This is a genomic window from Saccharolobus shibatae B12 (assembly GCF_019175345.1).
Lineage (GTDB): Archaea > Thermoproteota > Thermoprotei_A > Sulfolobales > Sulfolobaceae > Saccharolobus > Saccharolobus shibatae.
This window is the reverse complement of the sequence record NZ_CP077717.1, coordinates 1,806,966-1,864,636: the sequence shown is the minus strand read 5'-3', so window position 1 is coordinate 1,864,636 and position 57,671 is coordinate 1,806,966. Positions and strand designations below refer to the sequence as shown.

The following is a 57,671-nucleotide window of genomic DNA, read 5'->3' as shown; positions in this document are numbered from 1 at the left end:
ATACGAACCGTTAGAACCAATAGCCGATCCTAAAAAAGCGTTAGAGCCCAATTCCCCTATTGTTAGACCAGATAAGAAATCTAATCTAGTATTTAGATGGGAAGCAGGTGATAAAGAAGCAACTGATAAGGTATTTAAAGAAGCGGATATTGTAGTAAGTCAAGACTTCTACTATCAACGTTTACATGTAGCCTATATGGAACCAGTTGGTTCAATAGCACATTATGATCCAGTTTCTGGAAAGTTAACTCTATGGATGACCACTCAAGCTCCTCATGTCGTTAGGACAGTTTTTTCACTAGTAACTAAAATTCCAGAAAATAAAATAAGGATAGTATCACCAGATATAGGAGGAGGTTTCGGTGGTAAAGTCTACGTTTATCCTGGATACGTGGTATCCGCTTATGCATCAATAAAGTTAGGAAGACCAGTTAAATGGATAAATACTAGGTCTGAGGATATGAGAAGTACTGCATTTGCAAGAGACTTCCACATTCATGGTGAGTTGGCTGCTAAAAAGGATGGTATTATCGTGGGGCTTAGAATTAAGGTAATAAGTGACCATGGAGCATTTTATGGTGATGCGAATCCAAGTAAATTCCCAGCAGGGTTATTTAGTATTTGCACTGGTGCTTACGATATAAAAGCTGCGTACGTTGAGGTTACTGGAGCTTACACTAATAAACCAGCAGGGGGTATAGCGTATAGGTGTTCATTCAGGGTAACAGAGGCCTCTTATACAATAGAAAGATTAGTTGATACTCTAGCCCACGAATTGGGTATGGATCCTGCAGAGTTAAGATTAAAGAACTTTATACCTTCAGAGAAGTTTCCATATAGATCAGCACTTGGTTGGACTTACGATAGTGGAAACTATGCCTCAGCGTTAAAGAAAGCAATGGAGAAGATAGGGTACTATGAGCTGAGAAAGGAGCAAGAGGAGAAGAAAAAGAAGGGAGAGCTCATGGGCATAGGAATCAGCACTTTTGTTGAAATAGTAGGTGCTGGTCCAGCTGATCTGTTTGATATAGTGGGGATTAAGATGTTTGATAGTGCTGAAATTAGAATACATCCCACTGGAAAAGTCATAGCCAGATTTGGAACACGAGCACAAGGTCAAGGACATGAGACAACATACGCTCAAATTATCTCTGAAATATTAGGTATTCCAGTAGAAGACATAATAGTAGAAGAGGGTGATACTGACACTTGTCCGTACGGTTTAGGTACCTATGCAAGTCGTAGTACACCCACTGCAGGTGCTGCTGCAGCTGTAGCTTCTAGAAAGATTTTAGATAAGGCCAAGAAAATAGCAGCTCATCTACTTGAAGCCAGAGAAGAGGATATAGTGTTTGAAAAGGGCAAGTTTTATGTTAAAGGATATCCAGATAAATACAAAACTATTCAGGATGTTGCACTTGCCGCATATACTAACCCACCTCCCAACATTGAAGCCGGGCTTGAGGCAGTAACGTATTATAACCCACCAAACATGACATTCCCATTTGGAGCATATATCTGCGTGGTGGATGTAGATAAAGGAACTGGTCAGGTTAAGGTAAGGAGATTTGTAGCTGTTGACGACTGTGGTAATATAATAAATCCAGTGATTGTCGATGGACAAATAATGGGAGCACTAACAATGGGTTTCGGTACAGCCTTCATGGAGGAAATACGTTATGACGAGAACGGAAATATTTACGGTGGAAGTTTCGCCGAATACCTAATACCTACTGCAGTTGAAACACCAAGATGGGAATTAGATAAGACTGTAACGCCATCCCCACACCATCCTTTAGGTGCTAAAGGAGTTGGTGAGTCCGCTACTGTAGGATCTCCAGCAGCGTTTGTAAATGCAGTGGTTGACGCTTTGTGGGATTTAGGGGCTAAACATATTGATATGCCGATATGGCCGTGGAAAGTTTGGAAAGTTCTTAAAGAGAAAGGAATGGCGTCTGATGAGTAATAATAGGAAAATATATTAATTAATAAAAAGGTTTTTTATCACTTCGCTCCATTATTTTTATTTAGGTGTCACACATTATGCTTAACACTGTAGAGGATTTAATTAGACTGTTGACTGAAAACGACTATATAATTGATAGAAAGTCAGCCATAGCAGTATTTCTAGCTTTAAAATTAGAAAAGCCCCTACTAATTGAAGGACCACCAGGTTGTGGAAAAACGGAGTTAGCGAAAGTTATAGCTAAGATCTTGAACCTAGACTTAATCAGATTACAATGCTATGAAGGCCTAGACTACTCTCACGCTCTTTATGAATGGAATTACCCAAAACAACTATTAGAAATTAAGATGATGCAACAAGTTGATGAGAATGAGGCAAAGAAGAGAATATACAGTGAGGAATTTCTAATCGAAAGGCCCCTATTAAAGGCTATAAGAAGCGATAAGAGAGTAGTTCTATTGATTGATGAAATAGATAGAGCTGATCCCGAATTTGAGGGATTTCTACTAGAATTTCTAGGAGAATTTCAAGTAACTATTCCAGAGTTAGGTACCATAAGAGCAAAACATAAACCGTTTGTGTTTATAACATCTAATAAGACTAGAGACCTTTCGGATGCACTTAAAAGAAGATGTCTTTACCTTTATCTGTATTATCCAAATGAAGAAAGAGAGTTAGAGATAGTGAGGAGAAAAGTTGGAGGAATAGATGTTGAAAAAACTAGAAAAGCCATTAAAATAGTGAACAAGCTTAGACAAGATGGAGAAATAATACACAAACCTGGAATAGCTGAGACCATAGATCTAGTTAACACAATCAACTTACTTGGCGTGGAATCTGAGGAGGACTTGAGAAATTTAGTGGTAAATGTTTTGCTTAAGGATGAGGAAGATATAAGGCACTTTAAGGGAATGGAAGATGGAAGAAGAAAAGACGATAGTGAAGATAGCTAATATTCTCAGAGGATTAGGCAGGAACGTTGGGGTAGATGAGACCATAGACGCAATTAGCGCACTAAAATTAGTAAAAGATAGAGATTTTGAAACCGTGAAAGCAGTATTAAGAGCGACAATGATAAAGGATTTTGCAGTAAATGAAGATAAACAAGAAAGAAGACAAGAAATTGAAAATAAGTATTCTGTTCTGGGAAGAGTAACTGATAGACCGTATTTAGCAAATGAGCTTTATATCTATAGTCCAGCTGAATCGAAAATTAAGACAACCATATTCCAAATAGAAAATAGAGATATGATAATATGGAGTGAAATAGCAAAGAGGCTTAAGGAGATTACACTGAATTATGAAGGACATAGGTTCAAGGTAAAGGAGAGTGGAGAACTTGACATGAAAATGACTATAAAGGACGAGATAAAATATTCCTTAGAATCGCCATATCTTGTAAAACATAGAAGAAAAATAAATAAGTCATATATAATTTTATTATGCGATATATCAGCTTCAATGAAAGATTATATTAAGGAAATATTACTTCTATCTTTCTTTATTAGGAGAGTTACTAACAAGTCTGAAATATTCTATTTTAGTACTGACGTAAAGAGAGTTACAAACTTCTTTCAAGTAGGTAGTATAAATGAAATAGATATGAAAAAACTAGTCTCAATGGTACCTTACGGAAGTGGAACGCGAATAGGAGAAGCTTTATATACTTTAAGGAAAAATCATGGCGAATTGCTATTTAGAAAACGCAGTGTTGTAATATTTAGTGATGGTTGGGATTTAGGTGAATTAGATTTACTAGAAAGAGAGTTAAGAAATGTAAAACATAGATGTAAATCTATCATCTGGATCAACCCTCTAATGGATAAACCTTCATATACACCAGACACAAGAAGCATCAAAATTGCTTTAAAATACGCTGATCTGTTAACTTCTCCTAACGTACTCCTTAAGAATAAGATTGAAGGAAAAAGAAAAGTAATTTCACTTAGCTATTAATAATACGTGCTTGTTACCTTCTTGTGATTCTTGAACTATCTTCAGACCCCTCTTCTTACTCCATAGTGTTATGTCCTTCTTCGTAGCATCATCACCCAAAATAACCTTTACTGCTTCACCCTCTCTAAGCTCATCAACAACACTACTCAATTCGCCAATAGGTCCAGCACAAGAAGAGCTAGTCAAGTCAAGTTCTTTATATATCTTAAGAGTAGTCATCTTTTTTACTCACCAATATACTTTTTGTCTTGAGGTTAATAAATTCTTCATTATATTTAACAAAAACTTAAATTAGTTACTTTTAAAAAGTAATATGCAATTCTACACATAAAAAGCTTTAAGTAGCAGGGATGTAACTTAGTTACAGGGGTGTAACTTTGCTATTTAGCGTTGAACCTAAAGAATCTTTAACAGATTTATTTAATAGGGAAGATGAGGTAAGGAAGTTTTTACAGTGCGTGAATACCGAAAGAATGATAATAGTGACGGGATTAAGAAGGATTGGGAAATCGAGCCTAGTATTGGCAGGACTAAATTCTTTGAATAGGGGTTATACATTTGTTGACGTAAGGAAAATTTATGATAGTGTATCAAAGAGAATAACTCCAGATAAACTTTACGAAGAAATACATTCAAGTTTAATAAAAATAAGCAAAATGTATCATTTAAAAGATATACTTAAAAGATTCGACATTTCACTAGAGTACCCTATAAGGATTAGTAAAAAGGAAGAGAATATAGAAAAAGACCTTGCCAATATGTTTTCCGCGCTAAACGAGATAGGGCTTAACAATAAACCAATACCAATAGTATTTGACGAAGCCCAGTATCTCAGATTCTCGACTGTTGGTTTAAAGCCACTATTAGCCCACATTTACGATTACATGAAAGGATTAGTACTAATATTCACTGGTAGTGAGGTAGGGTTACTGGAGGATTTCCTAGGAGTAGATGATGCAAAGTCAGAACTTTACGGCAGATACTATTGCTCCATTGAATTGAAACCCTTTGATGAGGAAAAGTCTAAAGAATTTCTCAAGAAAGGGTTTGAAGAGTTTAACGTAAAAGTTGAGGATAGTCTAGTTAATGAAGCAGTGAATGAGTTAGATGGTATTGTGGGTTGGTTAGTTTATTTTGGCAAACTCTATTTAGAGAAGAGAAGAAGTGATGTAATACGTGAGGTTAAAGAGTTGGGGTCAAGACTAGTAAGGGAGGAATTAAGGGAGTTGGTTACTAAAAGTCAATATTACGCATACATAATGAAGGCCATAGCTATTTTGGGAAATGCGAGATGGAAGAACATCATGGATTACGTAATTACCAAAACTGGAAGAAAAGTCAGTAATACTACAGTTTCTAGAGATCTTAAGAAATTGATAAAAATGGGATTTATAGAGAAAAGAAATGATGAGTATAGAATTCCCGATCCAATCATTAGGTATGCCTTGCTGGAAGAGGATATCTGATCATTTTTCTCTTAATAAAATAATCATAACTAAGGTGGATTAGGTTTTTATTAGTTAGTTCAAAAATTAATTTATGATTAGGGGAATAGATGGTATAATTAAAGGAAGAAATACCATGGATGGTGCTGGGGTTAAACTTTACAGAGTGTTTGGCGGACCAGATACTGTGGATTTAACAGATCCTTTCCTATTACTGGACTTCTTCGGCTCAAATAAGGTTGAGGAGTACATTAATGGATTTCCTTGGCACCCGCATAGGGGAATTGAAACTGTAACGCTATTATTTGAGGGAAAGGTGGAACACCAAGATAGTTTAGGTAATAAGGGAACAATATATCCTGGCCAAGTCCAATGGATGACTGCTGGAAGCGGAATATTTCACCAAGAAATGCCAAAACCATTAGAGGGTACAGAGATTCCCAAATATAATCAAGATCCATTCCTGGTAAGAGGATTACAGTTATGGATAAACCTACCATCTTACAAAAAGATGACACAGCCAGTATATAGGGATGTAAAAAGTATTCCTAAGGAGAAGTTCGACTTCGGAGAAGTATCAGTCCTCGCGGGAGAGTTCGCTGGAATTGAGGGACCAGTTAAGGTGAAGAGTGATGTTGATCCCGCATACATACACGTAAAATTGAATGGAGACATGAAGTTAAAGGTAAAAGAAGGATATACTGTATTAGCCTATGTAGTCGATGGTAGTGCTAAGTTTGCTCCCAATTCGCCAGAAATAGGAAAGGGCAATCTAGTGATCTTCACTAGAGAAGGAGATGAGGTTAAAATTAGTGGAAATGCGAGCTTTATAGTATTATCCGGAAGACCTCTAAATGAGCCAGTAGCCTGGTATGGACCAATAGTCATGAACACTGAAGATCAAATAATTGAAGCGTTTGAAGATTTGAGAAAGGGGACTTTCATAAAGCACAGAGAGGTAGTATTTGAATAACGCGTATTGTTATACTGATGACTTCTCTGGAGCTAAACAATTTTTCTTAAAGTGATACAATTGAGAGTATAGTGATAATCCGCACCCAACTAACAAGAGAGTAATGTTGGCCCTCTTAATACTATCAATAGCGCTAACTTTATCCTTTCCAATAGGGTTCGTCAAGAAAAACTATTACCTTAACACCACCCTTTTTATATTTTGTTAGCATATTCTATAAAAAGTCCACTACTGAGACAAAAAAGGAAGATTAAGCATTCTCTATATACCATGAATATAAATTATATCCTAGATTGGCGATACCGTTAGTATCATTAAACTCCATTCCAACTTGTATCGCATCTAAATAGTATGTATTGAGATTATATATCGAAACTCTAGCCTTTTCTAGGTAGGATCCCATATTCTTTAAAACATACGCTATTGGTATTCCTATTTGACCTTCTAACTGTTTGGGAGATAAGAAGTAGATTGATGTCCAACCGTTTGCTGATCCGGTTCTCGGCAGAACGTAAACTGACCACGTTAAATTCTCCACTGTACCGTTAATTAATGTGGGGATTTGTATGGACCCCACGCTCAACATGTAAGGATCCCCCTTAGTTATATTCTCTTGCCAATTCATCCAGATCATCACCTCGAAGTCCCCATACTGTAAATAAGTAATGTTTGGATTTTGAGAAAGCCAAATATCGTATGAAAAATCATCGATCACTCCTACGTTTTCATATACAGTGAAATTGAGGATAGACCAGAAGTTTGGTAAGTTTGATACTATCATCGGTAAAGGCAGATAAGGACTTACCTCGGTTTTTCCAGCGAATGGGAACCACAACTCTTGACCATACATTAACCCTGGGTAACCATTAACAGATATAGAAGGAGTTATCTTCTTTATGTTAGACATGTCCACATGGACGTTGAGATAGGGATTAAAATTCATTATCGCCTGACCTTGAGCAGCCTCAATATTCCACAAAAATGGTGAAGCGTATAAGGTTGTTACGCTATTATACAGCAATGCCATGCCATACCTACTCTGGCTTAAGTAGCTTCCAACTAATGAGAAACCAGATGCAGAAGTTGGAAATAGGATAATTGAAGGACTTTGAGTATAAGTTGATGTAGATAAGACTGAAGTTTGAGGGGAAGTAGAGGTTAATGAAGAAGTCTGGGAAGTATAAGATGAAGAAGAGTATGAAGTAGAAGACGTCACACTTTGAGGAAGTGATGTGGAAATTTGAGAAATCCTCTCGAAATATGTAAACGAAGAAGCTATTATAATTAGTATAATTATCGTAATCGATACAACTATTACTCTCTTATCCATAATATATTTCCTTAAGGAGTCTATTAAAGTTATTACTAGTTGTGGTTCAATTAAATGCCCTTGGGTTTAAAATCATATCTGCTCTTTCTCGCCTGAGTCATTAAATTCTTTCTGCTTTGTTGAATCCTTCAATTTTCTTAGATGTTAAGCTCATTAATTTTTCTTAAATTCAAAATCGAACGTTGATTTAAAAGTAAGTTCAACGTTAAATCAGATAAAAATTGAACTAGCCCACAGAGAATATTCTTTCTCGGGCGATTCACGTCTCCTTTGCGAATTCAGTTTATTTATTGAAACGAAATGAATTTAATTGAACACTCTCCTATAGACTGGTAAGGATTCACGCTTAACAATTTCCTTTTTTAATGTATTTTTGCTATAATTACAATTCGCAATGGAAACCTGAATCGCCCTCTTTCTCAAATCATGGATAGAAAAATTTCAAGTAGAGATTTAAAAACAATTATAAGATTATCGGTGTTTGTTTTATTTAGTTTAAAGAAATCTCTTACTCCAAGGCATAACTGGTGGAACAAACTTATCCTCTGGCTCAACGATAACCTCAACTAAAGAAGGAGTATTCTTTATAGCCCTCTTTAACGTATCAGATATCTCTTCATCATTGGTTATCTTATATGCTGATAGTCCATACCCTTCAGCGATCTTAACGTAATCTGGGCTTGAAAAATCAGTTCCAACAATATCCTTACCCCTAGCTCTCATTTCAGCCCTTATCCAACCGTAACTTCCATTATTAAAGAGTATAATAACCACGTTAGCATTGACTCTCCTTATGGTCTCTAGCTCACCAGCTGAGAAACCGAAACTCCCATCTCCCGAAAGAGAGAAAATCAAAGAGTTAGGCCTTGCAAAATTAGCGCCTACAGATGCCGGAATTGAATAGCCAAGACCACCTACACCATAGTTAAAAACGAAATATCTACCGGCCCTCTTGGCCTTATAGAAGGCTGCAGTGTAAATTGCGCCAACTCCAGGATCAGCTATTAACACAGCGTCTTCCGGCGATAGATTCCAAAGCTCCTTTATGAAACGTAACGGGTTTACTACTTCCCTCTTTTCTTCACTAAGCCTTTGTTCGAATACATTTCCATCTAAAACAATGTTCTTTTTATTAATCTTTTCATTACTTTTAATTTCATTAATTATTTCCCTTAATGTAGCTTTAGCATCACCTATTAGGTTTATACTATCATAATTATTCCCAACCTCTGCCTCACTAATGTCAATATGGATTATGGTTTTACCTCTAGATGGTATAGTCCAGTTATAAGTATTTGCTGAGTCCGTATTACTTCCTACGAGAATTATAAGATCTGATTTATCTACAATACTGTTCGAAAAACTCGTACCTCCCCTACCACCAACTACACCTATAGACAAGGTATGGGTTTCTGGAATACATCCCTTTCCCGTTATTGTAGTCCCTACCGGAATTCCTAGTAATTCAGCTAATTCAATTACCGCATCCCAAGCCATTGAGTATAAAACACCTTGACCGCAAATTATTACTGGGATTTCACTTCTCAAAATCAAATTTACCGCTTTCTTGATCATTTCTTTATCTGCTAAAGGTCTTTGAGCTGGATATTTCGAGAACTCCTTCTGGGCTTTAAGTTCGACGTTGCCTTCCAATTCACCTTCCAAAATATCTAAGGGTATTCTAAGGTGTACTGGTCCAGGTTTTCCACTAGTGCTCAATCTAAATGCCCTCCTTATAGCGTGAGGTAGTTCTTGAATATTATATATTGTTATCGTCTCCTTAGTTATTGGTCTGAATAGAGAAGTTTGATCTAATGCGGTTAAATAATTCTCCTTCTCTCCATATAGTGGTGCATCTGTAGTTATTACTATTAACGGTGTAGATGACTTATAAGCCTCAGCAACTCCAGGGAGCATATATACTGAGCCTACGCTTGGTCCCTCTACTACTCCAGGCTTATAAGTTAGTTTGGCATAGGCATCTGCCATGTATACTGCATTCCTCTCATCTCTGGTGACTATGTGGCGAATCTCTCCCTCTTTAAGCTGGTCATATAACGATATTGATGATTCGCCTGGCAAACCAAATATATGTTCAATGTCATAATCCTTTAAAAGAGACAAGAGAAGTCTTGAGCCATTCATAAATATTAATGATTCCAGAGATTTAAAAATATTTGATACTCCTACGGGAATTCATGCAAAGCCAGATAACAGGCCATTCTGGTTTACATTGTAAATTCATTATGTTTCAAAAATTGCGATGAATTTAACTGGATAAAAACGGTAAATAAAGGAATATACGCTTAATCGTGTGAACACTTTTATATTTATACTATTCACAAATTGTAATCGTCATGGATCTGTAAATCGCCCCCGAGAACTAATAAAACTAAATATTTGACATAATATTGTCTAATCCCAATCTCTTATCGATCTCAAGAATTATCGTTTTAATCGCCTTGCACTCTGAATATCGTAAAAAATGTTAAATAAAAACTTATTTTCTGTGAAGTAAAGTCTGTAAATATATAAAGAAGGATTAAGGGAATATAATCATTGAGAAAAGTCCTACGCAAAGTAATCAGAAAGTCTACTTTAAAGAGAGTTCTCCCCGCCGTTCGAAAGCTTTGAAGAAGATGCCTGAAACTTTCCTTGGGTTCCTCATATTTTATTCTTGCAGAAATTATTCCATTAAGAACGAGAATTGGGAAGAGGGGCAATATTAACACGCTTACACCCACGAATGTTGATAAATAGTATAGCCCAACACTTGTAATGCTCATTGTCGCAACTAATCCTAACATCAGTGAGTAGTCCTTTTTGGGTGATTCAAGTTTCCATTGCGAATTGTAATTATACCAAAAATAGATTAAAAAAGGAAATTGTTAAGCGTGAATCCTTATCAGTCCATAGGAGAGTGTTCAATTAAAGCCATTCTGTTTCAATAAATAAACTGAATTCGCAAAGGAGACGTCAATCGCCATTTCTTCTCCTCTTTGATATTTTTCTCTTTCATAGAAATTATATCATTTTTAGTAAAATTGGCGAAACACCACTGAACTTTCCTTCTGAATTTTTCTATTAAATAGGATAGTTATTCAGACTTCTCAAAAGACGAATTTAGTGATACAGTCTCTTTCATAATAGTTACAAAAAATAAAAGGACTAATTTTAGTTTAAGATGCTGAAAATGAGCGAGTTAATAGAAGCAACAAGATATATTTTGTTATTGATAAATGTTTATCCCCTCGCATTTACCAAGAAAAAGACTATATCAATAATAGAAGGAGGTTAAAGGAATTCGAATATAACAACGAGTAAGTGGAGGACTAGTCAAATTCCTAGATATCTTATTCTGTATAGGATGTTAATATCTTGTTTTTGTCATACCATTCTCTAAATTTTTTATATCTCTCCTCCACTGCTTTTCTCATATACTCACGTGGATCGAAATTCTCTAACTTGAATTTATTTATTGATACCAATTCCTCTATTCTTGTCTTATTAACTAACATCTCTACTGCATCCTTCCCATATATTTCCTCTAGCATTAGCCTACCCGCTTCTGTTGCATAACTTATATTCCATTCTTCGTTAAAATCACTCTTGACTTCCACGTTATAGTCTGAAAATGCCTTCATTAGTTTATACTTAACTTGAACCGCTACAAGATCGGCTACCGTGCATCCCTTATTTGCAGTGAAAATTAGTCTAACAAAAATTCTTTTACCTTCAATTCTTATCTCTCTTACTAGTCCTAAGTCATATATATTTATTGGAATCTCTGGATCGTAAATTTGCCTTAGAATTTCCACAATTTTATCCTTCATAATCCTATTCCTCCAAGATACTCACTATGAGCCTTCTTGATCTGCTTTATAGCATTATCATATTCTCCTTTGAGCACATCTCTAAACCCTTCTGTAGCCTTAAATGCCATCTCTTGCCAATCCTTTAGCCAAGGTTTGATAACGTCTTTTAAACTTGGTTCCTTACTAAAAGTGTATTTGAACAGTTCTTGAGCCTGATGTCTATGCCTTAATGTATCGTTATAGAACGACATGTGAATATGCTTAATTATCTCATCTCCCATTTTACTGAATTGTTGCGTTAGATGTTGGAGTGTTAGCTCATCTAATACGAATTTGACTGCTAGGTTAAATGCCACTAAGCTTTCTCCTACGTCATAAGTTGCCAGCATTTTCTCTAATACTTCCCTTGTTGGCTGGAATATTGGACTCTCCTCAAATGCCTTTCTTGTTTCCTTTCCAAATCCTAAACTTGGATATACAATATCAAGCATCTTTATCCTTTGTGCAATTCTTTGTACTCTCCTCATGTGATCCATTCCCATGAATATGAATACGTTAGTTATAGAACTTGTAGGAGCCATACTAGCTAGGTACATTGACTCCATTTGCATGATATGGAATACATACCTTAATGGATCGTAAACGTTCTTGTATAACTCCAGTGCCTCCTCACTTAGGTTCCAATCGTATTTAGTATTTACAATTTCCTCATATATCTTATCTAAGAAGGTTTCGTTATCATCTGCCATGGAGTTGTAGGTCCAATATGTAAGTTTGTATGGATCTTCATAATCATGCCATTCTCCTCTTTCGAATAATGGCTTAATGAATGGTGAGTTGTCTCTAAAGTGCTTATACCATTTTTGAGTTATATGTTCCGTCCCTAGTTCAAATGGTCCCTTATCATAGATATAAGTAGGGGATCTTGGATCCGCCCAGTATGACAATGCATAGGTGACTATTTGATATTCTGATGGCTTTTTCCTTCCTAGCTTTTTCTCCAGCATTGGCCAAGTGGACCAGACTCTTTTGTACCCCCTATATTCATAATCTCTGAAAAACGGATCCCCTTCTGGACCATTTTTGAACGCTCCGAACATTTGTTTATACCTTTTATACCATTCCAAATCCTCTAATCTAGTCATGATTTTTCACCTCATAATTCCAAATACCATTTTAGATAATCCCCTCTTACAATGATCTTTCCTGCAAATGCACTCATCCTTACCTCAACCTCTCCTGGAAATCTAACTTCTCTACCTAGCACTTCCTCTAGCGTAGTCTTGTTTAAAACAAGTTCCCTTTCACCCACTACTCTTATATATGAGCCTCTGTCGATAACTCCTTTGAAAGTATTTGGATTATCACGCGCTATAGCTTCAACTACACCGTAGCTGAACTCATCTTTTGTAAGCACTGGTCCTACAATATTCTGTGGTAATTTACTTAAATCTGTTATTTGGTATTTATCTAAAATTGATTCAAGAGTTAACTCCAAACTCATTTATCACACCCCTTTGCCTATACATACCAAACCATTTTACTTTGAATTCGGATACGGGAACAGACGGAACTCTAACAAAAATATCATTACCTTCAACCTTCACATCTAATGGAAAGAGGGAACTACCAACTGGATTTATGCTCTCTCCTGTCCTTGCGTTATACTCCCATAAATGTACTGGGCATATGATTTTCTCCTCACCGTCAAAAGAATTTGGCTCTATTAAACCTAACGCGTGGGCACACCTTGCGTAATATGCCTTAATTTCTCCTTTTATATTCACTACTAGGATTTCATATCTATTGACCTCTACTAACTTAGCCTCACCTTCATAAATATCGTCTAGTGTTAACACTTTATGGAATTCTCCAGGATAACTCATAGTCTCACGCTCTTAACTTACCCTCCCTTTCCAATCTTCTAATGATACTATATTTTTCAACCTCGTCTGCAAATAGTACTGAAGGAGATCTTGGGGCTGACTTTATAGCTTCTTCGGTCTCTTTTATAATGCTGAATATTTCATCGCTCTGATTCTCTGGTTTCCAGAACTCTTCCTTTGGTGGCCACCAGATTAACCAAAAGACGTCGTATGGCTTTATCGCTTCTTTAACTTTGACATTAGGGTCTAAAACTTGACCAGTAAAGTAGTTAACTAATCTTAGCTCCTTTCCTTTCTTTTCCCATACTAACACATTTACTGTTAGGCTCCTTAACATTTCCACAGCCTCTTTTACTGTAATGTTTGTTGGAAGTATAGCGGGTAACCATACTGTGCCCTCTTCTGGAACAAATACAATGGGTACTACTTCCATACTCATTCGCTTATCCCTCCGTATACTTCTTTATCCTATTGAAGAAATCTGGATCTTTCTCTTTATATAATAATGCATACGCACCGTCAGTGGGATCTAAACCAGCTTCCCCTTCTTCTGTTTGCCCCATGTTCCATATTACCTCATCTAGTAATCTCTTAGGATCCTTGTATGCCTCTTCAGTAAACTGTATCATCCCCTCAAGTACTCTTTGCGTGTAGGTCCTTCTTCCAGCATATCTTTCTGGTTCTTGTTCAAAAATCCATGCGCAAGCTGGACTATCAAACGTATATATCTTTCCCTTGTACTCTTTTAAGTAGATTCTTAAGTACTTTCCATTTACAGGTGCTTGTATTGGTACCTGACAAACTCCACATAAATGTACTGCAGTTAATGGTAATGGTATTTGTCCATCAATTATCTTCTTTATGTATAAGTCCCAAACTCTTCCGAAAAACTTCTCCCAGTGTGGGTATTTCTCGTTTAACCATTTTCTCTCTTCCGGTGTTGGACCTCTAAATGAAATATTTAGAGTCCTTCTCCACGTATATAATCCTATAATAAAATCATGATGCCAATGGTCTAACTCTAATTCAAACCACTTCCAATACCAAGGTAATCTTATCCCATAATCTTCTAATAGCCTCTTAAATTGGGCACCTACCCATTCCGTCATAAATTCCTTATATGACATTATTCTAGCGTCTAGGGGAGTAAGGTAATCCATTGAAACTCCTGTTAAGGCTCCTATTAATCTAATCGATAACCAGAATCCTTTCGCTATTAAATATTCTCCTGCCTCCTTGTACGCTGGACTTTTCTCTCTCATTTTGGCCGCAAATTCAATAGTATTTCTATACTTTTTCATTAACCCCTCTGAGATATTAGATAATGCTTGCTTGACTTCTCCTCTAGTTTGACCTAAACTTCCCTCCCTACTCATCATCGTATAATCCTTTTTATACTTTTTAAGAATTACTCTAACAAGTTTGATAGATCCGTTTATTAATATATAGATTTTAAATTCTTACTTGCGTGAAGTATCTCTAAAAAGAGTAACCCGTTAATAATTAAAAAATAATAATTAAAAAATTAAATTTTCTTTTTGATCTCTTCACTTACCTTCGTTACGTCAACGAAACTCTTTAGAACTGGGTGCCCTATCTGTGCATGCCTAGATTCATCAGTTTGTATACTTTGAGTTGCTGAGGAGAACACGAAGTCATTGGTCTTATTCGCCATAGCAGCAAATGCTACAAATTGTAAATTGGTAAATCCAGTTTCAAATGCAAATGTCGTCAATAAAGCAAATTCTATCGCATTAGTCCCAGTTATAGTATCATCAAAGAACGATCTAGCAGCTATTGGTAGCCATCCGTCAAGCCAGAACATCTTGTGCGCGAAGGCAAACTTAGGGCTAGCGGTTATACTATCATGAGACAACAAAATTTGTACTTGTGCGTGCCTTACCTCATCCATAGAGCCGAATGTGGATAAATTTCTCCATTCACCAGCTTTCCCAAATCTTGCCATCCTGGCCTCAGCTATAGCAGCAGTATACTCTGGTATAGGCACTGCAGTTATGTGGAAACAGAAAGAGCCTTGATGATAAGTCTTATCCAATTTCTTTATTAACTCTGCCCTTACTCCAGCCTCTCTCACAGAGAAAAGTCTTTGATCTTTCTCCTTTTGATTCTTTACATACTCCCTATATGTTACCTTATAGGGGGCATCATATAGCTCGACCCATACGTCTATTGGTAAATTCGGTACTCCACTCATATCTACTGGAAATAGTTCTTCTTCTTTTACGTATTTTTGTGTCCACTCTAGCCTATTAGCTATATCATAATACTCATCTCTTGATGGTAGTCTAGGTTCTGCAGGAACTGGTTTCATAAGTAAGTGTGTATCATTCGTATATAAAAATAATTCTTAAACATGTTCGAAAAAAGAAGTAACTTTATCCCCACTTATGTTAATAGTTTCTGAAGATTAAAACTTTCATCTACCAATTTATCTCTTTTGCTCGAGACATCTACTTGCTTTTGTATTAATTTATTAAGAACTACTATCTCTTTAACATTCCTACTTATTGCTAAGTAACCCTTAATAGTACCTCCTTTTAAGTATATTACACTGAACTTTGGTCTTTGCGATTCAAACTTTCCTCTTATTACGTATTCGTCGTAATTCCTTGTCTCACCAGCCGATTCTATGTGTATGTCAAATATATCTGACCATATGGACGATATGAAATTGTAAGCCTCCCTACTCCCAGCCATATTCCTAGCAGCCAACTTTCCAGTATACTCCGCATTATTCCAGTGCTCAATCCTCTTCCTCCTACCCTCCCTAGGATCGAATATATTGGCAATGTCCCCAGCTGCGTAAATGTCCTTAGCACTGGTTTCCAGATATTCGTTTACAACTATACCGTTATCAGTCTGTATCCCACTTCTTTGCGCCACCTCAACATTTGGCACTATTCCCACAGCCATTAGAAACATGTCTGCCTCCAACCTCTTACCACCAGACGTTATTGCAATCCTTCCTTGAATCTCCCTCACCGACTCGTTTAATATGAAGCTTATCCCCCTACTCTCCAAGTATTGCCGTATAACCCTAGATACCTTTTCATCTACAAATGTGTTCCATATGTAAGGCATTACCTCAACTACCGTAGTCTTCACACCAAGCGTTGTTAGGCTTGACGCCACCTCAACACCAATGAAACCAGCACCAACTATTAACGCATTCCTACTCTTACTCGCAGCTTCCCTTATACTATCAGAATCATCAAGCGTCCTCAAATATAGCACATTATCACCCCCAGGGATATTCAATCTCCTAGGCCTACCACCAGTAGCTATCAACGCCCTATCAAAGAGAATCACACTACCATCATTCAGCACTGCCTCCTTAGAATTAACATCAATCCTCTCAACACTCCTATTCAAGACAACATCCAAATTACCCCTCTTGTAAAAATCATCAGACTCAAAGAATAACATGCCTCTTTCCAATTTTCCTTTAAGATAATCCTTTGATAGTGGTGGTCTATCATATGGGTAATATTTGTCTGATGTTACCATGACTATTTTTGAGTTTGGCTTTAGTTCTAGTAGTTCCTTTAACGCGTTATATCCCGCAATACTACTCCCAATTATCAAGTAGTCACATTTCATCTTCATCTATATTCAACAACCGTCGAAAGTAATATTAAGCTTAATCTAACAAGTTTGATGTGTAGAGATTTTTAGCTTAAAAGTCCCTATCTTTTTTTAAAAAAAGAAGATAAGTTTAAACCATTCTTGTACATTTTATATCTTCATCAAATAGTTTATCTAATATTTTACAAAATTATGATTCCAATTTTTTAAGTGTACTCCTTGCAATTTCCATATCTTGTTCTGCAGACCCACCAGATACTCCTATTCCTCCTATTACCTAACCTTTATAGATTATAGGAAATCCTCCACCGAAGATTATTAACCTAGGTATTTTAGGAAATCCCATTGCCAGCGGGGGGTTGTCTTTAAGCATATTGTACCACTCATGTGTTGGTATGCCAAAACTTACAGCAGTCCACGCTTTATCTATGGCTATTTGTATGGTCAAGATTGGTGCACCATCCACCCTCTTAAAAGTCTTTAATTCCCCTCCTTCATCTACTATTGCTATTGAAACGTTCACTCCTAACTCTTTAGCCTTCCTTACTGCCTCGCTTATTAACATATCTGCCAATTCATCTGATATACCTATATTTAATATGTTCATAAATGCTATTTAAGTAAAGGTGGAATTAAGCCGTACATAAAACTTGTTTGAGTAGATTTTTTAATATCACAGGAGAGGAATGAAACTAAGGTGAGTGTGAAAAATGGTAAATAAGTTGCTTTCCCAACTAGCTAGCGTAGAAATTCTAACACCTAAAATTGATGATACATTGTGGTTTTTCAAAGACATTTTGGGATTGCACGAAGTCGGGAGAAAGGGTAGGTCAGTATACCTAAGAGGATGGGAAGATTGGTATACTTATAGTCTAAAGATTACTGAATCTGACACTGCTGGTGTTAGGGAGATAGTATGGAGAACTTATAGTGAGCAAGACCTAATGGATGCTGTAAAAATGATTGACTCATATGGATTAGGCTTAGGATGGGATAATGGGGAGCCAGATATGGGAATAGGGAAGGGGTATAAGTTCTTGTTACCTAGTGGTCAAGTAGGGAAGGTAGTATGGGAGATTAAATTATGGAGAGCTAGTGGGGATTTAAGGTCAGGTTATAGAGCAAGACCAATGAAGAAACCCCTTAAAGGTGTACAAGCACGAGATTTAGCTCATGTATTTATTTTCGCATATAGTGATGAAGCATTAGTAAAAACTGTAGATCTCTTAAAGAAACTGACATTTAAAGTAAATGAAATATTAAAGGAAGGAGACCACAAAATAGCCTATTGGATGGCTGTAAATGGAACTTCACATGATTTGGCGATTTCCTTGGATCCTTCCGGAATTCCTTCCAGGCTAAATCATTTCACCTATAATGTGGATTACGCAGATGATATTCTTAGGGCTGCAGACTTCTTTAGTGATTATGGGATAGAAATTGTAGGAGGACCCTTAAGGCATGGTATAACTGATAGTCACTCCCTATATGTAAAAGAACCTGGAGGAAATGTGGTAGAAGTATTACATGGAGGATATATAAACACTGTACCAGATTGGGAGCCAGTAGTGTGGGATACTAAGGAGGATGAAAACAGATGGTTATATTATTGGGGACATGTAAAAGAAGCGTTCTGGAATGGAAGTCCTATACCTGCAAATAGAGTTAGTGACGAGTTAAAAGAGATAGTTAGACAGAAATTAGGCGCAAAAATCTAATAATAAAGGTTATTTTAAAATAAAAATATGTATTTTTTAATTTATTTTAGAGAGATGGTTTCTTCAATTTTCTTACTTATTAGTTGAGTGGTGGTTACTTTGAAGTATAAGGTATAATAGTAACCTCCAATCGTTCTCTCGACCTCGAGCAAACTAACTTCATCGTTAACATATCCACCTAGGTCCAAACTAGCTTTTCCCTTCCATATTTCTCCGTATTTGCTCTCATCCCTAACTCTACTGACTATTTCGTATAGGTCAACTTCCCCCTCACCCCTACTTGGGAACCTCCTTATATTTAAGAAGGGCCCAAAGTTCTTAAGAGGTAGCGAATCAGTCCTCTCCTCTAATTCAACCTGTAATCTAAACATTATACCTCCTCCCCTTACGGCATATCCTCCTAACCTAAGTCCACTTTCTGGTCTATTGTACTTGGGAAGTAACGGATGTAATTTAGTCATTGTTATCTTAGCTATTTTCTTCGGATAACCATCTAACCAACCTCTTACCAATGCCCAATCCTTATCTACCCACATAAATGGGAAATATAAATAGTTCGTACCTTCAAAGTTGACCTTTAACCCAATAGCTCCCTCCATGTACTGTACTAAATCTGGGTCTTGATACATATAATCCCAATTATCTTCTGAGGTAGAAATAAATTCGGCAATGTAAACCCAACCTTCACCGTCAGTTGATAGGAATCTTGGAATTACCTTTTCTGCAGATTCCTTAGTGAACTTTACATGGGCCCCAATATAGGTAACTCCATAATACCATGGCGGTTGAAATACAATTTGTGATTTGCCACTACTCGTGGGGGGTAAAGTGAAATTGGAGTTGTTATTTTTTGTCATGATTACTTCTACTTCTAACCTATTAAATAAGCATTCCATTAAACTTGTTTCATGTTTTCTTATTTCACTTAAAAACATATCTCACTAATTATTTCGAAATCCTAGATAGGATCTTTGTTCCTAATTGCTTAAATGACCAATTGAAGTAATATCCTCCCTCAATCTTGTTTATCTTCAAAACTTCAAGCTCCTCATTTATTGAACCGTTTAATATCACCTCTCCTTCACCTCTCCACACCTCGCCAATTCTAAAGTCTGAGGAGATTACTTGTCCTAGCTCGTAAACATCTGTACCATCTTGGACAGCTGGGAATCTTCTAAATTGTACTATGGAACCAAAGGGTATTGGGGATTGCGAGACTTTTTCTCTTAGCGTTATTTTCATTCTTATTATCTCCTTACCGTTCCTTAACGCATATCCTCCCATCTTTACACCAGTAGAAGGACCACTGTAACCGTCTAGAAGTTTATGAAATTCTGACATTGATATGTAAGCTAATTTTTTAGGATAGCCTAACAGCCACCCACGAATTAGCGGTAGATCTTTATCAACCCACATGAATGGGAAATAGGTGTAAATGTTACCATTATACTTGACCTTTAGGGCCACCGCAGCCTCCATGTACTTAGTCTCTTCAGGGTCTTCATACAACATCTCCCATCTATTTCCACTTACTGTGAAAATCTTAGCAACATATACAAATCCTTCGCCATCTACTATTTCCAATGGAGGAGGTATTAAATCTAGAACTTTACCTGGATCAAAATAGACCTTTACCCCTATCATTTCTATTGCGTATATCCATGGTGGAGGTGGAACTATTTGAGACTTGCCCGATTTAGTTATTGGTAAACTAAATGTGGTATAATAAGGACGTGTTTCTTCCATATTGTTTTTTCTTTCCCTAGGTTAATAACCCTTTTATAAAACACGTTTCACAATTAGAAAGGGAAAAATTTAGCTAAACTTATTAATAATAATTCTTCCTGCATTTTTGTAGTCGCTCATTTCTCTGTAGGCATCATTGACATCATATATGCTTATGATCTTGTACGTAACTGGATCTAGGTTAATCTTTCCCTCCTTCATTAATTTAAATATTGCATCAAATTTTTGGGCTGGTAACATTAATACTCCTTGTATTTTGATTTCCCTTGCTACCACTAAATCTGCAGGCAATGGAAAAGTCTCTTTCCCTTTCATCATAAGTCCGGCTAATAGTAATGTCCCATGCACTCTAATGAGGGGTAAAAATGGGATAACTGCATCTGGAATGCCCGTAGTATCGTATACTATATCCACTGAACCATACTTCTTCATAATATCCTCGACTATATTATTCAATTCTTCAGACTTACCAGAATATTTATAAGTCTCAATGCTCCCTAACATTTTAGCTTTCTCTAAAGATCGTTCGTTAACGTCTACAGCTATTACTTTAGCACCAAGAGCGTTAGCTATTGCTATACCACTCAAACCCATACCTCCTGCTCCGATTGTGACCACCATGTCACCTGGCTTTAAATTAGTCTTCATTGTAAACGCGTTCCATGAAGTTCCAAAACCACAAGAACTTAGAGCAGCCCACTCTGGCTTTATACCATCTGGTACTTTAACTAGATCAATTACTGACCTCTCTGGGACTAACATGTACTCGGCAAAGCACCCATTAATTCCATAACCAGCTATTACCAAGTGATCACAAACATTTGAATCTCCTTCCATACAGTATTTGCATGTCCTATTATCTCCGGTAGAAGAAGCAGGCATGACTACCTTATCTCCCTTTTTCAATTTAGCTACATTCTCTCCGACCTCTACGACTTCTCCATAAACTTCATGACCTTGAGTTATTGGTAACTTACCACCACTCCACTGCATGTATGCTACCAAAGCAGGATCTCCACGCCATAGATGCCAATCTGATCTACATATTCCACAGCTTATCACTTTTAGAAGCACATCTCCTTTTTCCACTTTAGGAACATCTAGCTCCTCTATTTTCAGAGGTTTTTGAAACTCCACTAATCTAGCTGCCTTCATCAAAACAAATTTTATCTTACTACTAAAATGGGTTTCTCTAACATGTTTGACATGGTAAATTAAGTAAATTAGATTAACGACTTGATTAAATCTCAATGAATGTAACATTAATGTTTTAAATAGCGACTTAATTTACTACGAGTAATTTTTCTTGATTCATAATTTGAGATAAGGAGAATTGTCATAAAGTTTAAAAATTTTAATCAGAAATAGTATTATAGGTAAAAATGTATGAGTGACAGACTGTTGGAAATTACGTTTTCAGTTGAACATGAGAACTGTTGGACTAATCTAGTTGGTAAATACGTTGTGAAAACTTTGAGATTTTCTGTAGATACTGAGAGGAACTTTATTAGGTCCTTAATCGTTGTGGATAAAAAATACAAGGATTTAATGAATAAGATAAAGAGAAATACTAGTTTCGTTGGATACTCATCAATTTCTCTAACAAATGACAGTAAGAAAATACTTTTCGATTTCAGAAAGAGGTACAAAAATAGTGTGATGGATGTTATAAACTCCGTAGATGGGATAATCTTAGATGGATTTAAGTATGATGGGAAGGAATATTGGCGAATTTTATTGTATGAAAGTTACATTAATGAATTAAGGGAGAAGCTTAGGTCTAAAGGGATTGTGGAGTTTATTGGCTTTCACGAATTAAATGTAACTGAGGACGAACTGACTCCATATGAACTGAAAACTTTAATTTTGGCTTATAAAAATGGATATTTTGATTTTCCTAGGAGAATCAAGTCTGATAAAATATCTAAATTGATAAATATAAGTAAATCCACTTTCACGTACCATTTAAGATCAGCTGAGTCGAGAATAATTAAACGATATATTGACGACCTAAAATTCTACAATGTAATTAACAACGTTTCGCAGCAAGAAGAGGAGAGAAAGGATAACTAAAAAAAGAAGAAGTGTAAAAATTAATTTTACCATCTTGTTATTACTACCTTTTTATCTGTGAAGAAATCTACGCTATCTATTTGTCCATGCAGTACGCCAAAGAAGGATTCCTTCCTACCTCCAAATGGGAAGAACGCCATTGGCGCGGCAACCCCTATATTAATACCTATATTTCCAGCATTGACTTCGCGCCTGAACTTTCTAGCATAATACCCACTGGTGGTAAATATCGATGACGCATTACCGTAATTGCTCTTGTTTATAATATCTATTGCCTCATCTAAACTTCTTACATGAATTATTGACGCCACTGGTCCAAATATCTCCTCCTTAGCTATTGTCATCTCCGGAGTAACCTCGTCAAATATTGTCGGGCCTAGGAAATATCCATTGGGATAGTCAAGTACTTTAACTTCTCTGCCATCCAATAACAGTTTAGCGCCTTCTTCTATACCCTTCTCTATATATCCTATTATCCTCTTTTTGGCGTCTTTTGTAACAACTGGACCCATGTCTACACTTTCATCTAAACCGTAACCTATCTTTAATTGTTTTGAAGCTTCTATGAACTTTCTCTTAACCTCGTCATAAATGTTCCCTACTGCCACTAAATTAGCAGCAGCTAGACATCTTTGTCCAGCATTACCAAAGAACGCTGAGACAACAGAGGGTATTGTCTTATTTAAATCAGCATCTGGCATTACAACGACAAAGTTCTTAGCCCCTGCTTGAACAATAGCCTTCTTCCCGTTTTTCCCCGCATTTTCATAAATGTACTTTCCTACTCTCGTCGAACCTACGAAAGTTACACCTTGGATTAATTTATTCGTAAGGAACTCGTCAACTACATCCTTAGCACCGTGAACGAGATTTACAACACCTCTAGGTAATTTGACCTCGTCAAAAATTTTAGTAATAAAATCCATTGGTACTGGAGTTATTTCAGAAGGCTTAACGACCACCGTATTTCCTAAAATTATTGCAAATGGTAAGTACCAGAAGGGAACCATTGTTGGGAAATTGAATGGAGTTATAATTCCAAAAACTCCTAAAGGTTCTCTAACAACGGTCTCATCAACCTCCTGAGATACTTGGTCTAGATGTTCCCCCTTATATAAAGTGTAAGCAACACCTATTGCAGTCTCAACATTCTCTATAGTTCTCCTCATATCTCCTCTAGCCTCTTGGATGGTCTTTCCGTGATTCTGAACTATTATCCTAGCTATTGTCTCCGAATACTCCTCTAACTTATTCTTAAGCGCGAAGAGGTATTGTATTCTAGTAGTTATTGGGACTTCTCTCCACTTCTCAAACGCCTCTTGCGCTGACTGTATTGCTTCTTTAACTTCATCCTTAGTTGAGAATGGGACTTCAGCAATGATTTCGTCTTTAGCTGGGTTATATGCCTTACCTATTGTATTGGTTTTAGAATCTATAAGCTCACCGTTTATATATAGCTTCAGCCTTCCATAATTCTTCTTAACCTCTTCCAATACCCTACCCATAGGCAATTTAAGATGATGAGTCGTTAATATATTTCCTTCAAACATGTTTCAAACAAGTTATGAAAAGATTATGCATAGTGACTTCTCTTTAAGCAAAAAATAAAAGATAATTCTAAATCCTTGACCTTGTTATGTATTTCTTTTCAAACTCTCCAACCTATAGTAAATACCATCGGAAGTAAATAAAGAATTCAATAAAGTGTTTGTAATGAGAACTATTAAAGATAATTAACAGCAGTCATTGAAATGAAGTTGAATTTTTATCATAGACCAGTAGCTTAACATATTATAGTCCATTTCTTAGTAAGTGCGAAGAGAATATAGCTTTTGTCAATACAAAATATAGCCAGTTAAACCCCTTAACTCATTTATTCCCAACATCCCCACCAAGTTAATAACCCTTTTACTCCTTTGCAAGTATTATGAAAAAGACTATGAGACATATGACGTCAACGAGGTCTACAAGACTGGAGTTGAGGTTGTAGCTCCTCCCAGAAAGGACGCTTCTACTCGGTACTCTCAAAATCATTTAATTAAATATAACAATTATGGGTTAATAAATGTTATCATCTTATATATGATAAAATATATCAAAAGGAAATGATTCTATCTGAATTTTCATGAAATTAAAGTATTTCTTCCTCTTTTTCTAACATCTACGAGAAAATGTGAGGAGAATAACATGAACTATACTACTGCTTCTTAAGTAATACATAAATATTGGAGTATTTGGTGAGATTTTTACTTTAAATTTTTAGTTAGTTGTCAGATAGTTATAAACTTTAGTTACTTAATTTTTATGATATTTTGAAATGGATTATTTCTGAAAATAGGTTTTGGGTCTACCGTACTAAGCGCGGTCCTCCTTCTAGACGTAAAGCTGTACGGAGTCTAGGAAGTTGGGTTATGATCGTTATAGGGAGGAGAAGGGTTACGGTGTTAGATGGTGGATTGAGGCCTTGTTCTCTGTAAAGCGTATTTTCGGGAAATCGGTTAGGGCAACGAGTTTTACAGGGCGAGTAGTTGAGGCTAAGCTCAAGTTCTGGGCCTACGCGTGGATGATCCACTTGGCGAATTCTGTAATCGGTAGGGCTCTGGGTATTAGGGTCGGAGTTTGAGAAGAACGTTGAAATAAACATTAATTACTAAAAAATTTTCATCATATAATATCATAATTACGAACTAAACTGAATGAATCAACTAAGCACACCAAAAGAAAAAGTTTATATTTGAGGGTTATTAAGTGGGTAGATGTGGGCAAGGAATTTATATTAACAATTGATGATAGAGGTAGAATCACTATACCTAAAGAAGTGAGAGAACTAATTAAAAGTAAGAAATTAAAGTTAAGGGTAGAAGGTTCTAAAATAATATTAGAGTCTATAGTGGTGGATATTGACAAATATTATGGTATATTTAGGAAAGATTTAGGGAAAGTGGATATAGATAATATAATAAATGAAGCGTTAACGGAGGTATTATTAAATGACAAGTAAGGGAAAATATTTTATGTAAATGTTTTTATCTACTATCTAACTGGTGATAGGATATATGGTGAAAGAGCTAAGAAGTGGCTTAGTATTAAAGATGATGATAAATACACTTCAATTATAACCCCATTTCTATTGGTAATAGTATTAAGTAGAATACTCGGTAAATCAATAAAGGACTATAATTTAGTTAAAACAGTAATCAAAGCCCTTGAGTCTTTAGGAATAGGATATTTGGAACTCCCCGAGTGGAGTAAAATTGCTGAAAATGTTAGAAAATACAGTATAGATGTTGAAGATTCTATTCACGTTACAACAGCGTTAGAGAATGGATTAGAGATCGTATCGAATGATGAAGAATTAAAGAAGAAAGTTAATGCGGAATTTTAATGTTAAGGACTAACGTTTTGTTTCGCTATACACTTAATACAAAGCTTAAATTTTCGTTTTCATTCCTTAAAGGTATAGTAATATTCCTCTTGCTTTAGTCTCGTTTAGGTTCTTGGGCTTCCTTCTGATAAGTTTTCTGATCCTCCTTTTTAGTGCCCTAAACATGCCCATTTCCCAGCATCTCCCCACTAAATTTGAGATAATCCCTTCTAGTCCCCCTTCGCAACTATTATGAAAAAGACTATAGAGAAGACTTATCTGTGCTTCTAAGCCCTAATACTAACATTAATGGCGTCCTTAACTCTTTAAATTTCTCTATTTCGTTTTCACTATGGAAGAAACTCTCCTTTCAGTTTTTGGGTAAGTGTCAAATAGCACTTCTACCCCCAGAAGTTAAATGCTTATATGCTAATTCGACATACTTGTCAGGGTTCATTATATCATCTGGATCAATTAACTTCTTTATCTGATACATTAAATCCAATACCCTAAAACCATTATGTTTAACTATTTGCTCAGCCATTAACTTAGCCTTCTGCACACCAATTCCGTGCTCTCCACTAACAGAACCCCCAAGCTCAATCGCCATTCTAGCTATTTCCTCAAATGCCTTTTCTCTTGCTATCTTATCCTCAATTATTATGTTTGGATGAAGGTTACCATCACCTATGTGCGAGATAACGTAGAATTTAGTATTGTACTTCTCACCTATTTCTCTAAGTCTCCTTATAGCCTCTGGCAGTTTAGAAACTGGTACTACTATATCTTCAGCGTAAAATACTTTGTTTGATTCAGCTTTCACTGCTATTGCAGCTTGTGATCTCAATGAATACAATTTCTCCGCCTCTTCGCCTTCAGCAATCTTAATATCAACTGCCTTTCCCTCTAATACTTTCAACACATCACTAACACTATCTTCTTCTATTGAAATTAATAACATCCCTCCCTCTGTTTCCTTGAGGTTTGCACTCAAGTGTTTATTTAACGCTTTAACTACATCAGCATCGACGTACTCTGACAGCTCTGGCAATATCTTATTCTTCCTCAAGCCTACTATAACTTCTCCAGCGGATTCAAAATCCTTTAACATTGCAGCTATCATAACCATCTTTCTCTTTGGAATTGGTATTATCCTCAACCAGATTTCCGTTACTATCCCTAAAGTTCCTTCACTTCCAACGAATAAATGAACCAAATCATACCCAGCCCTATTCTTTCTCAATGGTTCTCCGACCTTAATTACCTCCCCATTTGGTAGAACAACACGTAAAGATAATACCCATTCCCTGAACGAACCATGCCTTACACCCCTCATCCCTCCAGAGGATTCAGCTACTGCACCACCAACTGAGCATAAAAAGAAGCTTGCTGGATCTGGAGGTAACATAAAGCCTTTTTTCTCTAGTTCCTCGAAGAGGTCTATTAATTTAATCCCTGGTTGGACTCTTACGTACCAATCAATATCGTTTATCTCTAAAATTTTATTCATTTTGGATAGGTCTATTAATATACAGTTTTTATCGCACGAAACAGCTCCAGTTAAACTAGTTCCTTGACCCCATGGTATTATGGGTAATCTATTTTTCTTAGCAAATCTAATGATCCTAATGACTTCATCCTCATCCTTAGGGAAGAATACGACTAATGGTCTTACTTTCTCTCCAGAAAAATCCTCCCTCTCCTCTACCTTTTGCTCTATCTCATTTAATTCGCTAAAGTCCATAATAAACAATTATACGTGAGTCAATAAAAGGATTTTTAGGGCTAATGAATAGCTTTGTCCCTTATATAATGTTCAAATTTATCCCTTAAAATTAAAAAGTTTTTATGGGCAAGTTAGATTTTCCTCTTTATCCTTTCAACCCTTATTAGCTCACTCGCCTTATTCCTAAAATCGTTTATTCTAGATTTGATCAGTCTGGCATTTAAAAAACCAAGTGGAATATTAAACTCTATATCCATGACTACCCTACCTCTATCTAACTGGATTCTTATTTTTCCTCCCTTGTCTGGTCCATACCCTGCTACGTTAATGACATATGTTACAGAATTGAGAGATGTGAAGATTTTACCATATATTACCATTGTGGCTTTTCCAAGTAGTGTTGATAAAGGGACCTCTGCAGTGAAATCACTTCCTTTAACCTCAACGTTTAATGCTCCAAATAGATTTGGCATTAAGAAGTTGGGGTCAGCAAATATTATAGAAAGCTTCTCGTCATAATCATTACCATAAATCTCTATTTTCTCTTCCACAAGAGGAAATTCTTTCTTTTCTATATAAACGTTTTGCTTCCCAATTTAGGTAAATGATTATACTTAAATAAAACGTATTAAATAATAAAAGAAATGCCTTTTGTCACATGAATGTGTTTGGCTTTCCTCCCAACCTTTGAGATTCATTCAAATATATATCCCTAGGATCAGCCAAATTTAAGGCTATCTTATACGCTGTGCTATTTTCACCAAACTTATCTCTTACCATTTCTAAATCTATCCTTCTTACCTCTCTTTCATCGGCAATTCCAACGACGTGTAAATATTCGTGCAGTAGTATAACGTACAAATACTCGTACTCATATCCCATTCTCTTAGCTCTCATATACTGTTCGTAGTTAACATATATCGTGTAATCGTTAGCTCTCACATATGCCAATACTTGAGGAGGGAGGTAATTAACAAACTCAACTGAAACATTGGGAATTTCCCTTCCTAACTTCTTCCTAAGTTCTTCCTTAAGCTCTTCAGTTACAATATCTGTCATAATGCCGAACGAAGGCATCAATTTAACTATCTCCTCACAAACTAATTTAAGCTTTCTCATACGCACTGCAGAAGGGGAATTGACGGCTTTAATAAGGAGTGCAAAAAATAAATATAAATCCTCTACTACTTTGATATAATGCTTGAAGAATGGATAAAACAACTTGCCGATGCATTAGATAAGTTTATGGTTGGTGAGCAACTAGCAGAAGATGAGAGAATTATGGTAGCCTCTCTCATTTATACAACACTAAAACACCTTAAGGATTTCAACGAGTGTAACGAGAAACTTAAAGAGGTTGAAGAAAAATGTAACAAAAACCTCGATGAGTTAGAAAAGAAATTAGATGAATTGCGAAAGGAATTAGACAAGAAAGAGGAGGAAGTTAAAGAGAAGTTGAAAACTTTAGACAACCTAATAAAAATAATGGAAGTAAATCCTAGATTATTACCTAAAAACTAACTTTAAGTGGAATAGTTTTTAATTATTAAACTCCCTCGTATATTGTAGAGAGACACGCTTCACATAAGTACAAAATAATTGATAGAATATTATACTAAACACAATTCTCCACACTAAGCTTATCTCTTAATTGTACGAAAATGCGAAAATTGATAGTGTTTTAAACGAAGTTATACTAACCTATTAAATCCCTCGTTTTCGGATTTCTACAATATTTTTTAAATTTGATATTTAAAAGAAATCTAAAAACTCTTACTTGATAATCTTAGAAATAGTGGTCGATACAACCTACATTAACCATACGTGAAAAAGTTAGCTTAGATTATTAATTGATCACAAGATTAATACTATACAGAACCTTCTACAGAGATAGTTATAATGGAGGCTAGTTTCTAAACCTAATAAAAGCTTAAGATTCTCCTTAAGAAGTTATCAACCAAGGATCTATTGGAGTCCTATCGAACTTCCTCTTAGTAGCCTTCTCTACTGCTATGAAAACTGCCGGTAAAGCACCAGTTGTACCAGCCTCACCAACGCCCCTACTTTTAGATAAGAGCTGAGATGGGTATTCCACGTAATCAGTATTTACCTTCAGAGGAGCTTCTAAAGCCGTTGGGACTCCACAATCTGCAATTGAAGAGCATAATGGGATTCCCCTCTCATCATATCTCATAGCTTCGATAATAACTTGTGACATTCCTTGCAATACTCCGCCAATTATTTGCCCCTCTATTTCTTCCTTATTCATAACTCTACCAACGTCGTCAACTGCATAATACTCCAAAACCTTAATAAACCCAGTTTCCTCATCCACATCAACTACAGCTACATGGGCTCCAGGTGCAAATATATCATCAGCCTTATAGAAGACTTCAGCCTCTATGCCCTCATACTTAGTTAAGTCGCCTTCACTTAAAGAATTAACATTTATCTTCTTAAGCAACTCTGTTGCTGCAGCTATTACTGCAGAACCTCCTATAGTTCCAGCTCTAGAACCAAAGCTACCTATACCCTCTTTGACGATCTCTGAACTGCCAGTCATTATTTCTATTTTATCTTGACTTATACCTAATACTTCTGATGCAAGTCTCCTAAATGTGCTAGCATAAGCTTGACCATGTGGACCTAGCCCTAGATAAAAGTTTACTTTACCGTTTTCGATCTTAACTCTAGCGCCCTCTCCGGGTGAAGTTCTGACTATCTCAGCAAACGTAATGATTGAAACACCCTTATCATTGTAAACCTCCTTAGCCTTCCTATAGTACTTCTCGGCAGTATCCAAAACCTCATTATAACCAGCAGGATCAATTCTAACGCCGAGAGGTGTAATATAACCATTATCACCAATCAGATTTTTCCTCCTAATCTCAACTGGATCCATTCCCAATTCCTCAGCCAAATCCTCAACAAGGGTCTCATGGATTAGTGCCGCCTCTGGTCTACCAGCACCCCTATAGAATCCCATTGGGGGAGTGTTGGTGAATACTCCTAAAGCCCTTATTGATGCGAACTTCATCTTGTAAGGACCATTGGATAGTCTAGCGATAAATAAGGGTGCAATAAAGCCAATTCCATAATCGAAGGCACCAATGTTAGCTATGATAGTACCTTCTATTCCTAAAATCTCACCATCTCTAGTAGCATAGAGTTTCATATCCGATACTTCTCCTCTGCCTAAGGATTGAGTATTAACTAGCATTTCACTTCTAGTTTCTATCCATTTAACAGGCTTCCCAAGTTTTAGGGAAGCTATTGCAGCTAAAACGTACTCGGGATATCCGCCACTTTTATTACCAAACCCTCCTCCTACGTTAGGCGCTGAATAAACCCTTATCTTTTCCGGAGAAATACCTAAAACTTCCCTTAGATCATTCTTTACACCAAATGGCGCTTGCGTGGAGACGTAAACGTTTAGGACATCATTTTCCCACCAACAAATGAAACCTTTTGTTTCCATCGGATTTGAAACGATTCTATGTTGTTTAATTTTCCTGCTTACGACAACGTCAGCCTTGCTTCTTAACGATAAATTTCCCCCTTCTAAAAACTGATCTATGGAGATGTTAGTTTTTAAACCTGGATGAATGGGCTCTGCATTTAATGACTCCTCAGGATCAACTACTGGTTTTAACTCCTCATAGTCAATTGAAACTTCCTCTGCTACGTCTTCAATCTTATACCTATCATCAACCGCAAATGCCAAAATTGGTTGACCTACGAAATTAACTCTATCATCAGCTAAAACTGGCATTTTAGCAACTTGCGCATTCCTCGCTAAATCTGGAAATAACCTTGCCGGCATGTATATTTTTACGTCCTCCCATGTTAATGATATGAGGGCATTTTCTGGTTTAGATACTCTTTTTATTATACCCCTAGCTATTGGAGACCTAACTACACTAAGGTAAACTACATTTTTCGGACTAATGTCATCAATATAACTTCCTTTTCCCGTTATAAGAGGTAAATGTTCTTTTATCATAAAAGTTATTACGTAAACTAACTAATAAAATCTTGTCACGTATTTCGCAGTAGAGAAATATCATATTTTAATCTGTATATAAAAATAATCTGGTTCAACTGCGTTAAATATCTTTATTATATTTCGTTTTAGGACAACTTTTTTTCCTACGAGTCGAATATTATCATTGTGATAAAATGACTCTTATTGAATTAGCTTTAAGGGGAAGGGGAGGGCAAGGGATAGTTACTGCTGGGGAACTTGTTACAAAGGCCATGGTTTTAGAGGATAAATACGCCCAATCCATACCCTTTTTCGGTGGGGAAAGGAGAGGAGCTCCAGTGGTATCATTTCTAAGGCTGTCAGATAAGCCGATACTTTTACATAGAGAGGTTTACAATCCAGACGGTGTTGCAATATTTGATACGTCACTCATTCAAATAATTAACGTTACAGAGGGACTCAAAGAAAACGGCTTCTTACTACTAAACACAAATACGCCTAAGAGAATTTGGAAAAGTGAGTATATTGTTGACGCTACAAGTATTGCTAAAGAATTAGGGCTAGTCGTAGCTGGATGGGCTGTTGTTAATACTGCGATGATAGGAGCTTTAGTGAAAATCTTGGGGCAACCTTCCTTACACTCGTTGGAAGAGGCTGTAAAGGAAGAATTCCCTGGAAAGATAGGGGAACTCAATGCGGAAGCGGTTGAAATGGGATATAAGGAGGTGAAAAGGGTTGATTAAAATCCCCATGGGAGTACCAGTAGCTAGGCCAAGGATAGGATCTGCGGGAAAAACTGGATTATGGAGGGTTGAGAAACCAATAATTGATTACAATAAGTGTACTAAGTGTAGACTCTGCGTACTTTATTGCCCTGAAAATACTATTGATCTCCTAGAGAACCTCTATCCTCAAATTGATTACGATTATTGTAAAGGTTGTGGTGTTTGTGCACAAGTTTGCCCACCCAAGGCAATAGATATGGTTAGGGAGGTGAAGTGAATTATGCAAGTTTTAAAGAGGAAAACCTTAGCTTTAGTTGGTAATCACGCAGTTGCTTATGCTGTTAAGCAATCTAAACCTCAAGTTTTAGCAGTGTTCCCAATAACTCCTCAAACTACAATGCTAGAGAAAATTTCCGAATACATAGCTTCTGAGGAATTAAAGGCTGAGTTAATAAAGGTGGAAAGCGAGCATTCTGCGTTGGCTTCAATTTATGGTGCTGCATTGGCTGGTGCTAGAGTTTTCACTGCAACGTCTTCTCAAGGACTACTATACATGACTGAAATGATATATTGGGCTGGAGGTCAAAGAATCCCTATCGTTGCTGCAGTTGCAACTAGGGCAATTGCAGAGCCTTGGAGTATTTGGGATGATCATCAAGATTTCCTAAGTAAGAGAGATGCAATTTGGGTTCAAATGATGGCAGAAAACGTGCAAGAGGCTTACGATATGACAATACAAGCGTTTAGGATTTCAGAAGATGAGAGAGTAATCTTACCAGTCATGATGGGATTTGATGGCTTCATATTGACTCACACAATGGAAAGGATTGAGGTATTAGAGGATGGTGAGGTTGACAACTTTTTACCGCCTAGACAATTTAACCTAATTGACTTCTCTGATCCTATTGGTGTTGGGCCAATCGCAACTCCAGAGGATTACATCAAGTATAGGTATGAGGCTATGAAGGCAATGGTAAGAGCTAAAGGAGTTATTGAGGAAGTGATGAATGAATATGAGAGGATAAGTGGAAGGAAACAAAACGGTTTGGTTGAGTGCTATAAATGTGAAGATGCCAAGTACGTTTTCGTTACCATGGGAGCGTGGAGTGGTGACGGTAAGGTTGCTGTGGATAGACTAAGGAATGCTGGGATTGAGGCTGGATTGCTCAAAATCAGGGTATTTAGACCATTCCCAAAGGAGAAAATAGAGGAATACTTAAGGTCAATGAAAGGTGTAATAGTTCTCGATAGAGCTTATTCGTATGGTTCTGGAGGGATTTTAGCAAATGAGATAAAAGCTACACTTTATGGCTATAGAGTACCAGTTTACAGCGTAATAGCAGGTATTGGTGGAAAGGACGTTAGGCCGCGTCACTTCCAAAAGGTGATTGAAGACCTAATCAACGATAATTTGGAAGAAGAGAGGTGGCTGTTGTGAGTAGCTTAGTTACACCTAAGAGGATACCCAAGTTCTATAGAGGTAATGCTGCCTGTCCGGGTTGCCCAATACCTAAAGAGTTAGATGTACTCCTAGAGGTTTTAGGAAATAAAACCGTTCTAGTCGTTCCAGCTTCATGTACTACAATAATAATGGGAGATACAAGTGGAATGCCTTCAACTGTCCCAGTGATACATAGCGCATTTGGTGCTCCCGCAGCTATAGCTTCCGGCATTGTTAGAGCTTTAAGGACTAGGGGAGATAAGGATGTAATAGTAACCGTATGGGCTGGTGATGGTTCTACTGGAGATATAGGATTTGCCTCATTAAGCGGTGCTGCAGAGAGAAATGAGGATATCCTTTACGTATGTTATGATAACGAAGCGTATATGAATACTGGAATTCAACGTTCAAGCCTGACGCCAAAAGGCGCATGGACAACTACAACTCCAGAAGGTAAGAGGGAATTTAAGAAGCCCTTACCATTCATAATTGCAGAACATAAAGTACCATATGTAGCTACTGCTTCAATTGCTTACATATACGATTATGAAGCCAAGGTGAGGAAAGCTAAGCAGATTCGTGGATTTAAATATTTACACTTATTATCCCCATGTCCGCCCGGATGGCGTTTCGACTCTAAATTTACTATCGACATTGCGAAACTTGCAGTTGAGACTGGAGTTTGGCCACTCTTTGAAATAGAAAATGGTGAATTTAGATTGACTAGTGTAAGTAAGACACTACTTGACAAGAAGAATAGAAAACCAGTAACGGAGTATTTAAAGTTACAAGGAAGATTTAAACAGCTCACTGAAGAAGAAATAAAGGGTATACAGGAGGAAATCGATGAGATGTGGGAGGAAATTAAAAAACTAATTAAGAAGTAAAATATTTTTTCCTTTTAACACTTACTGAATCAACCTCCTTCAATATTTGATCAACAATCTTATACTCGTCATCCACTTTTGAGACAAAGTTAAAATTATACTTTCTGAGACTTTAAAGGGCAAGACTCTCTTCCTAATATACGGAAAGGTCTTTGTGTAATTTTAGAAATGTAGTTGCCCTTTAGACTATAAGCAAATATAAAGTCATGCTAGTTTGTTAACAGATGCTTCTAGTTTTCATGTTAGAACAAATAAAGGTGTGAGAAACCGCAATTTCTTCCATTATCTCAGATATGCAGTAATGATAGGATGTGGCCTATTACTAAAGCAGTGAGTGGCTCTATTTGCAATTCATTTCACATTAATTTACCCTTTGTAGGAGAGACTACAATTAGGTCTTTAACGTTAAGCTTTTCCTTTACTTTAGGCCAAGCCTTCACTATTTTACTCCAGTCATTCACGTCTTCAGTAATAACTACCTCAATCCCGTTCTGGCTTACTAAAGCAGCATGTAACGCGTCATAAGTTACTCCTGAAAGTTCTGCTATCTCTTTAGCGTGACTGAAAGTATCCCTGTTCGTTTCCAGTATTGTTATTGGAAGGTCTAAGTATGAGTTGACGGCTTCATATGCAGCTTTTACGTCAATTTTAGATAAACTACCAAAGAGCTCAAATAGTACAAGATAAGAGCCAAGGCCTTTAAACTCACCAGAGATTAACATATCAAGTACTTTATAGCATACATTGTAAAAATCCGGGTTCTTTAAAGCAACATAAATGAAAATGTTAGTATCAATATAAGCCCGTTTCCCTCTCAAGAGACTCCTCAACAAGCTTCACCGCATCAATCCTCTTTGGTCCTCCTAAGTATTTATCAGCTATAGTGGCTAGCCTCTTAAGTGCGTCTGAAGCCCTGACTGGTTCTATTATTATCTTACCATCTTCAACTCTAACGATAAGTCTATCTCCAACTTTGATACCCAGAGCTTCCCTTATCTCCTTAGGTATCGTGATCTGGTATTTTCTAGTGACTACAGTTTCTGGCATACAGTAGTACAATAGTACTCTAAGTATTTAAAAGTTGGCTATAAGGGGAAATAGACTTTTAGAGGAGTGTAATAGTTCTATGAAAATTTGATATTGAGTGAATAAATTAATTCCTATTTAAAAATAATAAAAATCACGTTAATAACGCATTCTAAACCTATGTGGGCTATGAAATAAGCATTAATATAACTAAGAGATTTAATACGAAGATTGCAGTTTCAGCACCAAAACTAAAGTGGAACAATACTACAACAATTGCTGGCCCTATTAAAATTCCTACAACTCCTTCTAGAGTCTTAATAGCCGATCCTACGACTTTCTCCTCCACTTTTAGATTGTTCATAGTGTAAACCGTGTTCGATACTGTCCCTATACCATTAGAAGACTAAAGCTTTGTTTATAAACCTCCAACTCTTACCTAAATGATTACTTCTTATATTTTATTCGACTTTCTCTTCCACTTAAATTATAGTCTTGTATCATATTTACGTAACTTTTAGTCATTTTTAATTAATTTCTAATCCTCTTAAATATTAGGTAAGCTGATATCATATGCCTATCAAGTTACCCTAGGTTCATAACCTAAAGCTCAAAATCTTTATAGTTAATTAATCAGAGAGCACCACTATGAACTCTATGAACAGTTGAGAGGGGAAGGAAGGTACTCAATGAAGCTCTCCGTGTCGTGGCTGGGAGGTAGGCTCCCTAACCTAGGCACGGGGAGAAAGAAGGAGTGATGAGGCTGAGTAACTAGTAGCTATTTTTAATCACTACTAGTTACGATAAAAGCCGAACTCTAGAAGGATTTCCATTTTATTAGCATTTCCACTGACCTCTTCCCCGCCCTAAACGGTAGACCCAAAATCACCTCCCTAAAAATAAATCTATTACATTAATAAGCATATTTATTAGTTTAAATAGAAAATTTTCCAGATTGAATAAATCACCAGGAAACAAAAGGATAAGCAATAATCTGAACTCTTCCCTCCTCACCACACCCTTAAATATGGTGTACAAGGAGTAGAAAACCATGGCCAGCACGAAGATCAACGTGCGGAAGACGAACTTAGTGGAACTGGTGAAGGGAAGGAAAGCCTTGATGTTCCTGTAAGAGGTCTCTATGGGACTCCTTACCTTATTGTACAACCTCAACACCTCCTTCTTCGGTAGGTCAAGATTAGTCGCCCTAGCGAAGTAAACAACCTTCTTCTTCCTCTTGATTTTCTCCCTGCGATACACGATCAGCCTGAACTTAACCTGTTCATCCCTCCTATGCCTCTTACTATTTGTCATGTACTCTCCATCAAACTCCTCATAGACTTTCACGTCCCCAACGGGAACTCCGATTATATAATTGAACTGCGAAATGAAGTTAAGCACATCAACTGTGTAGAAACCCGCATCAAGAGCTATTAACCTTATCTTGAATCCCATTGCAACAACTTGCTCCACGAGGATCTTCACGATATCATCCTTGGTCATCCCGTTCACATGTGTGACGAAAGCCAGTAGGAGTACTTTCCCATCATGTTTAGTCGTTGCTGTTGCGTAGTTCCACGAGTTTCCCTTTTCCGAGCTTCCGAGTCCTTCCACCGGTTTCCCGTACCAAGTTTTGGTGGTCCAGTCTATTGAAATGTCTATTTCCTTTTCTCCCTTCAGCGTATCCAAGGATATTTTCCTCACTTGTTCCAAGAGTTTCTCAACTACTTCTACACCTTGCTCCTCCGCGTAGTTCCTCACGGTTTGTGGTGATACGTTGTATGCGCTTGACTTGTTTTCTATGGAGTCGTTCCATAAACACGCGGAGACTAGCGTTTTTTCTACGTTCTCTGCCTTTTTTCCTTGGAAGTCTAACATGGAAAGTAATTTATATCCTATTTGTTGAATGTTATTTTGGTGGGGAAGACAAGGTGTTATCACCTTGGTTCACCTCGTGATAATACCGTCTTCCTCACCTTAAGCTTTTCTTCAATTTGTTGAACTCCTAATATAGTTATAAATTCCATTTATTTTCTATAAAATTAGTAGTACCTTACCGGAATTATTTTTGTAAAATGATTTTGGGTCTACCGTAAAGGGCGAGGGTTCCCCCTAGGGCGGTTCACACGTTTGTGGTTTACCGCCTTCATTTTCATCACTTCATAGCTAGTGGGATTTACCCACCCCGCTCCGTTCGTCCAGCGGTAGACCACGGGCTGGGTCTTCAGCCCATTACCCCTATCCCTAGCTAGGGGTTGCCCTCTGCTCTTGGCTCTTGGGGACTCGGGGATATGTAGTTCTGTGCGGGGACACATGTTTGAGTTTAACAGTTGCCTTATTATACGGGCTTCCCCGCACATCATTACATTTCAAACTATTAACTAAGATTAAAAAACTTTACCCCGCCTTAAAAAGGCGAGGCTTGTCGTTCGTTTTGTCATGACCATATATGATAAGGAGAATTGAGATTTTGAATATATTGTGTAATTATGTCTACTATACAAAAATGCTTAAATATTCTGAGACGTAATTATAGAACATGATAACTTTAATCTTGGTGAGACACGGAGATGCTGAACCGCAAGTTGATGGTAAAGAGGATAAGGATAGAAGACTGGTGAAAAAGGGAGTAAAGCAAATGAGGAGAGTTGCGAATTTCTTGGAGGAATTGGGATTTAATATAGATCGAATAATTTCCAGCCCATACTTAAGAGCATATCAATCTGCTGAAGTTATATTAGAAGAACTATACGATAATGATAGTGAGAAAAAAGTAGAGACTTTGGATGACTTAACTCCAGATAAGGAACCCTCTCTATTTCTTGAAAAGCTTAAGGATTTCGCTGATAACTCAACTATTCTCCTCGTAGGCCATGAACCGTATCTGTCCAATTTCGTAAAGGCAATAAGCGGAGGTAACGTTGAGATTAAGAAAGGTGGAGTTGTAATTGTAGATTATGATCTGAAGGAAGGGAGAGGAGTTTTGAAAACTCTCCTCAGCCAGAAAGTTTTAAAGCTGATTTAGATGATCTCAGCAGTTATAGATTGCGGCTACAATTCCTTTAGAATGGTAATTTACCAAGTTTTTCGTAATGGAACGTTCAGGATGATTGGTTCCTCTAAATCATATGTCAGAATAGGAGAAGGATTAAAGGAAGGAGACATTATCTCTGAGGAAAAGGTGGCGAAGGCAGAGAGGGCTTTTATGATTTTTAAAAGGATATTAAACGGTGTAAATGTCAATGAAGTTAAAATAGTTGCAACTAGTGCATTTCGATATGCGTCCAATGGTAACGAAGTTAGACATAGACTAAGTAAAATAATAGAAAATGAAGTCAGAGTGATTTCCGGGGAAGAGGAAGGGAGATATGCTGCCTTGGGTATCCTAAACACGCTCCCAATTTCTGAAGGGATATTCTTTGAATTAGGTGGAGGATCATTGGAAATAGCTGAAGTTAGCTCGGGAAACATAATCAGAGTACATCAGTTGCCAATTGGAGCGTTGAAGCTAGTTAACCTTCCAGAAAGGGAAATTAGGAAAAAAGTATCCGATGAGCTCTCTACTACAAGCATTAAAAAAGCAAATATCATAGTTGGTTCTGGAGGGAACGTTAGAGCACTAGCTAAACTTGACCTTAAGTTATCCTCTTTTCCAATTAAGTCAATACATGGTTATTCGCTCCCTTCTAAACAAATTAGTAAATACGCTTCCCTTTTACCTTCTCTAGATATTGATAGTAGACAATCCCTCCCGGGGATAAGTAAAGAAAGGGCTTTAACTATACATTCGGCATCAGTTATTATTGACGAACTTGTGAAATATTTCACTGGAAGTTATATAGTTGTCTCCCTATTCGGTATGAGAGAGGGAGTACTGACTGAAGGTAAGAGTTTGGATAAGATGAGTTGGTTGGAGGAAATATCATATTCTAATGCCATTGATCCTCCACCTATTGAGATCTTTAAGGAGGTTATAAGTGAGGTCGATAGTAAATATTCTTTCTATGTCGCGTCATCAGCTCTATTATCGTTAATCTTCAAGATGGTTGGATACTTCAATCCATTTAGGGCTTGTTATAGATTTATCAAGGAATCGGTTTTACCTGGCTTTACTCTAAATGAAGCGTTACTAGTTGGTTTGATTTGCGAGGCTGCTGGTGGGAAAGTTAAGAAGAAACAAGTTAAGTTACTAAAAGAGGATATTACCAAAAAAGAAATATTAAGTTTTGGAAACATAGTGAAGAGTAGTATTGATAAGTACATCGCTGGTGTGAGATTATGAAAGGTTTATTAATAGCTTTTGAGGGTATAGATGGCTCTGGTAAGTCTAGTCAAGCGGTATTACTCAAAGATTGGATTGAAATGAGAAGAGACGTTTACCTAACCGAGTGGAACTCATCTGACTGGATCCACGATATAATAAAAGAAGCTAAAAAGAAGAATACGCTCACACATACAACCTTTAGCCTTATTCATGCGACTGATTTTTCAGATAGGTATGAAAGGTTCATTTTGCCAATGCTTAAAAGTGGATTTGTTGTTATATGTGATCGCTACATATATACTGCCTACGCTAGAGATGTGGTTAGGAACGTGGACTTTAATTGGGTGAAGAAATTGTATTCCTTTGCGATAAAGCCTAATTTTACCTTTTACATAAGGGTCACACCAGAAGTCGCCTTGGAGAGAATTAAAAAAACTAAGAGGAAGATAAAGCCACAAGAAGCTGGAATTGATATATTGGGTGAGCTTCCATTGGAAGAGGGCTTTTTAAAATATCAAGGTATGGTTGTAGAGATTTACGATAAAATAGCTAAAGAGGAAAGCAATTTCATAACGATAGATGGAAATAGACCACTAAAGGACGTTCAGATGGACATAAGAAAGATTTTGGGTGAATACATTGATAATAGCCTTTGAAGGAATTGAAGGATCTGGTAAAACATCTCATCTAGAGGCTACAAAAAAGTATTTGGAGAAACAAGGATACGGAGTAATTACATTTGGATTGCAGAAGTCAAAATTATTAGGAGAAAGAATAACACAAGTTAAGAGAAATATAATATTTGAGAGAAGGACACTATTTTTAGCCTATGTCACAGACTTGGCTGATCAAATTGAGAATTATGTCAACCCATCAATAGATTCTGGATTTATAGCTTTAGCTGACGGTTATACACTCACGTTAACTTCATGGGGTTTAACCAGAGGATTGGAGAAAGAATGGATAAATGATGTGCTCTCAATTATTCCAAAACCTTCAGTCTCCTTACCGCTAATATCAACTCCTGACGAAATAGTAAGAAGGATAATAAAGAAAAGGGGTTATCTAGATCCATTAGAAACTGGAATAGACATCTGTATAAAGGAGGACACATTTGAGGCTTACATAGATTACATTAATAGGTTTCAAGAAGTTTTAATGTCAATTTCCCCCAAGGAAAACATGATATACACCGACAAGGAATTCGACGAGGTACAAAAGGAGATAGTGAGGAGAATTGTCAGTATCACGAGTTGAGAATTACCTTAATCTACAGTTGAAAAAGGCCTTGCAAATAAATGGTATTGGAGTTGAGGAAATTCACGATATTAGGGTGGCGGTGAGAAAGTATTTCGATGTACTATATGCTCTTTATCCAGTATACGAAAACGTGGAGTGTCTATTCTTAGCGAAAGAGGTAATTAGCAAATTAGGAAAGGTCAGAGACATGGATATCTGCGAAGTAATTAATGAAGAAAGAAATAGACTAGCCATTAGGGCTGTAAAGGAAGTTAGAGGACTCAAAGTTTGCTTCGTCAATAATAAGATATATGGTGCCAGACTAGTTATATATAATAGAATTCTCACCTCTCTACATCAAATACAAGACGTGACAGATTTCCATGAATTAAGGAAAAGCGTAAGGGTGACTAGGAACCTAGTTGAGGCTCTTGGTTACGAGACCACGGAAATTAAGTCTTTGGCCAAGAAAATGGGGGATATAAGAGATGAGATACTAAAAATGAGATGTAGAGGAGTAACTCCTCCAGATATAAACGTAAATCAATTCAAGGAAGAAGCTAAGAGGGATATACTAAAGATCATAGCGTCTCAAGACGAGTTTCGTCATTTCAAAATCAAAGATAGATATTAATAATAGAAAGGAAACATACCTATCTTGATGATAAAAGTTATTGATACTCATGTTCATTATCACATATACGCTAGAAAAATTCCTGAACACTGTAAGGAATTCTTAGAGAATGTTGAGGAAACAAGGATGACTTTAAAGAATGAGTTTGTCGAAATTGAAAAAATCCTTCTTGTTCCCTCACACCCATGCCATAGTGATGACTGTTATGATGGTTTCTATATCGATTACGAGGAGAGAAAGAGAAATCCAGATCTTTATCTGCAATGGGGAGAAGTAAACCCGTGGAGATGTGATGTTAGGAGAGAGTTAGATAAACAGTATTCGTTAGGTATTATAGGAATTAAGCTACATCCTGTACATCATGCCTTCAAGCCTAATGCGTATAGAGAAGAGGAAGGAGGACTAAAGCAACTACTTTACGTGTATGAATTCGCTGAAGATCACGATTTACCTATCCTAATTCACACTGGAACAAGTATAGGAGTGGAAAGTAGAAATAAATATGCTGATCCGATTTACGCTGATGACGTTGCTAAGGATTTCCCGAAACTTAGGATAATCCTAGCACATGCGGGGAGACCACTATGGTACAATACTGCATTCCACATGGCTCGTTTTACACGAAACGTGTTCCTAGAGATCTCGTCTATTCCCCCTAAGAACATATTGAAAGTATTACCTAGATTACACGAAATTTCAGATAAGGTAATTTACGGAAGTGATTTCCCAGCATTTAAGGGGCAAGATTTGGCTGAATACGCCTATCAAGTATATAATGTTTTAAAGGATGAGAAGATAATGAGAGATAACGCTAAAAGAATATTAAAAATTAGTTGAATTTAGCTAAATTATTTATAGTTTAAATTATTTTTCACAATTTCTGCACATGTAGTGAGTTTATGTTTGATAGTGCTTTCCTTATCTATTATGTGTAATACTTCATCTCCCCTAGCAAAAAACCAATCAGAAATTATCTTTCTATGGCAATTCCAAGGAAACTTCTCAGCGCACATGATTACCTTTATCTTATTAATTCCCCTAACCTCCTCTAATGTTTCCATAGCCCTTTCGTTAGTTAGAATGTAAATTGCATAAGCTCTAAAACCCTCGCTCTTAAAGCATTTGCCAATAGCTATATCCTCAACGTCTTTTCCGATTTTCCTATATCCTCCTAACTGTTCCTTCCATAAGTATTCTATACCACTTTGTTCCAAAGCCTTTTTGAGATTCTCCTTGTTAAAGTGTGGATATCTAGAACTTTTAGGCCATCTCCTTACATCTATTAATATCTCCACGTTATACTTCTTTAATATTTCGATAAAATCTTCTAAGCTTCTATTTGAATGACCAATAGTCAACAACATTATAAGATACCTAAATCAGTTATAATCTTCATTGCAGCGTTTCTTCCAGGTACTCCAGTAACTTGTCCTCCTGGGTAAGTTCCAGAACCAGTTACGTACAAGTTCTTAACTGGAGTAGTGTATCCCCAACCTTTAATTGGTCTACCATCGAATAAGTATTCCGTATACATGGGCATATGATTCATATCTCCGAAGGGGGCATTGTATTCTCTCTCAAGTTTATAAGCATCTAATCTATCAACATGAACCACCTTCTTTTCCAAGTCTGGGAAGAAGTCTTTAGCCTCTTCATAACTACCCATAATTGTCATCACATGACCTCCTAGGCTATTATCAACAGCTGAAGGAATAGTAACTTCACCTACTGGTAGCGTAAATAACGTATCCAGATGATTTCTCATGTAATCCGGTAGATTTGGTAGTTCCCTCAATATTAAAGTATCCCTCTTCCAACCGGGCCTGAACTCCGGATGATAAACTTTCAGTAATCCGTTGGTCAACTTGTTCAGCAAAACCGGACTTGCAGCATTAATCACTATTTTACTCTCAATAATTTTGTCAGCATTAGTTCTCACACCTGTTGCTACGTTATCCTTTATGATTATCTCATTCACCTTTGTATTGAATATAAAGTCAACACCCAATTGTTTGGCTCTATTCATTAATATTTCTCCTACTTTTCCCATTCCACCCCTCACTATCTTCCAGTCTAGACTAAAGTAATATGCCAGAACATAAGCTGGTAAATCGTACATAAATCCATATGAGAAATAAGGTTGAAATTCCTCATCTAGATATTCATTTAGGAACTTTCTAGATGGTTGTGTAAATATCTCAAGTTCAGTTCCTTCTACTGCGTTCATAAAGTCCTCGAAGGAAGGCGGTTTGGTAACGTATTGCATTTCCTTTTCAATCTTCTCCTTAATCTTGAACAATAATTCCTCCATTTTAGGGTATTTGGTTTGACCTAGTCGCTTAAACTCCTCAAGTCTTTTCTCCTTATTTCTCCATATATTCACAACCTTTCCATCTTCAGTAACGAAAACGTCAGCAACATCTGAGTCAACTGTAGGAAAAATTACCCCCAATTCCTCTTGAATTCTTTTAGGAAATAGACCTAATACGTATGACGCCCTACTATATTTTACTCCCTTATATTCTTCAGTGTCGCTCATTCCACCGGGCCTATTTCTGGCCTCAATGACTAATACCTTAAGCCCTTTTTGAGCCAAATATATTGAGGAAACTAGACCATTATGGCCAGCACCAATAATTATTACATCATATTTCATAACATACTTATATTGTTGAGGGGCAAATTAAAGTTACATCAAGAAGCTGGTACTCTGACCTCCTCAAATAAAATATCATCACTTAATTATTCGGACTTAGGTTCCTATATAGATTTAGAAGATCGCTCAAAACCTCAAAGACAAGCATAACTCATTTAGTATAAGACTTAAGTTTATGACCTAAAAGGTTTAAAATATCGTCATTACGATAAAAACTCTCGCTGCACTATTTCATAGATTAGATATTGCATTGGGCCAATCAAGCACGTTTAAATCCTCATTATTAGTCTGTGCTTTTATTCCTTATTATCTATAAAAAGTGATCACCTCATAAGGAAATATTATGAAAAGTATCACATTTAAGTATACAATCAAATATCTTACATCTGTAAGCCTCGATGGAGAGGATGGGAATAGCATAAAAATTTTTTAGTTTGCAAGCTCGAGATCTAACTACTAGGTAATTCTTCTACTCTGGGAAATCGTTACAGTACTGAGAGTCACTCAGACCTATCATCGCTGAAAAATGCATGAAGACAAAGAGGTTAAGGTACAGATACCATTTTGGAGGATTTGAACGAGATGATTTTGGATGCGTTAGCAATTCGCAGAAGAGTTTTTAGGGATAAACTTTATTTAATGTAGTGTAGAATCGTTGAATATTCGATTCGAGATTAAGCTGATAAGAATAAATTGGAGTAATACTCGTTGAATCCAAGTATTCCTTCATAATACGCCGTAAATCTGATTTCTAGAACCAAGGAAATTGGTTATAATTGTTTAGATGCGGAGGTAGTGTTTTTGAGGAGAATCACAATTACGTTTCGGTTCTGACGTCTCTCTCATCTGAAAGGGCGAAGGGTTCTCTTTCAGAGGGCTCATCGTTCCCCTCATTGATTCGGGACCTCATTTGAGGGGCAGTAGGGGTCGCCAGAACTCCCCCCATATGAAAAGAGAAGGGAACTTTCATCCATAACGTCTAGCCCCTTAAGAGAGGAGAGAGATACTCCTCCCTCAGCCCCATTAAGCCCTCAATCGACCTGAGGAGGAGCGTCATTAGCACTACTAAAGGATATCTCGACAAAGCGGTATTTAAATATAAGAGGGCTATCCATCTCCATAAATGGTGAAGCCTTTCGCCCACTTAACCTATTTTTGTAAATTGGTGTAAAATAGGATTCTCTGAACCTCAATACTCGAGTCAGAGACAAGATGACCGATAGGAGACCTAACCCCTTGGTGGAGAAGAAGTAAGTTCTGACCAACTCCCCGCCCTAAACTGTCCTTCCAATAACGTGGAGGAGAGACATGATCCATGTGTGGTAGTTTTCCCTCCTTCTTGAGTTTAAGTAGGGAGAAGAACGACGATCACACCTCGTTGTTCTTCTGCATTACTGCTTGAGCGTTAACACCCAGTGTGTTCTTATACTTCTCATAGTACTTGCCCCACGTTCCTTTGAAGTCTACTTCTTCCCCGTGAAAGAATTGTTGTCTCCTCTCGTAGTTTATCTCGTTGAATAACTTGGCTGAAACGTCTGCTAACTTCAGTAACTTCTTATGTTGATAGCCGTTTGGTAGGAGACGAACTATGTTTGTCCTCCTATTCTCGAACTTAACTTCGTAGACACCTCCTTCTGGTATTGCGGGAGTAATGGTCGGCTCCCGCTCCTCATCCTCAGTAGGTTGACCGGAAGGAGGTGTCATAGGAGAGCGTTTGTTAAGTTGGTTAAAAAGCTTTATCCTGCTTTAAAAAGACAAGGTTTGTAGTTCGTTTTATCATAAAGCCGAATTGATAAATGCATGTGACTATGGATGTACTTTCCCCCCAAAAACATTTTAATCCCATGTTAAAGGTTAAAATGGAGTGGTATAATGATATTCGAGGAAGAAGAGGACTTATGGGAAGAAGAGGAAGACTGGGACGAGGAAGAAGAGGACTTATGGGAAGAAGAGGAAGAAGAGTGGTAAAAATAGTAAGGAAATAGTTTTTTTACTAAAATATCAGTTAGCCTTTATTGAAACTGAAAAAAGAGTAATAAACTTTCTTATCTTATAGATAAGATGTGAAGAAACCGAAAATTCTGCTAAGCGTTATAAAGAGTTTGTTGGAAAATAACGGGCATATTACATCCCGAGAACTTCCTAAATCTAAGAAAGTTTCAACTAATCAGTTATACAAGGCTATACTAATCCTCAGTAAGTTAGGACTAATTCAAATTGAGGGAGAGTTAAATAATAACAGATTTGAGCTCCACTTGGTTCGAGATTTCCAATTCCTCAATCTAGAACAAAGGGTTAAAGTTACATTTTATAAGGATAGGAGTAAAACTAAAAGCTTTAAATTTCATACTGTTGCATTAAAGAATGGCGTACCATATATTGAAGATAATAGTTACTGGTCGGTTGACGATAAGGTTAAAACTAAATTGAAAGTCTATAAGCCTAAAAGGGAATTTGGTAAAATAAGTGTGGAGAAGATCGAACTAGGAGTCCAGAAAGCCTACATTAAACTAACGTTGAATCCACCAGCGAGAGTAGGAGAGAAAATAATACATGGATTTAAAGTAATTCAGTCTAACTACTTCACATTCACGCAAAAGGAAACAATAGAGAGATATGACGATCCCGAAATGATGGACGGTTTATCAGTAATGCAACCTACCCTATTCTCGACATTAGAAGTTAAGTTCCCCGAGGGTTACAGATTTATAGATGTAAAAGCCGAAAGATACGACTTAGTAGTAATAGATGGTCCTCAAATACCTTCTCCAATACCAAATCATCGTTTAGTTATTGAAAGAAATAGGATTATTCTAAAACTCTTTTACCCAAGTTTTGGCTATTATTTTATTTCTTGGAAAGCTGCTCAATAATTATACAAATCTAGAAACATTTTTAATAGCGATACGATTATATATAAAGTGATGAGTTACAGTGAAGTAGAATATAAGGGCTTAAGTTATTTAAAGAGAGGTAATATTGAAATCATTATCATAATATTAATTGAGCTACTTGCAATACTATTCACTTACCTCATGGAATATCTAGGCTTACCCACACCACTACAGGAGTTCCTAGTGTTATTACCTTCCTCAGCAGTATCCACATTATTGACAATCCTAACATATCTCGATATTCAACGAGGTTTTTACACATTAGGAAAGGCAGAAGTAAATATTGGGATAGGAAATATAATATCGTCCTTGTTCCTAGTATTATCGATATTGGCAATAGTTGGAGTTGTGACGTATACATTGTCTTTAGTATTTAACGGTATCACTAGTTCAATACTTAACCCAATACAGACATTATTGGAGTTGTTTGCGTTTATAACGTTTATAATGTTGGGATTTTCGTATAGGCTAATCGGTAATCACTATGGGAGTAATCACTTATCAATAGGAGGAATTGTTTTAATTTTAGGGGTTATTATATTCATCTTTAAACTAGAATATGGGGGACTCTTGGCATTTATAGGTTTAATCATTACGTATATAGGACTTGGTAACTTAACAGCCGTGAAAAGGCCCGTTACTACTCCGCCTCCACCTCAAGCCTCTTCTACTCCTATTGAAATTACTTCATCTACTAATGTTTCAAGCAGTTCTTCTACTCCTAATATTACTGCACATGGTGGAATATTGAGAAGTAATGGAGAAGCGTTTATTGCTGTCTCCTCTGATATTGAAGAGGAAATACTCAGTTCTATTATTCTAAATACAGATTACTCTACAAATGAGATCACACCAAAGGCATTATCAAAAGGTTATAATTCCATAAAAATAAACTTCAACACTAATTTACAACAACTTACCCCTGGAAATACTTATACAATTAGACTAATTTTAGCAAATGGAAGAAATGTTGATATTAATGTTGCTTTTCAACCTTAATTACTTCTCCCATAATTCAACAATCTCTTTATTTGATAACACAAGCATCAGTTTTTGCATATTTAATAACGATCTCTCATGGGCCTCCTTATCAGTTGATGATACGGCTTCTTTTGCAACGATTGGTATAAAACCTAAAGCTTGTGCATGTCTCGCTGAAGTTTCCACTCCAATGTCCGTAGCTATTCCAGTGAAGACTATTGAGTAAATACCAGCGTTCCTTAACATTAGCTCAAAATTCGTTCCCACAAATATGCTTGGGGTGTTTTTCCTTAAGATGACATCTCCCTCTTTTGGATAAACCTCCTTGTAAATATCACCAGGGTTAAATGAGCGTCTAATTTTAGGCTGGAATCTATCGGGAAAAGGCGTAATCATTGTATAAACTATTGGTACATTATACTTTCTAGCAGATTCTATCAATTCCTTTAGTTTTGCGATAAACTCTTCCTTGTTGAAAATTGAATTGACTAATGCTTCTTGAACATCCCATACTACTAATACGGAATTGTTCCTATTTATTAACTTCTTTATTTCATCCACGTTAAAGAAAGACATAGTGTAACATTTTGTTAATAGGTTAAAAGTTTAACTACTTGCAAAAAGCGAATAGCCTTAGACCCCAAATTCATCACCTCGAAAATAATTTTAAGGAGTTAAAAAGTGGATAAAATAGTTTAACTGAATATCCTTCCTTCCCGCACTTTTTATTACCTCCAATTCTCGACTTTAACTCCTAGAATTTTACTGAAATGTTTTACATTTCTGGTAACTATGTCACAAGAATTTGAAATTGCAATAGAGCTAATTAATACATCTTTTAATCCTATCATTTCCCCTTCACTCTCAAGTTTCGCTTTTATCTCAGCTGCTTTCTTAGCCTCAGTTAGGGTAAATGGAAGTATTTCAATGGACTGCATAAATTCGTCAATTTTCTCAATATCTCGATTATACTTATAAGCGGTGTAATACAATTCGAATGCATTAACCACTGCTGTTACTATCCTAAAATTGTTTTTTATAATATCAATGTAACTTACAGCTTTTTTCTTACCTCTTAAGAAATCAATTAATATATCACTATCTAAGCATTTACATTCTATCTTACCCATATTTTCTCTAAGTCTTTAAAAAGTTTGTTAGTCTCTTCATCATTCATATCTGACCAAATTCCAGCGTATTTCATTACCTTTCTCCTATTACCCTTTATAAGCTTTACAATGACATCTGAAAAACTCTCCCCATTCCTCTTCTCCTTAAGTAATAACCTATACGCCTCTTCTGAAATAGTAATCGTCTTTGCCGTGTTTAAACGTAAGTTTAAACACAAATTTAAACTCTCCCAGGTTTAATACGATGCCATTAATGGAAGTACCATTAATAAGCTACGAATCCTACTTTGATATAGTTTTATTTAAAATTTATAGTAAATAAGGATTTCCCATAATACAATGGCTTTCTTTCAACATAATACATAACGTATATCTATACTCTCTCCAAATTTTTCGGAGATTTAAAAGTCATTTATAATGCGAAAAATAAATATAGCCCTTATTAATTCAATTTACATTAGTATTTATTTATTATAATGATATATAATTCACGTATAGGATAGCTTAGATATTTATCATGTTAATATATATTATAACGTTCTCTATCATTGAATAGAGTGCATAATAGTAAAATATGACATATTATAATTATAGTAATTTTTCAGTTTTGCTCAAGTCAAATAACGTCTCATGTAGAGGTCTCCAAACGGTTTTGTAGAAGTCTGACTACGCTTTACGTTGTAATAAAGTATAAAATATTACTAGGTTGAATGTGTAATATGGCAGTAGCTATTTTTAATATGGTTATTGACGGAGAAATAGACGTTAAGAATGTTCAAAAATTTTTCGACAATCTAATGATGGCAGCAGAAACACTTTCTAAGACACATACTGTGGAACCCTTAAAATCTCTTCATGAGAAATACCGAGATGAAGTAAAGGAACTAGAGGAGTTGAAAGATAAAGATAATATTTTCTATTTTTCCTACCTAGCGCACAAGGTATTTGATGACTATTTTAATAACGGCAAACTAAAGGGTTTACTCGACGAGATCAGTAAGCTCAAAATTAATAAAAAAGAGCTGTTAAAAAAGTTCGAAGAGAACGTCGGAGAGGTTAAAGAAGTTGAGAATTTAAAATTCCCAGTACTTTGGACCTTTAAAACAAACAATTTACTTAGTCTAATGAAGAAGTTCAATTCAATTCAAGATAGAGAATTTGAGGCTGAATATATGGGGCTAAAGGTTTATGTGACTATTAAACCCTATGAAGGCGAAATAGGTCTCTATGATCCCTACGTTTTCTTTACCAAGAATCGACCCAGATTGGGAATAAGATTTGGTGAAATTGCAATAGATCCCTACGAGGTTAGGATGCTACAGCTATATGAAAGCAGAGAACACTTTATATTAGCTATTGTGGAGAAAATTTGTGGTAAATTAACCTTAAAGACGCAGACCGTATTAACGATCACCGATCCCCTAAAGTTTAAAAACACAGCGTATTTAACTAGAGCATTAAGATACTCCCACTGGACATTAAGGACTTCAAAGTTATCGCTAAGTGAGGTTATTAACTATTTGCCATTCATCCTTAATTCCGTCAATAAGCCTAAACAGTTTATTAAGAGTGTAATGGATCTACATGATAGAATAGAGGATGAAGGGGTAGATTTGGACTATATTAAGAAAGAAATCGAAACTTTAGGTTGGTATGGAATAAAGTTACCTGATAAACCTAACAGAAGTGAGGACAGAGGTCTCAATAAGCTAAAAGAGTTATATGACTTGTCTACAAAGTTGGGAGATCCTATAGTACTATTAACACATCTCCTTATTACTATAATATATGTCTACAAAGTCAATGGTTATAAGTACAAGCAATTATTTGTAATATAAAAAACAGATGATCGTTTGGGAAAAGTCTTGTTTCTTTCCCACGTCTGGTGTATCTTTCTTTCTCAGTGCAGTAGTCCCTTACTATTTTCAAGGAAGTATCTTGCAACTCCCTTTTAGACTTTAGAGGGTTTTTATCAAAAGTGTGAGAATGTGCTTTGATGAATCCTTCAATTTTCTTAGATGTTAAGCTAGTTAAATTTTCTTAAATTCTAAATCAAGCGTTATTTAAAAGTAAGTTTAGCATTAGCGAGTATGGTGATAGTGTCGTCATTAGTATATAATTTATTAAACAAGGGAAATCTCTACAAATTGTAGGTGCAAAATAACGTTTTGCATGCCTTATTCATTCCAATAACATAGAAATATAAATAGCTCAATGACGACACTAAGTCCACACTCATCCAATTTTACCTTGCCCTTTATAACTTGAGCAAGTATAACACCCCTATTACTCCTTAATATTGTCAGTTTCCCGTAAAATATTTAACACTTAATCGCATAGATTTAATAATGATAGATTTTCATTTTCATGCTCCCGTTAAAGAGTTTTTAGATTTTTTAGGAGAGTATGCTGAACCCGCTATTAAATACTTTAATGCGAAGGTTGAAGTTAAGGGATTAAAGGAGATTTTAGATTATTACGAGTCTTTCGGGATAAAGAGGTTTGTTGTATTACCGATAGATTCCACGACGTTTTTGGGCAGAAGAATTCCAAATCAAGTGATTAACCTAGATGATAGGATTGTGAAATTTATTTCAGTTGATCCATTAAAACCAAACGCTATCGAGGAACTAAAAAAGGCAATAAGGGAGTTTGAGCCAATAGGTGTTAAATTACATCCACAGTTGCAAGGTTTCAATCCTCTAGACGAAAGGGTATTAAAACTTTACGAGATAATTGATAGCCATGAACTAGTAGTTGTATTTCACACCGGTACATCTGGTATTGGGGCTGGTGTAAAATCAAGTATTAGGTTAGACTACGGCAGACCAATTTACTTTGATGAAATAGCAGTGAGGTATAATAACATGAAAATCGTATTAGCTCATTTCGGTTGGCCATGGACTGAAGAAGCAATAGCAATCGCATTACATAAGCCCAACGTTTATTTAGATCTTTCAGGTTGGGCTCCTAAATATATTCCACAAGCGATTTGGAATAATGCGAAAAGACTTAGCGATAAATTATTGTTTGGCTCAGATTTTCCTCTGATAAGGCCAGAACGTTGGATAGAGGAGTTCAAGAGTGTAAATTTAAGCCAAGATATTAAGGATAAAATATTGAAGCATAATGCTGAGAGGTTAATAAGGAAGAGTTAATGGTTTTTAAAAAAAAGAATTTGATATTTTAATAAATAATAAAAAAGAATTTAACCTATTTCTTCTGCCCTTATATTGCTTACTGGTCTCCAGCCTACTCCGTAGGCTATTGCGGTCCCAATTACTCCTATGGCTAAGTTAATAAGAGTTGATATTACTCCTATATACATTGGCCCTAAAGGTGTTAAGAAAGATGAGGTTTTCAGTGGGCCGAAGTGATTAGCCAATAATGTTAGATATATACCACTAAACATTCCTCCCGCCCAACCTCCAACTAACGCATAACCATTGAGCTTATTAGTATAAAGTCCTAGGAACACTGAAGGTAAAGTTTGTAAAATAATTATCCCACCTAATAATTGTAACTGTATGGCATAAGTTGATGGTGTAGCGAATACTAGGGCTAAGGCTAAAAATTTAAACGCAGTGGAAATCCATTTAGCTAGGGCTGATTCTGTGCTAGGAGACATATTAGGTTTAAACTCCTTTATAATGTTCCTAGTAAGGAGATTAGCTGCTCCAATTGCCATTATAGCTGCAGGAACCAGACCTCCTATGAAAATTCCCAATAACGCTATTCCAACAAACCAATCTGGCATCGAATACCCTATTAGAGCGGGAACAGCTACTGCACCAGAATGTGTTTTAGCGATAAAACTAACCACATTGGGGTTAGCGTAAACCAGGATACCAAATAGGGCTATAATGGCTAATATGATCGAGTAGAAGGGCTGTAATGCTAGGGATAATTTAAGTGATTTCTTAGAATCTGAACTTACACTTGCATTTACAGCATGAGGATATAGATAGAGGGCGAATGCGCTTCCAATGGCTAAGGAAATATAAGCAGTTTGTGCAGCAAGGGTGTTAGGTAAATAATTATAGAAAATTGGTTTATTAACATTATTTAATGCTAAATTAATTTGTGAGCTTAATGTTAGAGCGTTATGGAATGCACCTGAAAATCCTCCAAAAGCTAATGGGACATAGATTGCAATGCTTATTACTGTACCCAAAATTATGATATCCTTATATACTGCAGTTAACGCCGCACCCCTAAGACCACTCGTAAATACGAATGCTGCCAAAATTATGAAGGCTACTAAAAGGCTTAAATCACTTGCTAATGAAACGTTACTAACTCCTAAACCTAGTAACAGGATAAGTAATGCTACTTGCATACCCACAATTTGTAACGCTATATAGGGCAATTCAGCAACCACACCAGTAATTGCGACAAGACCAGCTAGAATCTTGTTGTTAAATCTATCCTTAATGAAGTCAGCTGCTGTAACGTACCCCTTGTTTTTTGCAATCGTCCATAATCTAGGCATGAAGAGTAGGGCTATGAACGGTGTGACTGCAGAGTAAAAGGCTGCGAAAAATCCAACTGGACCACTAGCTAAAACTAGAGAGGGTACTGCAATAAATGTGTATGCAGTATATAAATCGGCAGTTAGTAGGAACCACATCAAGTATGGTCCTAATCTTCTTCCTGCTAGTGCCCATTCATGAAGCTTTGATAGATCTCCTCTTCTCCATCTACTTCCATAAAAGCCCAAATATACAAAAACTACAAATAAAATTACAAACAGCACTAGTGAAATTATCGAGACGTGTAACCCATCCATACTCTCAATCCCTTACGATTGTAACAACCGCGTAGAACACAAGAGCCCCTATTGGCATTAGGATAATTTGATACCAATAAAATAGGGGTAGTCCTAGGAGCGTCGGATCATTTTTGGAATAGAATGGTAATAGAGAGTATAGTATTATGAAGAGTAGAGCTAAAATCCCTACTATCACATAAAACTTTCCCGCCATTATATAATAATGTAAAAATCCTTTTTTAAGCTTTACTTTATTAAATAGTCCAACTGTTAATTTTAAACTTAAAATGTAATGTGTAAGACATAAGTAGAATAATATATAACAGAAGTTACAAGGTTTTAAGACATGTTACCTATTAGCCTAATGTACTCCTTTACTGTCTCCCTTCCTTTATCTGTTATTCTCACGAATGTCCTTACACCATTCACAGTGAAACCCTTTTTAGTTATTACTAACCCCTCCTCTTCCAAGATTTGCAAATGCATCAGTAAGGAACTTTTAGGTATTCGAGAGTACTCCAGTATCTCAGAGAACGTCATCTGACCGAAAGTGTACAAGGCTATCAAAATAGCTAATCTAACCGAATTATTCAAGGCTCTGTTATTTAAGAATTGGATTAGCTCTTTAATCCTCTCTTCTTCATCATTCAACAGCAGACACCTCTAACAAAGAACTGATGGACGCATAGAACCACGCTATTTCAAAAGCTATGTAAAGTGAGTAAAGTAGTTGTGATAAAATCCCTAACGGGGCTAATAGAAGTGTGACAATTGCTATAAGGTCATAGTATCTGGGCTCTACAAGTCTATATTTAGAATATAGGAAACGATATAGTGAATACGCAATAAAGATTACGTATATATAAAATGGTAGTATAAAATATACAGTATTTATACTCAAGTATAAGACCAAAATAAATGATATAAATAACATTAATACGAGTAGAACCATTATTGTATAGTTGAATCTCGTCCTTCCATAGCCTTCTCTACCGATAAGTTTTATGTAATCAACCCTAATACCTTTAAAGATCGTTGCCGTGAAATAGGCAAAGGGTATTACTAAAATAAGGGGAACAAGTCCATATAGAAGTGGAATATTAACGTTTAAAGAACCTATAATTACATATGAAAGACTTAGAATCAGTTCATAAAATCCCCAAATCGCATAATATATACCCAATACCTTTCTAGACTTCTTCTTGATTAACACTCTAGCAAAATCTTCAGCCTCTTTAACTAAGTCCTTATAGCTCATTCACATTACACCATAAATTCGATCTATACTACCTAGATGGGTTAATTTAGCCCCAATTTGAGCATTTTTAATAAACGATAACATCTTTCCTTCTTGAAGCTCTATGGTAAGTGTGGCGTTCTCTATTTTACCCTCAACTACGTTAGCTTCAATGAGATCAGCAACTGATACTGGACCATAAATCTTACCATTTATCAAGATGAAGGAGTCCCAGTCCTTAAATTCCCTTAATAGATCCAATTCATGCGTTGTTACAATGCCCTCATTGAAATACTCCTTTAGCCATTTGACTATAAGCACCCTTCTCGCGGGATCTAAATTTTCAAATGGTTCGTCAACTAATGCAATCTTCGGATTTGTAGACAATGTCAAAGCTAGTCTAACAATTGATGACTGGCCAGCTGAGAGCTTATACAAAGGCTTATTTATGACTTGCTCGAAAACTCTGGCTTCTTTTAGTAGTATATTACATATCAGCGTCTAAATCCTTAATCTCTTCAAATAGATATACGATATCTTTAACCTTTCTACCAATACTATAAACTTCCTCAAGATTGGTTGAAAGATTTAAATAGTTCCTTACTTTTCTAACTTCAATACCATCAACGTATATGTGACCTTCGTAAGGTGTTAGTCCACATGTAGCCTTTATGATAGTTGTTTTCCCTGAACCATTTGGTCCTAGCATAATGCTCTTACTGTTGATTCTGAGATTAACTCCTTGAAATAGCACGCTTTCAAACATTATCGTGAAATCTTTATACTCTAGCATAACTCTATCTTTACTTCTAGACATAAAAATCATTAAGATAGTTCAAAAATTGAACTATCATTGAAACTTATAGTATCTTTTTACTCATTATTAACCATGAAAAGACTCTTTACCTACATCGTAAAACGAACCCTTCTAAATCCTAATCTAATAGGCTGGGGAATACTTTATATAGTATTCTGGGGAATAATAGGAGCTTACATTATGGCACCTGGATTTTTAAAAGAGATACCATTTACTAACGAAAAAATAATATATCAAAACTACGTTGCAGTGTGGTATTCCGATTTGGTAATACTATCGCTAAGTGCACTAGCTGTATCAATAGCGTTTATACTTTTTTATCAAACTGGAACTCTACCATATTTACTAAGATACAGCAAATTAAAGGCGAGTACGTATGTACTTTCTATTTATCTGGGATTTTTAGTAGTTGGATTAATAATAGAACTTCTAATGACCGCTGTAATCCCATTTATGTTTTCAAACAACGGGACAGGGATAATTACATATCCTTCAGAAATTCCCACTTTAATTCCAATATTGATCTTGGGAAGCTTATTCTTTATATCATTCTCAACGTTTTTGGCAATAATAACAATTAAATTTAAGGGAATGAGAATGCAAAATTTAATTAGCTTCATACCTCTAATATTAGGCTTTATCTTCTATTCTCTATTCACATTTTCAGAATATCCAAACATTTTGGACTACACATCTCCGTACTTGTCGATGATGCTTCTATTATATTATGGATATACTGGGAATATACCACCAATAAACTTTCAGAATGCACAAGAAAGAGTATCTGTTGACGCTCTCATTTTATCTTCTGTATTATGGACTCTCATAATAACTATAATAGATATCATTATGATAAGAAGGATATACTTCACCAACATAGAAGAGAGTAGACAACTCTAGTGGTGATGTTCCCCGTGACGTTCCCCATGTGTTGGTTGCTTAATTTCAGGTAATTCGTTTTTAATTAGCTTCTCCAAGGCAGTCTTAGCATCAAGACCCATTCCAAGATATGCCTTCACATTATACCTCTGCAAAAACCTAAACCCTGGAGGACCCATTTCCGCTACAACAACTGCGTTAACACCTTTATCAACGGCGGATTTTAACATATGCACACCTCTGGCTGCAGTAGCATTTAATGCGGGATTCTCATATTCTTCTATTATTTTGTATTCGTTCCCATTTATTTCATAAATTTGAACAACTAATCCTTCACCTGGTCCAGAAACATACCCATTTGTAACTGGTATTGCAACTTTCATATATACAATTTTCCTCTTTTATAACATATAAAGTTAATGTATGATTTGTCCATTTCACATGAGTTGTTGGATATTAGTATATCCATGACGAAAGCATCTCAAAATAGATCTTACACTC

61 protein-coding genes and 5 pseudogenes (1 of these 66 only partly in view) are annotated in these 57,671 nt (G+C 36.3%); 26 read left to right on the top strand and 40 right to left on the bottom strand.

The genetic code is table 11. The annotated features are described in order from the left end of the window. From J5U23_RS09805 to J5U23_RS09795, 3 genes are all read left to right on the top strand, one after another. Positions 1-1,966: the 3' portion of an aerobic carbon-monoxide dehydrogenase large subunit gene (locus J5U23_RS09805; protein ID WP_218258032.1), read on the top strand. The gene continues 392 nt to the left of window position 1, outside the view; only the last 1,966 of its 2,358 coding nucleotides appear in the window; its start codon lies beyond the left edge, outside the window; it ends in the stop codon at positions 1,964-1,966. A gap of 77 nt (positions 1,967-2,043) precedes the next feature. Continuing rightward, the gene (locus J5U23_RS09800) at positions 2,044-2,919 is read left to right on the top strand and encodes an AAA family ATPase (protein WP_218258031.1); all 876 of its coding nucleotides are present in this window, start codon (positions 2,044-2,046) and stop codon (positions 2,917-2,919) included. After that, on the top strand, positions 2,885-3,922 hold the full coding sequence (locus tag J5U23_RS09795; RefSeq protein ID WP_218266055.1) for a VWA domain-containing protein: 1,038 nt from the start codon (positions 2,885-2,887) through the stop codon (positions 3,920-3,922). Before J5U23_RS09800 ends, J5U23_RS09795 begins: the two co-directional genes overlap by 35 nt. On the opposite strand, the gene J5U23_RS09790 is transcribed toward J5U23_RS09795, so the two are convergent. Continuing rightward, positions 3,908-4,141 (bottom strand): sulfurtransferase TusA family protein, encoded by a 234-nt coding sequence (locus J5U23_RS09790; RefSeq protein WP_218258029.1) that lies wholly within the window; start codon positions 4,139-4,141, stop codon positions 3,908-3,910. The two genes, J5U23_RS09795 and J5U23_RS09790, sit on opposite strands and share 15 nt — an antisense overlap. A 158-nt stretch (positions 4,142-4,299) precedes the next feature. On the opposite strand from J5U23_RS09790, the gene J5U23_RS09785 reads away from it, so the two are divergent. Beyond that, positions 4,300-5,388, top strand: coding sequence for an AAA family ATPase (locus J5U23_RS09785; protein WP_240781601.1), 1,089 nt, complete (start codon positions 4,300-4,302; stop codon positions 5,386-5,388). 73 nt (positions 5,389-5,461) lie between these two features. Further along, complete coding sequence (locus tag J5U23_RS09780; protein ID WP_218266054.1) at positions 5,462-6,340, top strand: pirin family protein; 879 nt, start codon at positions 5,462-5,464, stop codon at positions 6,338-6,340. Between the two features lie 250 nt (positions 6,341-6,590). Here J5U23_RS09780 and J5U23_RS09775 read toward each other — a convergent pair whose 3' ends face one another. The 11 genes and pseudogenes from J5U23_RS09775 to J5U23_RS09725 form a co-directional block, all read right to left on the bottom strand. Further along, on the bottom strand, positions 6,591-7,670 hold the full coding sequence (locus tag J5U23_RS09775; protein ID WP_244988778.1) for a GH12 family glycosyl hydrolase domain-containing protein: 1,080 nt from the start codon (positions 7,668-7,670) through the stop codon (positions 6,591-6,593). 495 nt (positions 7,671-8,165) lie between these two features. Continuing rightward, the gene (locus J5U23_RS09770) at positions 8,166-9,815 is read right to left on the bottom strand and encodes a thiamine pyrophosphate-binding protein (RefSeq protein WP_218266053.1); all 1,650 of its coding nucleotides are present in this window, start codon (positions 9,813-9,815) and stop codon (positions 8,166-8,168) included. 1,208 nt (positions 9,816-11,023) lie between these two features. Beyond that, the gene (locus J5U23_RS09765) at positions 11,024-11,503 is read right to left on the bottom strand and encodes a metal-sulfur cluster assembly factor (RefSeq protein WP_218266052.1); all 480 of its coding nucleotides are present in this window, start codon (positions 11,501-11,503) and stop codon (positions 11,024-11,026) included. Then, complete coding sequence (locus J5U23_RS09760) at positions 11,500-12,630, bottom strand: aromatic/alkene monooxygenase hydroxylase subunit beta (RefSeq protein ID WP_218266051.1); 1,131 nt, start codon at positions 12,628-12,630, stop codon at positions 11,500-11,502. The genes J5U23_RS09765 and J5U23_RS09760 overlap by 4 nt, the downstream gene beginning before the upstream one ends. 11 nt (positions 12,631-12,641) lie before the next feature. Beyond that, the gene (locus tag J5U23_RS09755) at positions 12,642-12,989 is read right to left on the bottom strand and encodes an MmoB/DmpM family protein (protein WP_218266050.1); all 348 of its coding nucleotides are present in this window, start codon (positions 12,987-12,989) and stop codon (positions 12,642-12,644) included. After that, positions 12,967-13,371, bottom strand: coding sequence for a Rieske 2Fe-2S domain-containing protein (locus J5U23_RS09750; protein WP_218266049.1), 405 nt, complete (start codon positions 13,369-13,371; stop codon positions 12,967-12,969). Before J5U23_RS09750 ends, J5U23_RS09755 begins: the two co-directional genes overlap by 23 nt. Positions 13,372-13,375: 4 nt before the next feature. Then, positions 13,376-13,810: a hypothetical protein gene (locus J5U23_RS09745; RefSeq protein WP_218266048.1), complete on the bottom strand. Its 435-nt coding sequence runs from the start codon at positions 13,808-13,810 to the stop codon at positions 13,376-13,378. A gap of 4 nt (positions 13,811-13,814) precedes the next feature. Beyond that, on the bottom strand, positions 13,815-14,747 hold the full coding sequence (locus J5U23_RS09740) for a YHS domain-containing protein (RefSeq protein WP_218267536.1): 933 nt from the start codon (positions 14,745-14,747) through the stop codon (positions 13,815-13,817). A 149-nt stretch (positions 14,748-14,896) separates the two neighbouring features. Beyond that, entirely contained in the window at positions 14,897-15,703 is an 807-nt protein-coding gene (locus tag J5U23_RS09735; protein ID WP_218266047.1) for a ferritin family protein, read from the bottom strand. Between the two features lie 74 nt (positions 15,704-15,777). Further along, positions 15,778-16,992, bottom strand: coding sequence for an NAD(P)/FAD-dependent oxidoreductase (locus J5U23_RS09730; RefSeq protein WP_407690814.1), 1,215 nt, complete (start codon positions 16,990-16,992; stop codon positions 15,778-15,780). 175 nt (positions 16,993-17,167) lie between these two features. Next, a pseudogene (locus J5U23_RS09725) lies at positions 17,168-17,542 on the bottom strand (GlcG/HbpS family heme-binding protein). A 145-nt stretch (positions 17,543-17,687) separates the two neighbouring features. Here J5U23_RS09725 and J5U23_RS09720 point away from each other — a divergent pair. Further along, positions 17,688-18,695, top strand: a complete 1,008-nt coding sequence (locus J5U23_RS09720) for a VOC family protein (protein ID WP_218266045.1) — start codon at positions 17,688-17,690, stop codon at positions 18,693-18,695. 41 nt (positions 18,696-18,736) lie between these two features. Here the strand turns inward: J5U23_RS09720 and J5U23_RS09715 are convergent, their stop codons facing one another. From J5U23_RS09715 to J5U23_RS09705, 3 genes are all read right to left on the bottom strand, one after another. Continuing rightward, on the bottom strand, positions 18,737-19,552 hold the full coding sequence (locus J5U23_RS09715) for an acetoacetate decarboxylase family protein (protein WP_218266044.1): 816 nt from the start codon (positions 19,550-19,552) through the stop codon (positions 18,737-18,739). 88 nt (positions 19,553-19,640) lie between these two features. Further along, a complete protein-coding gene (locus J5U23_RS09710) occupies positions 19,641-20,441 on the bottom strand; it encodes an acetoacetate decarboxylase family protein (RefSeq protein ID WP_218266043.1) in 801 nt (266 codons plus the stop codon). Between the two features lie 69 nt (positions 20,442-20,510). Beyond that, positions 20,511-21,596, bottom strand: coding sequence for a zinc-dependent alcohol dehydrogenase family protein (locus J5U23_RS09705; protein WP_218266042.1), 1,086 nt, complete (start codon positions 21,594-21,596; stop codon positions 20,511-20,513). Positions 21,597-21,827: 231 nt separating this feature from the next. On the opposite strand from J5U23_RS09705, the gene J5U23_RS09700 reads away from it, so the two are divergent. Then, positions 21,828-22,514, top strand: a complete 687-nt coding sequence (locus tag J5U23_RS09700; protein ID WP_218266041.1) for a helix-turn-helix domain-containing protein — start codon at positions 21,828-21,830, stop codon at positions 22,512-22,514. Positions 22,515-22,540: 26 nt separating this feature from the next. Here J5U23_RS09700 and J5U23_RS09695 read toward each other — a convergent pair whose 3' ends face one another. Next, a complete protein-coding gene (locus J5U23_RS09695; RefSeq protein WP_218266040.1) occupies positions 22,541-24,064 on the bottom strand; it encodes a CoA-acylating methylmalonate-semialdehyde dehydrogenase in 1,524 nt (507 codons plus the stop codon). Between the two features lie 804 nt (positions 24,065-24,868). On the opposite strand from J5U23_RS09695, the pseudogene J5U23_RS09690 reads away from it, so the two are divergent. From J5U23_RS09690 to J5U23_RS09680, 3 genes and pseudogenes are all read left to right on the top strand, one after another. Beyond that, a pseudogene (locus tag J5U23_RS09690) lies at positions 24,869-25,137 on the top strand (IS5/IS1182 family transposase); the annotation flags it as partial. A gap of 135 nt (positions 25,138-25,272) precedes the next feature. Beyond that, positions 25,273-25,515 (top strand): AbrB/MazE/SpoVT family DNA-binding domain-containing protein, encoded by a 243-nt coding sequence (locus tag J5U23_RS09685; RefSeq protein WP_218257998.1) that lies wholly within the window; start codon positions 25,273-25,275, stop codon positions 25,513-25,515. Positions 25,516-25,521: 6 nt separating this feature from the next. Next, positions 25,522-25,899 (top strand): type II toxin-antitoxin system VapC family toxin, encoded by a 378-nt coding sequence (locus J5U23_RS09680; protein ID WP_218267535.1) that lies wholly within the window; start codon positions 25,522-25,524, stop codon positions 25,897-25,899. A gap of 69 nt (positions 25,900-25,968) precedes the next feature. Here J5U23_RS09680 and J5U23_RS09675 read toward each other — a convergent pair. From J5U23_RS09675 to J5U23_RS09660, 4 genes and pseudogenes are all read right to left on the bottom strand, one after another. Next, positions 25,969-26,070, bottom strand: a pseudogene (locus J5U23_RS09675) (IS630 family transposase); the annotation flags it as partial. 196 nt (positions 26,071-26,266) lie between these two features. Continuing rightward, the gene (locus J5U23_RS09670; protein WP_218260622.1) at positions 26,267-27,622 is read right to left on the bottom strand and encodes an FAD-binding oxidoreductase; all 1,356 of its coding nucleotides are present in this window, start codon (positions 27,620-27,622) and stop codon (positions 26,267-26,269) included. 113 nt (positions 27,623-27,735) lie between these two features. Continuing rightward, positions 27,736-28,155, bottom strand: coding sequence for an STK_08120 family protein (locus J5U23_RS09665; protein WP_218257995.1), 420 nt, complete (start codon positions 28,153-28,155; stop codon positions 27,736-27,738). Positions 28,156-28,258: 103 nt separating this feature from the next. Then, positions 28,259-28,681, bottom strand: a complete 423-nt coding sequence (locus J5U23_RS09660) for a hypothetical protein (protein ID WP_016730455.1) — start codon at positions 28,679-28,681, stop codon at positions 28,259-28,261. On the opposite strand from J5U23_RS09660, the pseudogene fliD reads away from it, so the two are divergent. Then, a pseudogene (fliD, locus tag J5U23_RS09655) lies at positions 28,665-29,125 on the top strand (flagellar filament capping protein FliD). The gene J5U23_RS09660 and the pseudogene fliD overlap by 17 nt on opposite strands. A gap of 421 nt (positions 29,126-29,546) precedes the next feature. Here the strand turns inward: fliD and J5U23_RS09650 are convergent. Next, positions 29,547-31,607: a xanthine dehydrogenase family protein molybdopterin-binding subunit gene (locus J5U23_RS09650; protein WP_218266039.1), complete on the bottom strand. Its 2,061-nt coding sequence runs from the start codon at positions 31,605-31,607 to the stop codon at positions 29,547-29,549. Positions 31,608-31,783: 176 nt separating this feature from the next. On the opposite strand from J5U23_RS09650, the gene J5U23_RS09645 reads away from it, so the two are divergent. The 4 genes from J5U23_RS09645 to J5U23_RS09630 are packed head-to-tail and all read left to right on the top strand — an operon-like array spanning position 31,784 to position 34,642. After that, positions 31,784-32,332: a 2-oxoacid:acceptor oxidoreductase family protein gene (locus J5U23_RS09645; RefSeq protein WP_218266038.1), complete on the top strand. Its 549-nt coding sequence runs from the start codon at positions 31,784-31,786 to the stop codon at positions 32,330-32,332. After that, positions 32,325-32,591, top strand: coding sequence for a 4Fe-4S binding protein (locus J5U23_RS09640; RefSeq protein ID WP_218257990.1), 267 nt, complete (start codon positions 32,325-32,327; stop codon positions 32,589-32,591). The genes J5U23_RS09645 and J5U23_RS09640 overlap by 8 nt, the downstream gene beginning before the upstream one ends. 3 nt (positions 32,592-32,594) lie before the next feature. Next, positions 32,595-33,752, top strand: a complete 1,158-nt coding sequence (locus tag J5U23_RS09635) for a pyruvate ferredoxin oxidoreductase (protein ID WP_218266037.1) — start codon at positions 32,595-32,597, stop codon at positions 33,750-33,752. Continuing rightward, a complete protein-coding gene (locus J5U23_RS09630; protein WP_218266036.1) occupies positions 33,749-34,642 on the top strand; it encodes a 3-methyl-2-oxobutanoate dehydrogenase subunit beta in 894 nt (297 codons plus the stop codon). Before J5U23_RS09635 ends, J5U23_RS09630 begins: the two co-directional genes overlap by 4 nt. Positions 34,643-34,998: 356 nt before the next feature. Here J5U23_RS09630 and J5U23_RS09625 read toward each other — a convergent pair whose 3' ends face one another. The 5 genes and pseudogenes from J5U23_RS09625 to J5U23_RS16100 all read right to left on the bottom strand — a co-directional run. Next, a complete protein-coding gene (locus tag J5U23_RS09625) occupies positions 34,999-35,460 on the bottom strand; it encodes a type II toxin-antitoxin system VapC family toxin (protein ID WP_244988860.1) in 462 nt (153 codons plus the stop codon). Further along, a complete protein-coding gene (locus J5U23_RS09620) occupies positions 35,435-35,689 on the bottom strand; it encodes an AbrB/MazE/SpoVT family DNA-binding domain-containing protein (protein WP_218266035.1) in 255 nt (84 codons plus the stop codon). Before J5U23_RS09620 ends, J5U23_RS09625 begins: the two co-directional genes overlap by 26 nt. 166 nt (positions 35,690-35,855) lie before the next feature. Further along, positions 35,856-36,032, bottom strand: coding sequence for a hypothetical protein (locus J5U23_RS09615; RefSeq protein WP_218260610.1), 177 nt, complete (start codon positions 36,030-36,032; stop codon positions 35,856-35,858). Positions 36,033-36,553: 521 nt separating this feature from the next. Then, positions 36,554-37,609, bottom strand: a complete 1,056-nt coding sequence (locus tag J5U23_RS09610; RefSeq protein ID WP_218266034.1) for an ISH3 family transposase — start codon at positions 37,607-37,609, stop codon at positions 36,554-36,556. A 146-nt stretch (positions 37,610-37,755) separates the two neighbouring features. Beyond that, positions 37,756-38,028, bottom strand: a pseudogene (locus J5U23_RS16100) (hypothetical protein); the annotation flags it as partial. A 179-nt stretch (positions 38,029-38,207) separates the two neighbouring features. Here J5U23_RS16100 and sixA point away from each other — a divergent pair. Genes sixA through J5U23_RS09580 form a run of 6 tightly spaced genes read left to right on the top strand, consistent with a single transcriptional unit; the run spans position 38,208 to position 42,642 of the window. Next, complete coding sequence (gene sixA / locus J5U23_RS09605) at positions 38,208-38,693, top strand: phosphohistidine phosphatase SixA (protein ID WP_218266033.1); 486 nt, start codon at positions 38,208-38,210, stop codon at positions 38,691-38,693. Then, positions 38,694-39,950, top strand: a complete 1,257-nt coding sequence (locus J5U23_RS09600; RefSeq protein ID WP_218266032.1) for a Ppx/GppA phosphatase family protein — start codon at positions 38,694-38,696, stop codon at positions 39,948-39,950. It begins immediately after the preceding gene. Then, positions 39,947-40,588, top strand: coding sequence for a dTMP kinase (gene tmk / locus J5U23_RS09595; RefSeq protein ID WP_218266031.1), 642 nt, complete (start codon positions 39,947-39,949; stop codon positions 40,586-40,588). The genes J5U23_RS09600 and tmk overlap by 4 nt, the downstream gene beginning before the upstream one ends. Then, a complete protein-coding gene (locus J5U23_RS09590) occupies positions 40,563-41,189 on the top strand; it encodes a dTMP kinase (RefSeq protein WP_218266030.1) in 627 nt (208 codons plus the stop codon). Before tmk ends, J5U23_RS09590 begins: the two co-directional genes overlap by 26 nt. Further along, positions 41,170-41,805, top strand: coding sequence for a CHAD domain-containing protein (locus J5U23_RS09585; RefSeq protein ID WP_218266029.1), 636 nt, complete (start codon positions 41,170-41,172; stop codon positions 41,803-41,805). The genes J5U23_RS09590 and J5U23_RS09585 overlap by 20 nt, the downstream gene beginning before the upstream one ends. Before the next feature lie 27 nt (positions 41,806-41,832). Then, a complete protein-coding gene (locus tag J5U23_RS09580) occupies positions 41,833-42,642 on the top strand; it encodes an amidohydrolase family protein (RefSeq protein WP_218266028.1) in 810 nt (269 codons plus the stop codon). A gap of 11 nt (positions 42,643-42,653) precedes the next feature. On the opposite strand, the gene J5U23_RS09575 is transcribed toward J5U23_RS09580, so the two are convergent. The 4 genes from J5U23_RS09575 to J5U23_RS09560 all read right to left on the bottom strand — a co-directional run bounded on the left by J5U23_RS09575 (position 42,654) and on the right by J5U23_RS09560 (position 46,165). Continuing rightward, positions 42,654-43,169 carry a DUF488 domain-containing protein gene (locus J5U23_RS09575; RefSeq protein ID WP_218266027.1) on the bottom strand — a complete coding sequence of 172 codons (516 nt, stop codon included), beginning with the start codon at positions 43,167-43,169 and terminating at the stop codon, positions 42,654-42,656. Continuing rightward, positions 43,169-44,461, bottom strand: a complete 1,293-nt coding sequence (locus J5U23_RS09570) for a phytoene desaturase family protein (protein ID WP_218266026.1) — start codon at positions 44,459-44,461, stop codon at positions 43,169-43,171. The genes J5U23_RS09575 and J5U23_RS09570 overlap by 1 nt, the downstream gene beginning before the upstream one ends. A gap of 1,031 nt (positions 44,462-45,492) precedes the next feature. Continuing rightward, positions 45,493-45,726, bottom strand: a complete 234-nt coding sequence (locus J5U23_RS09565; RefSeq protein WP_218267567.1) for a hypothetical protein — start codon at positions 45,724-45,726, stop codon at positions 45,493-45,495. Between the two features lie 103 nt (positions 45,727-45,829). Then, positions 45,830-46,165 (bottom strand): hypothetical protein, encoded by a 336-nt coding sequence (locus J5U23_RS09560; protein WP_244988775.1) that lies wholly within the window; start codon positions 46,163-46,165, stop codon positions 45,830-45,832. A 359-nt stretch (positions 46,166-46,524) separates the two neighbouring features. Between J5U23_RS09560 and J5U23_RS09555 the strand changes: the two genes are divergently transcribed. Then, complete coding sequence (locus tag J5U23_RS09555; RefSeq protein ID WP_218257976.1) at positions 46,525-47,334, top strand: hypothetical protein; 810 nt, start codon at positions 46,525-46,527, stop codon at positions 47,332-47,334. A gap of 48 nt (positions 47,335-47,382) precedes the next feature. Further along, the gene (locus tag J5U23_RS09550) at positions 47,383-48,354 is read left to right on the top strand and encodes a DUF973 family protein (protein ID WP_218266025.1); all 972 of its coding nucleotides are present in this window, start codon (positions 47,383-47,385) and stop codon (positions 48,352-48,354) included. On the opposite strand, the gene J5U23_RS09545 is transcribed toward J5U23_RS09550, so the two are convergent. The 3 genes from J5U23_RS09545 to J5U23_RS09535 form a co-directional block, all read right to left on the bottom strand. Beyond that, on the bottom strand, positions 48,355-48,912 hold the full coding sequence (locus J5U23_RS09545; RefSeq protein WP_218257974.1) for an isochorismatase family cysteine hydrolase: 558 nt from the start codon (positions 48,910-48,912) through the stop codon (positions 48,355-48,357). A gap of 152 nt (positions 48,913-49,064) precedes the next feature. After that, complete coding sequence (locus J5U23_RS09540) at positions 49,065-49,466, bottom strand: type II toxin-antitoxin system VapC family toxin (RefSeq protein WP_244988774.1); 402 nt, start codon at positions 49,464-49,466, stop codon at positions 49,065-49,067. Beyond that, positions 49,454-49,684 (bottom strand): antitoxin VapB family protein, encoded by a 231-nt coding sequence (locus tag J5U23_RS09535; protein ID WP_218260602.1) that lies wholly within the window; start codon positions 49,682-49,684, stop codon positions 49,454-49,456. Before J5U23_RS09535 ends, J5U23_RS09540 begins: the two co-directional genes overlap by 13 nt. Positions 49,685-50,176: 492 nt before the next feature. On the opposite strand from J5U23_RS09535, the gene J5U23_RS09530 reads away from it, so the two are divergent. Next, on the top strand, positions 50,177-51,304 hold the full coding sequence (locus J5U23_RS09530) for a hypothetical protein (RefSeq protein ID WP_218266024.1): 1,128 nt from the start codon (positions 50,177-50,179) through the stop codon (positions 51,302-51,304). A gap of 510 nt (positions 51,305-51,814) precedes the next feature. Next, positions 51,815-52,624: an amidohydrolase family protein gene (locus J5U23_RS09525; protein WP_218266023.1), complete on the top strand. Its 810-nt coding sequence runs from the start codon at positions 51,815-51,817 to the stop codon at positions 52,622-52,624. Between the two features lie 50 nt (positions 52,625-52,674). Here J5U23_RS09525 and J5U23_RS09520 read toward each other — a convergent pair whose 3' ends face one another. The 6 genes from J5U23_RS09520 to J5U23_RS15860 all read right to left on the bottom strand — a co-directional run bounded on the left by J5U23_RS09520 (position 52,675) and on the right by J5U23_RS15860 (position 56,267). Further along, complete coding sequence (locus tag J5U23_RS09520) at positions 52,675-54,255, bottom strand: sodium:solute symporter family protein (protein WP_218266022.1); 1,581 nt, start codon at positions 54,253-54,255, stop codon at positions 52,675-52,677. A gap of 4 nt (positions 54,256-54,259) precedes the next feature. Next, positions 54,260-54,451 carry a DUF3311 domain-containing protein gene (locus J5U23_RS09515; RefSeq protein WP_218266021.1) on the bottom strand — a complete coding sequence of 64 codons (192 nt, stop codon included), beginning with the start codon at positions 54,449-54,451 and terminating at the stop codon, positions 54,260-54,262. A 125-nt stretch (positions 54,452-54,576) separates the two neighbouring features. Beyond that, positions 54,577-54,888, bottom strand: coding sequence for a winged helix-turn-helix domain-containing protein (locus J5U23_RS09510; RefSeq protein ID WP_218266020.1), 312 nt, complete (start codon positions 54,886-54,888; stop codon positions 54,577-54,579). Further along, positions 54,881-55,495, bottom strand: a complete 615-nt coding sequence (locus J5U23_RS09505; RefSeq protein ID WP_218266019.1) for a hypothetical protein — start codon at positions 55,493-55,495, stop codon at positions 54,881-54,883. Before J5U23_RS09505 ends, J5U23_RS09510 begins: the two co-directional genes overlap by 8 nt. Beyond that, positions 55,496-55,912, bottom strand: a complete 417-nt coding sequence (locus J5U23_RS15865; protein ID WP_244988773.1) for an ATP-binding cassette domain-containing protein — start codon at positions 55,910-55,912, stop codon at positions 55,496-55,498. Between the two features lie 49 nt (positions 55,913-55,961). Further along, positions 55,962-56,267: an ATP-binding cassette domain-containing protein gene (locus J5U23_RS15860; protein ID WP_244988772.1), complete on the bottom strand. Its 306-nt coding sequence runs from the start codon at positions 56,265-56,267 to the stop codon at positions 55,962-55,964. A 96-nt stretch (positions 56,268-56,363) separates the two neighbouring features. Here J5U23_RS15860 and J5U23_RS15855 point away from each other — a divergent pair, with 96 nt between their 5' ends. Beyond that, positions 56,364-57,191, top strand: coding sequence for a hypothetical protein (locus J5U23_RS15855; RefSeq protein ID WP_244988771.1), 828 nt, complete (start codon positions 56,364-56,366; stop codon positions 57,189-57,191). On the opposite strand, the gene J5U23_RS09490 is transcribed toward J5U23_RS15855, so the two are convergent. Continuing rightward, the gene (locus tag J5U23_RS09490) at positions 57,188-57,553 is read right to left on the bottom strand and encodes a NifB/NifX family molybdenum-iron cluster-binding protein (RefSeq protein ID WP_218260599.1); all 366 of its coding nucleotides are present in this window, start codon (positions 57,551-57,553) and stop codon (positions 57,188-57,190) included. The two genes, J5U23_RS15855 and J5U23_RS09490, sit on opposite strands and share 4 nt — an antisense overlap. Positions 57,554-57,671 lie beyond the last annotated feature (118 nt).

Coding starts and splice junctions, on each gene's coding strand:
- J5U23_RS09490 (WP_218260599.1), bottom strand. CDS start 57,553: ATGAAAGTTGCAATACCAGTTACAAATGGGTATGTTTCTGGACCAGGT.
- J5U23_RS09560 (WP_244988775.1), bottom strand. CDS start 46,165: ATGACACCTCCTTCCGGTCAACCTACTGAGGATGAGGAGCGGGAGCCG.
- J5U23_RS09615 (WP_218260610.1), bottom strand. CDS start 36,032: ATGAACAATCTAAAAGTGGAGGAGAAAGTCGTAGGATCGGCTATTAAG.
- J5U23_RS09650 (WP_218266039.1), bottom strand. CDS start 31,607: ATGATAAAAGAACATTTACCTCTTATAACGGGAAAAGGAAGTTATATT.
- J5U23_RS09515 (WP_218266021.1), bottom strand. CDS start 54,451: ATGGCGGGAAAGTTTTATGTGATAGTAGGGATTTTAGCTCTACTCTTC.
- J5U23_RS09800 (WP_218258031.1), top strand. CDS start 2,044: ATGCTTAACACTGTAGAGGATTTAATTAGACTGTTGACTGAAAACGAC.
- J5U23_RS09775 (WP_244988778.1), bottom strand. CDS start 7,670: ATGGATAAGAGAGTAATAGTTGTATCGATTACGATAATTATACTAATT.
- J5U23_RS15860 (WP_244988772.1), bottom strand. CDS start 56,267: ATGCTAGAGTATAAAGATTTCACGATAATGTTTGAAAGCGTGCTATTT.
- J5U23_RS09525 (WP_218266023.1), top strand. CDS start 51,815: ATGATAGATTTTCATTTTCATGCTCCCGTTAAAGAGTTTTTAGATTTT.
- J5U23_RS09750 (WP_218266049.1), bottom strand. CDS start 13,371: ATGAGTTATCCTGGAGAATTCCATAAAGTGTTAACACTAGACGATATT.
- sixA (WP_218266033.1), top strand. CDS start 38,208: ATGATAACTTTAATCTTGGTGAGACACGGAGATGCTGAACCGCAAGTT.
- J5U23_RS09545 (WP_218257974.1), bottom strand. CDS start 48,912: ATGTCTTTCTTTAACGTGGATGAAATAAAGAAGTTAATAAATAGGAAC.
- J5U23_RS09740 (WP_218267536.1), bottom strand. CDS start 14,747: ATGAGTAGGGAGGGAAGTTTAGGTCAAACTAGAGGAGAAGTCAAGCAA.
- J5U23_RS09580 (WP_218266028.1), top strand. CDS start 41,833: ATGATAAAAGTTATTGATACTCATGTTCATTATCACATATACGCTAGA.
- J5U23_RS09780 (WP_218266054.1), top strand. CDS start 5,462: ATGATTAGGGGAATAGATGGTATAATTAAAGGAAGAAATACCATGGAT.
- J5U23_RS09715 (WP_218266044.1), bottom strand. CDS start 19,552: ATGACAAAAAATAACAACTCCAATTTCACTTTACCCCCCACGAGTAGT.
- tmk (WP_218266031.1), top strand. CDS start 39,947: ATGAAAGGTTTATTAATAGCTTTTGAGGGTATAGATGGCTCTGGTAAG.
- J5U23_RS09755 (WP_218266050.1), bottom strand. CDS start 12,989: ATGAGTTTGGAGTTAACTCTTGAATCAATTTTAGATAAATACCAAATA.
- J5U23_RS15855 (WP_244988771.1), top strand. CDS start 56,364: ATGAAAAGACTCTTTACCTACATCGTAAAACGAACCCTTCTAAATCCT.
- J5U23_RS09735 (WP_218266047.1), bottom strand. CDS start 15,703: ATGAAACCAGTTCCTGCAGAACCTAGACTACCATCAAGAGATGAGTAT.
- J5U23_RS09710 (WP_218266043.1), bottom strand. CDS start 20,441: ATGGAAGAAACACGTCCTTATTATACCACATTTAGTTTACCAATAACT.
- J5U23_RS09600 (WP_218266032.1), top strand. CDS start 38,694: ATGATCTCAGCAGTTATAGATTGCGGCTACAATTCCTTTAGAATGGTA.
- J5U23_RS09575 (WP_218266027.1), bottom strand. CDS start 43,169: ATGTTGTTGACTATTGGTCATTCAAATAGAAGCTTAGAAGATTTTATC.
- J5U23_RS09760 (WP_218266051.1), bottom strand. CDS start 12,630: ATGACTAGATTAGAGGATTTGGAATGGTATAAAAGGTATAAACAAATG.
- J5U23_RS09520 (WP_218266022.1), bottom strand. CDS start 54,255: ATGGATGGGTTACACGTCTCGATAATTTCACTAGTGCTGTTTGTAATT.
- J5U23_RS09730 (WP_407690814.1), bottom strand. CDS start 16,992: ATGAAATGTGACTACTTGATAATTGGGAGTAGTATTGCGGGATATAAC.
- J5U23_RS09620 (WP_218266035.1), bottom strand. CDS start 35,689: ATGCCAGAAACTGTAGTCACTAGAAAATACCAGATCACGATACCTAAG.
- J5U23_RS09505 (WP_218266019.1), bottom strand. CDS start 55,495: ATGAGCTATAAGGACTTAGTTAAAGAGGCTGAAGATTTTGCTAGAGTG.
- J5U23_RS09570 (WP_218266026.1), bottom strand. CDS start 44,461: ATGAAATATGATGTAATAATTATTGGTGCTGGCCATAATGGTCTAGTT.
- J5U23_RS09530 (WP_218266024.1), top strand. CDS start 50,177: ATGTGTAATATGGCAGTAGCTATTTTTAATATGGTTATTGACGGAGAA.
- J5U23_RS09705 (WP_218266042.1), bottom strand. CDS start 21,596: ATGAAGGCAGCTAGATTAGTGGAGTTTCAAAAACCTCTGAAAATAGAG.
- J5U23_RS09695 (WP_218266040.1), bottom strand. CDS start 24,064: ATGTTTGAAGGAAATATATTAACGACTCATCATCTTAAATTGCCTATG.
- J5U23_RS09660 (WP_016730455.1), bottom strand. CDS start 28,681: ATGCCTTCGTTCGGCATTATGACAGATATTGTAACTGAAGAGCTTAAG.
- J5U23_RS09635 (WP_218266037.1), top strand. CDS start 32,595: ATGCAAGTTTTAAAGAGGAAAACCTTAGCTTTAGTTGGTAATCACGCA.
- J5U23_RS09795 (WP_218266055.1), top strand. CDS start 2,885: ATGGAAGAAGAAAAGACGATAGTGAAGATAGCTAATATTCTCAGAGGA.
- J5U23_RS09645 (WP_218266038.1), top strand. CDS start 31,784: ATGACTCTTATTGAATTAGCTTTAAGGGGAAGGGGAGGGCAAGGGATA.
- J5U23_RS09670 (WP_218260622.1), bottom strand. CDS start 27,622: ATGGACTTTAGCGAATTAAATGAGATAGAGCAAAAGGTAGAGGAGAGG.
- J5U23_RS09790 (WP_218258029.1), bottom strand. CDS start 4,141: ATGACTACTCTTAAGATATATAAAGAACTTGACTTGACTAGCTCTTCT.
- J5U23_RS09720 (WP_218266045.1), top strand. CDS start 17,688: ATGGTAAATAAGTTGCTTTCCCAACTAGCTAGCGTAGAAATTCTAACA.
- J5U23_RS09765 (WP_218266052.1), bottom strand. CDS start 11,503: ATGAAGGATAAAATTGTGGAAATTCTAAGGCAAATTTACGATCCAGAG.
- J5U23_RS09770 (WP_218266053.1), bottom strand. CDS start 9,815: ATGAATGGCTCAAGACTTCTCTTGTCTCTTTTAAAGGATTATGACATT.
- J5U23_RS09700 (WP_218266041.1), top strand. CDS start 21,828: ATGAGTGACAGACTGTTGGAAATTACGTTTTCAGTTGAACATGAGAAC.
- J5U23_RS09540 (WP_244988774.1), bottom strand. CDS start 49,466: ATGGGTAAGATAGAATGTAAATGCTTAGATAGTGATATATTAATTGAT.
- J5U23_RS09745 (WP_218266048.1), bottom strand. CDS start 13,810: ATGAGTATGGAAGTAGTACCCATTGTATTTGTTCCAGAAGAGGGCACA.